Origin of the sequence: Priestia sp. TRN 1309, from assembly GCF_050846875.1 — a bacterium.
Taxonomy (GTDB): Bacteria; Bacillota; Bacilli; order Bacillales; family Bacillaceae_H; genus Priestia; species Priestia zanthoxyli.
Genome location: NZ_JBOZGM010000001.1, coordinates 517,208 through 573,390 on the forward strand (window position 1 = coordinate 517,208; position 56,183 = coordinate 573,390).

Consider the following 56,183-nt stretch of genomic DNA (forward strand, 5'->3'; position numbering starts at 1 on the left):
TGGAAGAATACCCAACTATTTTAGACATTGTTAATGAGTATTACAGTACGTGTCGATAATGTGAAGAATCTGGGGCAAAATTATTTTAGTTGAAGGAAGATCCGAACGCGTTTGATTCTTGCTGGAGAATCCAACGCATTCGGATTTTTTCATTGATATAGTGAACGTAGATTTTATGTATGTAGACGAGGAGGCTCATCAGCCGCCTGGGGAAAGCGAAGTCTTACAAGGAAATCAACAGCAACGTAACAAGCAGTTGAGATTATTTATCTCGTTTGTTCGTCTTTGGATTGGAATAATTTAGTTAGGTCTTAATATCTTTTTTATAAAAAAGATATTATAGTAGCAATTTTTCTAAAAGGTTTAATATAATAAATATTAGGGTACTGAATTGTATGAAGTAAAGATAAAACGCATCGTTTCATACTATTTCCTTTTTTACCGCTAGTATAGCCTTGAAGAAAAAGTTTCATTTGATATACTAACTATACGCTTAGTCTTTAAGAGAAAGATGAAGATTCATTGTCATTGTTACACGCAGTGAATGAGCTGCCTTTGCTTGGCGAAAACGTCGTACAAACAAAGACAGATAGCGAATTGTTTTGGGTGCGTTCATTTAGTTCAAAACAGGGAGGCGATTAGTCTATGTTACTTGTACGTATGGCCATGATTGGTTTCTTTTCATTAACAGCCATATCATTGTTTTCTTTTCAGTCCGTTGAAATTATCCATGCCATTATGGACTTTTTTTCATCAGCTGATAAGTACTAAAAACGATATCTTTTTTAAATAAAAAGCGGATAACCCTTAGGGGGCTATCCGTCAAAAACCGCCCAAAAGGCGGTTTTTTTATGCTTATAGCTGTGCTCACAAACGCACTGCATTCATTCTCTGATGACAAAGTCTACGTGTTTTTTTGATTAACATTCGTTGAAATAAGTATTTACGTACTGTTCAAACTGAAGCCAATCGTCCACGCGAGGGACATTTACTTCTTCGTTGTATGGGTAGCTCATGGCAACAGCATGGCGACCTGTAGCTTGAAAAGCCTTCAAATTATGCGGTGCATCATCAAATAGCAAGTCTCCGTATATTTTATCTTTTTGGTGTGTAAACACGATATTGTACTTTCCGATAAACGGAAGGTGTTTTTCAACCCACTGCTCTTTTTCTGTATAAGCATAGGTACGGCTGCTTGTGACAATTAAAATGGAAAACCTTTCATAAAGTCGTTTAAGAACCTCAACAGCATGAGGCAGAGGTTGTAAATGTAAAAAAAGCCCCGGCTGATCGAGGTAGTCATAAATCTTTGTGCCGCATTCCGGCTTTACATACTTTTCTGATTCCCAGCATTTTAACTTTTCAACCGATAAGCTGTCGCAATAATCTTTGTTATATTGGTTATGCCAATCCGTCATAAGATCACAAATGACAGAATCCATGTCAATTAAAAGGGTGTGCATTTATTCAACTTCCTTTACAGTATTCATCTACACGCTTGGTTTTGTAATGCGCTGCTTCTACTATACCAAATCTTTTACATGCAGAAAAAGAGCAAGCCGCATCAAAATCGCACAGCTTGCCCTTTTTATCGAAACTACATTCTTTTAGCACCTAAATAGCGTTTGCTCCAATAGCTCTCTTTTAGAGAAGAGATGCTCACACCTTTAGATGAAGAACAGTGAAGAAACTGGTTGTTTCCTAAATAAATTCCTGCATGGGAAGGCCCTTTTGTATAGGTTTGGAAGAACACAATATCTCCAGCTTTTGGACTTGAGACGCGCGTTCCTTTTTGGTAAATTTGAGCTACTGTTCGAGGAAGCTGAACCCCGCCGCCATGTTTGAACGCATAGCCAATAAAACCGCTGCAGTCAAAGCCGCTTGGCGTTGTTCCGCCCCAGCGATAGCGAACGCCCATGTACTGTTTTCCTTTGTTAATCACTGCGTTAGGGTTATAGCGCGCTGAGCTAGAAGACGATTTGCCCTTTGCTGAAACGCCTAGTTTAGCGTACGTTCCTTTTCCGACAATACCATCTGCTGCTAGTCCATTTTTGCGCTGAAATGATTTTACAGCAGAAGTTGTAACAGTCCCAAAGTATGTAGTCGTATTCCCTTTAAAATAACCTTTATTTTTCAACGTTTGTTGTAGTTGTTTAACATCTTGGTGATTCATGCCTTGGCGAAGCGTTTGGTCGCCTAGAGCCGCTTGGCTGACAATCGGGCTAGTAGAAACAATAACGCCAGCAAGCGTAAGAGCTGCTATTACTTTTTTCATAAAACTAGTACCCCCTGAAAATTTTTCCTGATTTGAGTAAATTCATCATATCATCTTTCGACAGTGTTCTACGTTACAATTTCATTACATATATGAAAAAAATGAAATATAAAGGTGAATATAGTCTTATAAAAGCTGTAATTAAAAGGGTTCTTTAGATGTGTAATATTGCTAGAAAAACTTTGAATATTTGACGGTAAATAACTAAAAGATATGAAAAAGTATGTACATTTAAAATTTAACAAAGAAATATGTTGTGAATTACTACACAAAAAGTTCGAACTCGGGTAAAATGTAGAACTATAATATAGTAGTCATATATGTGACTTTGATGAGGTGAAAGTAATGAAAAGAATAGGTGTATTAACAAGCGGCGGAGATTCTCCAGGTATGAATCCTGCGGTTCGTGCTGTTGTGCGTAAAGCAATTCATGAAGGTATGGAAGTTTATGGTATCTTCCAAGGATATCAAGGATTAATAGAAGGAAATATTAAAAAGCTAGAAGTTGGAGATGTTGGTGACATCATTCAACGCGGCGGAACGATGCTTTATTCTGCAAGATGTCCAGAATTCAAAACAGAAGAAGGGCGTTTAAAAGGTATTGAAAACCTTAAGAAGCACGGTATTGAAGGCTTAGTAGTTATCGGTGGAGACGGATCATATATGGGAGCTGTAAAACTAACAGAGCTTGGTTTCCCTTGTATCGGTATTCCAGGAACAATTGATAACGACATTCCAGGAACAGATTTTACACTAGGATTTGATACGGCTCTTCATACGGTTATCGATGCAATTGATAAAATCCGTGATACGGCGACTTCTCATGAGCGTACGTTTATTATTGAAGTTATGGGTCGTAATGCAGGAGACATTGCTCTTTGGTCAGGTCTTGCTGGCGGTGCGGAAACAATCCTTATCCCAGAAGCAAAAGATGAGTTCCAAGAAATGGTTGATCGTTTGAGAAAAGGACAAGAGCGCGGTAAAAAGCACAGCATTATCGTGGTAGCTGAAGGTGTAGCTAATGGTAATGAAGTAGCGAAACAGCTTCATGAAGCTGCAGGTATTGAAACGCGTGTAACAGTATTAGGACACATTCAGCGCGGTGGTTCCCCAACTGCTCAAGATCGTGTGCTAGGAAGCCGTTTCGGCGGTCGTGCAGTCGAACTTTTACTAGAAGGTAAAGGCGGCCGTGCAATCGGTATCCGTAAAAATGAAATTGTAGATTATGATATTATGGAAATTTTAGGTGAACCTCACCATATCAATGCTGATATGTACCGTTTATCTAAAGAGCTTTCAATCTAATCACAGTGTTGCTGAGGCGAAACTTCTTATATTGAAGGAGTTTCGTCTTTTTTTGACTGCATCCCTGTCCCTTCACAGTGTTTGCATGTTTTCATGTAACCGATACCAGGAATAACAGCTAGCTTTCCGAGCCCTTTGCAAAAAGTGCAAATTAATTCAAAACCAAACATTGGTTCATCCCCTCTGTACACGTTTTCTTTCAGTTTATCATAAAAGTAGACAAATAATTTTAAAAATTATAGAAATAATCAAAAAAATGATTACATTTGAACAGCGAGTGATATAGTAAAGAGAGAAGACCATTTTATAAAAGAGGAGAGGAAGCGTGATGTTTAAACGAATTTTACTTGCCTCAGATGGCTCAGAGCATGCAGCTAAAGCAACAGAAAAAGCCGTTCAGCTGGCTCAGCTTACGGAAAACAGTTTTATTCAAGTTATTTATGCAGTAGAAGGTGATTCAAGATTAAAATCACTTAGCCGCGACGAGGAACGGGAAAGTCGGATACATACAACGGATGAAATTTTAAAGCAAGGAAACGTGGAGTATGAGATCACCTTTATGCACGGAGACGCGGCTAAAACAGTGATTCAATTTGCTAATCAAAATTCATTTGACCTTGTAGTAATAGGAAGCAGAGGGTTAAATCCTGTAAAAGGCATGCTGCTTGGAAGCGTTAGTTCTAAGATAGCACAGCAAGTAACAATTCCTGTGCTAATTGTTAAATAGGAGAGAAATGCAATGTCAAACCAGTACAAAGAATTAAAACAGCTCATTGATGATGCTAAACACATTTGTTTTTTTACGGGAGCAGGAATGAGCACAGAGTCGGGCATACCTGACTTTCGCTCTCAAAATGGCTTATATCGCCAAAACAAAAGCTTTGTGGACATAGTAGCTGCTGACTTCTATGAACAGTATCCTCATGAATTTTGGCCGCTGTTTAAAGAAATTTTTCATATTAAAATGCTGCATCATTATAAAGCAAATACGGGCCATCGCTTTATTGCTGAACTAGAAGACGCCAAAACCGTGCATGTGATTACGCAAAATATCGATGGGCTGCACCAAGATGCAGGAAGCACGAACGTTTTTGAAATTCATGGGTCCATTAAGAGAGCTCATTGTCCGAGGTGTAAAAAAGAGTATGACTTAGCGTATTTAAATCAGTCAGCTCTCCCACAATGTACAGCGTGTGAGCGCCTTTTAAAGCCAAATGTTGTTCTCTTTGGAGATGCCATTCATCAGTTCGATGAAGCAGTTACAGCAGCGCTGTCATCTGATTTATTCATCGTGCTTGGTTCATCGCTTGAAGTAGCACCGATTAATCAGATTCCGCTGCTTGTGAGCCGGTACAATCGTACAAATATGGTGATCATTAATAAAGAACCTACGCATTACGATTATTTGTTTGATTTGGTTATCTATGATTCCATTGGACAAGTGGTTGCAAATTTATAAGCGTCTATGCATGGACATAGCGCTTTTTTAGCATTTAGTGATAAAGTGTAGGGATGTATCATATGGTGTAGTACATCATCCATTCGCTAATGGATAGAAGGGATGTTTTTGCATATGAGTGGAGGCCTGAGAGTTTGTCTTTTCATTGTTGGTATTGCACTCAAAGTGACAGCTGTTTTGACTTTGATTTTTGAAATGAATCTTGTCCCTATTCACGGAAGGAGTCTCACTTATTATGCTGAAGCGATAGGTATGAAACTCCCCATTATCTGTTTTGTCCTTGGTTTTTTTTGTGTAGCAGCAAGCTTTTATTTGCCTGCTAAAAATCGCCGCACCAGTAAATAGCAAGGGCAGGAGACTAACTAAAACGTTTGACTGCAAAGTTTTTAACATTTAAAATAAAGTCAATAAGTTTAAAAAGAAATAGGATAATTATTCCTAAATCTTTTTAGATATACGGAAATAGAGGTGATTGGATGGGGCAGTGTACCACGTTGGCGAAGTAGCATTATATGCACCAGTGTCAAAGCGTACAATACAGTATTATACAAACCTACATTTGCTTCACGCATATCGCTCTTTATCACATAATCGCTCTTTTAAGGCGTTAACAGACTTTAACTTTATAAAGATTGTAAACTACTAAATTTTTTATAAATGAATTGGGAGAGAGAATCAGCGCTGAAGCAACATCATGAAATGAAGCGATGTGAGCCATTGCTTCACATCTAGAACAGCTGAATAAAGAATGACCTGCTAGATTAACGAGTGAAACGTGAGATAAGGAAGAAAGGCTGGCAGTTTTGCTCCATATAAAAATGTTTATACATTTATCATGTGATTCCTCCTTATATGCACTTTTCCAAGTGATCAGTACAGGGATAGAGTTCTTTATCCAAATTTTTTATTTTTTAGGAGGTGAGTCCTTACTCGTTTTTAAACGAGCTAAGGAACTTGATTGGACATATTTAACTTGATTTTACTAGCGGTACTGATTGCATTAACTGCTTTTTTCGTTGCTACCGAGTTTGCGATTATTCGCGTGAGGAGTTCCAAAGTGGATCAGCTTATAGCAGAAGGGAGCAGCAATGCAAAAGCTGCGAAGCAAGTTATTTCAAATTTAGATGAATACTTATCTGCGTGCCAGCTTGGTATTACGATTACTGCGCTGGGAATTGGTTGGTTAGGAGAGCCTACACTTTCGCATCTCCTGTCACCATTACTTGATCAACTAGGGATAAGCGGAGCGTTAACAAAAGTACTATCTGTTGCGATTTCTTTTGCGGTTGTTACATTTATAAATGTTGTGGTCGGAGAGCTTGCTCCGAAAACATTTGCAATTCAAAAAGCAGAGAAAGTCACTTTATTATTTGTTCGTCCGCTTATACTCTTTTATAAAGTAACCTATCCTTTCATTTGGCTATTAAACAGTTCTTCTCGTTTAATAACAGGGTTATTTGGTCTAAAGCCTGCTTCAGAAAATGAGCTTGCACACAGTGAAGAAGAGCTTCGCATCTTGTTATCAGAAAGCTATAAAAGCGGTGAAATCAATCAATCGGAGTTTAAATATGTAAGTAAAATTTTTGACTTTGATGATCGCGTTGCCAAGGAGATTATGGTGCCGCGTACGGAAGTCGTTTCAATTGACCAGGAAGATACGGTCGAATACATCCTTGAGATGGTCCAAGAAGAACGGTTTACCCGCTATCCGGTCATCGATGGAGATAAAGACCATATTATTGGAATGGTCAATATGAAAGAAATTTTAACCGAGATTGTCATGAACAACAGCAAGGAAAAAATAGATTTAAAACAGTATATCCGTCCTGTTATTGAAGTAATTGAATCGATTCCTATTCATGATTTATTGCTTAAGATGCAGCGTGAACGCATCCATATGGCTATTTTAATTGATGAATACGGTGGAACAGCAGGGATTGTAACAGTAGAGGATATTTTAGAAGAAATTGTCGGTGAAATTCGTGATGAATTTGATGCGGATGAACTTCCATTAATTCAGAAAGTCAAACCCGATCATTATATTGTAGATGGAAAATTATTAGTAAGTGAGCTTAACGAGCTGCTTGGCACGACAATTGATGATACGGATGTTGATACAATTGGAGGCTGGGTCTTAACGGAAAAATATGACGTCAAACAAGGAGAAAGCCTTAGCTTTGATCAGTATGATTTTACCGTTACGAAAATGGAAGGCCATCACATTCAATATATTGATGTGATTAAAAAACGTCAGGTACATCAAAGTACGGATGAAGCGGTTAATGTGTCGGACATGAACCAGTCACAGGCTTTATCTTCATAATAAGAAGGCGCATTGCGAAAGAGCAGTGCGTCTTTTTTTAAAAGAAAGTGTGGAGGGAAGATGACAAAGTCATATGATGGAACTATGGGATAATATTACCGCTATGAATCTTGAAATCAATTTGCTTTAATAAAAGTATGAAAACTCTATCAAAACTTTTATTAGTAACATTGTTGTCTGTCACTCTAGCTTTTGGTCTTAATAACACTGCGCAAGCAGCAACCGTACATACCGTTCAATCGGGAGATACGATGTGGAAAATAGCAGTAAAATATCAGGTGGGCGTTTCCGAGCTGATTGAAGCGAATTCTGCTATTAAAAATCCTAATTCGATCTATCCGGGACAAAAAATTACCATACCAACAGATAAAGCGGGAAGTTCATACGAAGAGCAAGTGGTTCAGCTAGTGAATCAAGAACGTGCTAAAGTAGGGCTTAAGCCTTTAAAGTCTAATTGGGAAGTAGCTCGCGTGGCTCGCTATAAATCGCAGGATATGATTGATAAAAATTATTTCAGTCATACATCGCCTACGTATGGAAGTCCGTTCGACATGATGAAAAAATTTGGCATTACATACAGTACAGCAGGTGAAAATATCGCTGCTGGACAAGCAACTCCAAAAGAAGTGGTTAACGCATGGATGAATAGCGAAGGTCACCGTAAAAACATACTATCAAGTCAATTTACCGAAATCGGAGTAGGTTACGCTAAAGGCGGAAGCTACGGTCATTACTGGACTCAAATGTTCATTTCAAACTAAAGAAGAAAGGAAAAAAAGCTGACTACTAAGTCAGCTTTTTTTAGCTTCGAGCACTTTCTAGAAATTCTTTTGGATTGCCAGAAAGCTTTCCGTCCTGCTCAACGATGAGTGTGCGTGTAGGGAAAGCAAATTCTACGCCTTCTTCTTCAAGAATGTCCATAATTTCGAAGTTTATATTTTCTTTTACATCTAAGTAATCAGCAAAAACGGTTGTATTTGTAAAGAAATACAGATAGATATTTAAACTAGATTCATAGAAACCGTCAAAATTTACAAGAATCGTTTCATTGTGAATTTCTTCGTGCTCAGTCAGCATCTTTTTAATTCTTGCCACTACGGTTTCTAACTTTTCTTTTGGTGTATTATAATTCAAGTTTAAATGAAAGGCAATTTGACGTTTCCCCATTTTAGCCCAGTTAATAATAGGTTCATTAGAAAGAGTAGCATTTGGAACCGTTACGACTGCTTGAGCGAACGTTCGAACTTTGGTGCTTCGAAACGTAATATCTTCTACAACGCCTTCAACACTTGGTGTTTTAATCCAATCTCCAATGGTAAAAGGCTTTTCAGTAATAATTACGATTCCGCCGAATAAATTACTAACGGTGTCTTTTGCGGCTAGGGCAAAAGCAAGACCACCTAAGCCAAGACCTGCTACAAAGCCGTTTACGTTAAAACCCCATTCTTCTGCGATGATGGAGATAGAAAGCATAACAACAACGATGCGGATAAACTTTTCAATAAAAGGAATAATGATTCGATCCACTTGGATATCAAAATTTTTGGCAAACGTTGCAAAAAATAAATTGGTAGAAGCAGCTAAATTATACAAGCCCCATCCTGCAAGGCCAACAGAAGCTGAACGAACTAAATGTCTTTCCGTATCGGCTGTTAAAACATCAAAGGGAAGATAGGGAAGAGCAAGCTTGAAACCAATAATCACAAAAATCCAGCGCAGCGGCTTTTCAAAAGCTTCTAAAACGCTCGTAATTAAATTGATTTTTTTATTTTTGACAAAACCAATAATAAACTTAAACAAATAAGTCGTGAAAAGCTTGCGAAGAATTAAAAAGATCAAAAAGATCCCAATCGCAATCACGATTTTTTTCCAATCATCTAACGATGATAGAGACTTCAAAAAATCCATACAATCCTCCTAGTTACCAAAACTGTGCTACAGTCCATTTATATCCGTCAATTGAAAGCATTCCTATGTAGAGTGTTCTTTACCCTAAATTCATGCTTTTTAAAAGCTTCTTCCCTATTAAAATAGCACAAAAATACCTGTAAATCTATTTAAGTGATAATTATGAATATATCTCTTTTTAGTAAAAGAGACAGACAATAGTCTGAAAATAAGTTGTATAATAAATAGGTGATATTATAAACGTTAATTTATCTTATTATTTATTTAAAACGTTCGTTGGAGGGAGAAAGCTTTGTTAAGTCAATTAAATAGAATGCTAGAAAAATTGATGCCGTTTATTACGCCGCTCAGCTTGCTCATAGGAGTTCTTATCGGTTCATCATTAAGTCAGTATACCTTCTTAATTCCATGGCTTTTTGCATTAATGACGTTTGCCGGAAGTTTGAATTCAAACTTTCACCAATTAAATGCCACGATACATCGTCCATTTCCAATCATTATGGCTCTGTTTGTTTTACATATTTTTATGCCAGCATGGGCTTGGAGCGTTGGCCAAGTGATTTTTCCACATGATGTATTTACAAGCACGGGTCTTTTGCTAGCAGCAATTATTCCAACGGGAGTGACTAGTTTTATATGGGTCTCGATTTACAAAGGAAGCATTCCTCTTGCACTATCCATTATTTTAATTGATACTCTTTTAGCACCGCTTATCGTTCCTTATACGCTTTTATTGGTGGTTGGAGACACCGTACATTTGGAAGCGCTAAAGTTAGTCAAAGATTTATGTTTTATGATTGTCCTTCCATCTTTGTTAGGCATGTGCTTAAATCAATATACAAAAGGAACAATTAAGCAGACCTTAGGACCAAAGCTGGCACCTGTTTCGAAAATAGGGTTAAGTGTGATGGTTATGGTAAACGGGGGAGTGATTGCACCTTATTTAAAACATATTGATAAAAAACTGCTGTTTATTATCGTGATCGTCTTTTTAATGAGTTCAGCTGGTTATTTCTTCAGCTGGATGATTGGCAAATGGCTAAGATGGGACCGAGCAAAAGTTGTGACGCTTACGTTTTGCGGAGGCATGAGAAATATTAGCGCCGGAGCCGTATTAGCCGTATCTTATTTTCCAGCTCCCGTTGCTGTACCGGTCGTATTAGGGATGTTATTTCAGCAGGTATTAGCTGCTTTATCAGGGCGTTTAGTTCAAAACTATTACCAGAAAAAAGACGCTGAATTTGCTTCATTAAAATAAATGAAAAAAGCAAGGGACGAACCACAGTAATCATAAAGTAAGCACTCTGGTTTAACGATCAGAGATAAGATACTTTTACACTTGCTGCGTTCAAGATAATGAGATGATTAGAAAAAGGTGCGGTGTGGCATACTAGAAAGAAAAAGGTCGGATATTCTTGCTTATCAATATAGCGCTGGCGTTTGTTTTACCTTGGATTTTTGGCACCCTCTATTTACATCCTAGAAATCGTCGTTTACTGCCTTTAGTAGGAACTGCTTTTTGCATTTTAGCAATCGTTATCAATGAATTAGGGAGCTATTATGGCTTTTGGAAACTCCGGACTTCTTTAGAAAATGAAGCATTAGAAGCGCTGCCTTTTAATTTAGGTGTTTATCCTGTATTGGCCAGCTATATGATTTTTTTAATCCAGCGAATCGGAAAGCCTCATTTTTTTATTTTTCTTATAGCGCTGTTTACAACATTTTTAGAAGGAACGTATATGTATATGGAAAGAGTTATATACGGAAACGGATGGAATCTCGGCTGGACATTTTTTTCCTACTGGATTCCGTACAGCGTAATTTATTTATACTATAGGTATTTGGTTAGTCTTAGACTTCTTCACTAGAAGAAAAAAAGAAGTAAATTTGCGCAATAAAAAAGCCGTGAATATTCACGGCTTTTTTTATTAGATCGCTTCTTTCGAGCTAGATTTATCTTTTGAATGATCCCATGCATCAATATTATCAAGTCCAGAAATGCTGTCTTGATAGAAGACAGGGTCTTTTCCAGCTTTCTTTTGGGCAAGATAATCTTTGAGTGCGGCAAAGGCCACTTTCGAGAGCAGGAGAATTGCGATTAAGTTGACTACTACCATAAAGCCCATAAACAGGTCTGCTAAGTCCCATACAAGCTGAATTTGAGAAATAGAACCGAACACGATCATTGCAAGCACAGCAACACGATAAGTCATCAGCCAAGCTTTATTTGTGTTCAAGAACTCAATATTTGTTTCTCCGTAGTAGTAGTTACCAATTAATGTACTAAACGCAAATAGGAAAATCATAATTGCAAGAGCACCTGTTGCCCAAGAACCAATATGAGTGCTTAAAGCAGCTTGTGTTAATTCAATACCGCTTAAATTTTTATTTGTATAAGCACCTGAAAGTAAAATGATAAAGGCAGTACTACTACAAATAATAAGCGTATCCGTTAATACACCAAAGGCTTGAATTAATCCTTGTTTTACCGGGTGGCTTGTTGTTGCAGCTGCGGCTGCGTTTGGCGCACTACCCATACCCGCTTCGTTTGAGAATAATCCGCGTTTAATTCCTTGCATAAGAGCTGCTCCAAGAGAACCGCCAGCAATTTGCTCGAAACCAAATGCATTTTTAACGATTAACGCAATAAGAGAAGGCATTTCTTGAATGTTCATAATAATAATGAAGAGTGCTACTGCAATGTAGGCAACAGCTAGTACCACAACAATGTATTCTGACATTTTTGCAATACGCTTAACTCCGCCAAAAATAATGGCAGCGAAAGCCACTGTCATAATAATTCCTAACACTAGACGATTCGTTCCGAACGCATTTTCAAACGCAAGGGTAATCGTGTTCGATTGTACAGCATTAAAAATTAAGCCAAAGGATAAAGTGATTAAGACAGCAAACAGTCCGCCCATCCAGCGCTTTTTTAACCCTTTTTCCATATAGTAAGCCGGTCCGCCTCGGAAGCCGCCGTCTTTGTCTTTTACTTTGTATATTTGTGCTAACGTACTCTCGACAAATGCTGAAGCTGAACCAATAACGGCAAGTACCCACATCCAAAATACAGCACCAGGTCCCCCTAAAGCGATCGCAATCGCAATACCTGTAATATTCCCCGTACCAACGCGGGCTGCCATACTGATACAAAACGCTTGGAATGGCGAAATTCCGTCTTTAGAAGAGCTATCCGCACCTTCTTTTAATACACGAATCATTTCTCTTAATAACCGAATTTGTAAAAACTTTGACCTGAATGTAAAAAACAAACCAAATGCAATCAGCATCGCAATCAGTAAGTAGGACCAAAGAAATTCGTTGATTGAACTAACAAAACCTTGAACTACTTCTTGCATAGTTTCACCTCTTCATGAATTATAGTAGAATAATAATAAAAAACGTGAATTTATAGAATTTTCCCTCTATTTAGATAGATCTCCCTATTTCCCCGCTGTTTTTCTTCATTATCCTTGTCGAATCTTGTTGCTAAATCTGAACCTTATATATATATAAAATAATAATTTTGGTCTTTTGTCAACTAACCTCACATGGAAAAATAGGGTGATATGACAAATGAAGCGGGTATGAAAAGGTGATAACAGCAGGGATGAAAGAAATTTCATTTTGTTTTACTTAATTGTTGCTAGAAAATAAAAGTTTTAGGCCAAGTATCCCAAAAACGGTTCCTTTTACATATTTTAATGTGTGCTGAAAGATACGGCTTTTTTTGACTTTTTTCCCAAGGCCAGAAGCAAATAGCGCAATAAGTGAAAAGATGATGAGCGTTTCGGCGATAAAGATGATCCCAAACAAAATCATCTGCAAACTTACATGTCCAAGAGACGAATTAACAAACTGCGGTAAGAACGTAATGAAGAAAATAGCTACTTTTGGATTGGTTAAGTTGCTAACAAATCCTTTTCTAAAGTGATGGTGGTGCTGAACGTTTTCTGTTAATTCCAACGGACCGCTTTTTTCGCGAAACGATTGGTAGGCTAAAAACAGCAGGTACAGAACACCTACAACCTTTAGAATCGTAAAGGCAATAATTGATTTTTGAAAGATAATAGATAGCCCCACTGCGGCTAAAAGAGTATGTACAAATGTTCCCGTAATGGATCCCAGTACGGTTTTGATGCCTGCTTTGACGCCTGAAGCAATACTTTGTGTCATTACAAAAATCATGTCTTGTCCTGGTATTAAGACAATGATAAGTGACACGGCTATGTAAGGTATAAGCCAAGAAAATGTCATGATAATTCCCTCCCAACAGAATTTTAACCATTTCGACAAAAAGTTCTCAAGAGTGTGTGCTAATGAATTAATAGTTTAATGGAGTAAAGCTAAGAAGGTATAAGAGCTTAAAAAGAGGTTATTCTCCTTAATAAAAATCAATAAAAGGTGTAGGAAAAAAATAGGTGATGTTGTATAATAATTCGATATACTTAATTTTTATAGAAAGAAGGTAAAATTTATGAACTACTGTTTAGCACAGCCGGAGGACGCTGCTACAGTTCACGATCTTATGCTGCAAGCCTTCTCCGTCTATCGCGATTCTGTCCCACCTTCCAGTGCTCTTGATGAAACAACGGAATCTATTATGCAATCGTTAAAGCATGGAAAAGAAGCTGTCATTTTATACGTCGAAAATAAGCCCGTAGCGATGGCGCGTTTTACGCTAGAAGAAACGAGCTTATATTTTTACCGTCTGTCTGTTATTCCTGCTTTTCAAGGAAAAGGACTGGCTAAACGGCTTATTCAATGGTTAGAAACATACGCCAAAGAGTGTGGTAAGGAAAGTTTATCATGCAAGGTGAGAATGAGTGTTTCTCGTAATATAGCTTTATATGAATCAATCGGCTTTTACATAGAGGAAAAAGAAATCGTACATAGAGGGGGAGTGAATATTCCCGTAGTAAATATGAAAAAAGAGATTCTAAAAGGAGTAATGGCATGAATAAATCAATTCTTCCTTTACCGCCTCCTGTCTTTCTTTTAATCGGTGTATTAGCCGTTTCCTTTTCTTCTATTTTAATTAAATGGTCGGATGCGCCTGCTTCTATTTTAGGAATGTATAGACTGCTGTTTACCGTCCTTTTATTTTTACCGTTTTTACCATGGAGAAAAATGAAAATTCTTTTTAAAAACAGCACGGTAAAAGAATGGCTAATGCTAGCTGTATCAGGCGTGTTTTTAGGGCTTCATTTTCTGTTTTGGATGGAATCTTTTTCACATACAACAGTTGCTAGCGCTATGATTTTGACTGCGCTCGAGCCGGTCTTCGTAGTGATTGGAGCTTATTTTTTATTTAAAGAAAAAACAAGCAAAGTAGGAGTCATCAGTATTTTAATGGCTGTTAGCGGCTCGGTGATTATCGCATCGGGCGATATCGGAGTATCTAAAACGGCTCTTTACGGAGACTTACTTTCTGTTTTAGGTACAGTGGCCGTTTCTGTTCATATGCTGGCGGGGCAAGATCTATGCAGGAAAATGCCTCCAATCATCTATAGCTTCGCCGTTTTTTTAATCGGTGGACTGGTTCTATTTGTTTACAATATTTGTACAAACGTATCGCTGACTCAGTATGACACAAAGGATTGGTGGATCTTTTTGCTTTTAGCGCTTATTCCTAATATTTTTGGTCACGCCTTATTTAACTGGCTGTTAAAGTATGTAGGTGCTACAACGATTTCGATGGCTATTTTAGGCGAGCCAATTGGTGCCATCATTCTCGCCTATTTCTTGCTTGGAGAAATGACAACCATTTCTCAGCTAGCGGGAGGAATGATTGTGATGATTAGTGTGATGATCTTCTTAAAGTACAAAGCAGCAGAGCCCGAAAAAGTTATAGCTTTTCAAGAAAAGTCGAATATCAGCTAATGGGATAGGCAAGCAGCACCGAGTATGATACAGTTTATTTATCATTATTTACCATTTAGTAAAGAGGTTTTTATTAAACTACATAAAGCAGGTGTAAATATGCTGAAAAAACTAACGGACCACGTTTATTACTTTCCTCATTCTGAAGAAACGGATCGGCCGGTGCTCGGGCTTATATGCGGGGAGAAGTATAGTTTCCTCGTAGATGCTGGGAATTCTCCTGCGCATGCATCATCATTTTTAGAAGAAGTGGAAAAAATGGGAGCCCCTCCAATCAAAGGAGTAGCTATTACGCATTGGCACTGGGATCATACATTTGGCATTCATGCAATGAACAAATATACAATCAGCCATCATTTGACGAAGAAAAAGCTGGCCTATTTAAAGACACTGCGCTGGGACGATGATTCCTTGGATAAACGCGTCCAGGAAGGGGAGGAAATCGAATTTTGCCGGGATATGATAAAGAAAGAAATGCCGTGTCGAGAGACGTTAATTTTACGGGAGCCGGACGTAACGTTTCATCATCATATGGAAGTTGACCTAGGTGGAATCACTTGTTGCATTCAGCATATTGGAGGGGTACACGCGCAAGACTCGTCCGTTGTCTACGTCCCCAAAGAAAAAGTACTGTTTTTAGGTGATTGTCTATGTCCAGATTTTTATAGCGGTGACTGGAGTTATGATAAAGAAGACCTTGAGCGGATTCAGAGAGAACTTAAAAAATATGATGCGCAGTATTATCTTTCATCTCATTTTGACCCTGAAACTTCTGAGGAACTTTGGAGAGATTTAAACCAATTGAGTGCGATTGGAGAAATTGTAGGAAATGAAGTCGATTTAGAAAAAGCATGTTTTCAGTTTGAATGTGAAACGTATAAGAAGCCAACAAATGAGCAAAAAGAGAGAATACAGTATTTTGTTAATGGAAATGTCAAACGTAAAAGCAGAGAACTGTTTTGATAGTTTATGCATAGCCTAATGGTAAGTAAGCCCGCCTGTTCATACTATATTATGAGCAGGCGGGCTTATTTAATTGGTTATGCTGTGATATGAGTTTTAAGTTATGATAGTAAAATAAATAACTTGACGAAACAAAGTTATAAAAATATAATAAGTTACATAAAGTAAGTTAATTAAAAAATGATCTATTTAAAAGGAGAAATAATCATGAACTTTCACCGTGCACCCCATGTATTTGTTGGGAAAGTAAATTTAAAAGTAGAAAATTTAGAGCGTTCACTTGCTTTTTATCAGCAAATAATCGGGTTTAAACTTTTAGGGAGAAAAGAGAACAAAGCCTTGTTAACAGCTGATGGACGCACGGCGCTTTTATCGATTGAACAGCCGGAAAACGTTACAGCAAAACAGCCTCGTACAACAGGCTTATATCATTTTGCTCTATTGTTGCCGACTCGTTCTGATTTAGGAAGTATTCTACAGCATCTGTTAAATAGCGGTTATCCGCTTCAAGGGGCGTCTGATCATCTAGTGAGTGAAGCGCTGTACTTGGCAGATCCAGATGGAAACGGCATAGAGATTTATCGAGATCGTCCGTCAAGTACATGGGAATGGAACGACAGTGAAGTAGTAATGGCTACAAAACCTTTAGACGCAGAAGCGATATTATCTGAAGGAAACGGTAAACCATGGACAGGATTACCTTCAGCTACCTTAATGGGACATATTCACCTTCACGTTTCTGAATTAGAGCAAACGGAAAACTTTTATCGAAATGGATTAGGTTTTGAGGTTGTGAGCAATTACCATAATCAAGCCTTGTTTATTTCAACTGGGCGCTATCATCATCACATCGGACTAAACGTTTGGAATGGAATTGGAGCGCCTAGTCCTCTTGAGAACAGCGTTGGTTTGGACTCATTTACACTTGTTTTTCCAGATGAAGAAGCAAGGGAGCAGGCAATAAATCAGCTTCGTGAAATTGGAGCAGCTGTGTCTAAAGAAAACCAAGATTTCATCACAAAAGATCCATCAGGAAATATAATTAGATTAGTCCTTTAACATAAAAGCTGCCGCAGTTGGCAGCTTTTATTTATCGCAATGTTCGTCAAAATAGGCAAGAAATGTACACTTTTTTCTCAAATAGTAAGATGATAATGGCGAAAATAGTGTTATTTTCAGGGAAATAAACGAAGAGTCTTATGCTTAAAAAAGTTTGTAAACAAGCGTGCGTGGGAATAAAATACATATCAAGCATCATTTCTTATCATTATTAAATCTTTATATAAAGTCTTTCCATATAAAACCTTGAAGGAAGGGAGCGGAAACCTGTGAGATATAAAGTGAAACATTGGCTTAGATTAACTTCAGACGAGCGCTATCTTGTATTGTTTGCTACTGCTGCTTTGCAAAAAGAAAAGCGATAAAAGAGTTGTTAATAGTAAGGAAAGTAGCTTTATATGCTAACGAAAAGGTAATAAAAGGCCTGAAAATAATATATTATTTTCAGGCCTTTTATTGTTTTCAAACCTTGTTTAAGTCAACTGTTGAGAGATAGCTTTGGCCGTTTGTTTGCCGTTTGTTATACACGCTGCAATCCCCACTCCATAGTAAGAACAGCCGGCTAATGTAATAGCGGGGTGCTTGTCATACAATTTTTGAGTCAAGCTGCGTACGAGTTCACCGTGTTTAAGGTGATAGGTAGGCATCAATTTATCCCAATTTGTTACGTCGCTTTCAATGGGCTGCTCTTTGATCCCTAAGCTGTTTTTAATGTCCTTTTGTGCCACTGCTAGCAGCTCTTCTTTTGACATCGTCCGCAGGCTGTCAAAATGGTGACTCGTGCTTTTATAAAACAGGCGAACTAACAAATTCCCTCGCTTAGAGGTGTGAGCCCATTTTTTGCTCGTCCACGTGCAGGCATTGGCGATTAAGTTGCTTGATTGAGAAGCAATAAACCCCGTGCCTTCAGCGGGAAGGTATTCGTCTGGAACGTTATAGCCGATGTACACGCTAATGAGAGAAGAATCTTTTAACTGCTCAAAGTCTTCGTTTAATTCGGGATCGTTCAACAGGTGCTGAGCAGCCGTGTGCGGTGTAGCTAACACCACGTAATCCGCTGAATGGGCTTGCCCCGGCGTACTGATTTGGTAGCGTTCACCGTTCCGTTTTATGCTGGTGGTTGGCGTATCTTTTAAAATCGTTACATCAGAAAGCTCTTCTTCTAAGCGGTGAATAATCGTTGATAAACCTTGTTTAAACGAAATGAATTTTTTATTTCCTGCCGTTTTAAATTTTTTTTCATTGGCGCCCATTCCTTTGATGATGCTGCCGTACGTGTTTTTGTAGTCGAGCAGATACGGGAGAGTTGAAGAAATCGTGAGCTTGTCTAAATCGCCAGAGTAGACGCCCGATAAAATAGGTGCAATTTGCTTTTCTACTAGCTCTTCTCCTAAAAAATGTTTTAAAAAGAGTCCAATCGAGCTGTCTTTCGTAAACGTTGTATTTTTAGTAATTAAGTCTTTTAAAGCTGTAATTTTCGCTTTTGAAGAAATCAGCTCGCTTTTAAAAAGAGATTCCACGCTTGTTGGAATACCGAACATGGTATCTTCAGGAATTGGAAGCAGCTCATTAGCAGAGTAAATAAATGATTTGCCCGTTTCGTTATAGACTAAATCGTTTGTTAAGTACAGCTCTTCTAGCAGAGGCATAACGTTTTCTTTTCGAGCCACAATAGAATCCGCCCCTGTTTCCATAATAAATTCCCCAGCTTCACGCGTATTGATTTTCCCTCCTAGATGGGGATGTTTCTCTAGTAATAATAATTTAAGCGGAAGATTACGTTCTCGTTTTAGTTTCTGCAAATAGTACAGAGTGGTTAAGCCCGTAATTCCTCCTCCAATAACAGCGACCGTTTTCAAAATATTCACTCCTACATTTTCAACAATTAGTCTGTAATATACGAAAATCATACCACTATGACTAGGAAAAGTGTAATGAATTGATTGTGAACATAGTGTATGCAAACACGAAAAGAAATATTGAAACTATACGATTAGATATTTTGAAATTACATAAAATAAAAGCTCATACACGTAGAGAAAATGACTGAGACGCAGCAGTGAAGGAAGGAGGAAGCATCATGCTCGGCGGTTTTATGGAAACGCTGAAAAAAGACTGGCTCGCTTTAGTATTAATAAGTGTTCTTATATGCGGGATTACCTTAAATGTACGAGCTGAAGAGAAGAGCGGACGAAGCGGATACATCGAACCAAAGCTAGTTTTTCCTGTGATCAGTGATGTTCATATTAAGGAAACAGGAACGCTTGATTTGCGTACTTTTCAACATGCATTAACGCAATTAAATGAACAGGCACCGAAACAAGATGCATTTGTAGTCGTAGGAGATTTGGCCGACACAGGCGCGTTAAAAGAATACGATCGCTTTTTTTCTATTTATAATCAAAATAAACAGTCGCAGGCCGTGTCTCTTTTTACAATTGGCAACCATGAATACCGGGACAGTGTAACCAATCAGCAAGCGCAGCAGCGTTTTTTATCTAAAACCAAAATGAAGTCTCTTTACTTTCATCAAGTGATAAAAGGATATCATTTTATCATGCTTGGAACAGAAAGCCGTCTGACCGCCGGTGATTATTCAATCAAACAAATTAACTGGCTTGCTGAACAGTTGAAGATAGCAAAGCGAGACGATCCTAAAAAACCGATTTTTGTCTTTATTCATCAGCCTATTAACAATACATTGTACGGGAAAAACAGATGGGGGATAGAAGTGAATGAACAGCTTCTTTACAATACGTTAAAACCTTATCCGCAGGTCATTACGTTTTCTGGTCATACCCACCATCCGTTGGACGACCCTCGTACTATTTTTCAAAGAGATTTCACCTCTCTTGCAACGTCTTCTGTTCGGTATATATGGCCTGGTGCTGGATATTTACAAGGTGAACTTCCTCCTGGCTACCGAGATGTGAGTCAAGGTCTTCTTGTAGAGGTTTATAATCGAAAAGTAGTCGTTAAAAGGCGGGATTTTCACGCAAATAAGTGGACGGGAGAAGCGTGGGAAATTGACATACCTGCAGATACAAAAAAATTTCACTACACGAATGAGCGAGATTTAGTAAAACCGATTTTTCTTCCAAGCTCTACTATTTCTGTTATACAAGAAAAAGCTTCAGCAAATCAGCTTTATATCCAGTTTACGCAAGCGGTGGATAATCTGATGGTTCATTCTTATCGCATTACCGTCAAAAATAAAGAAACTGGAAAAGTGGTCAAAACATATAATGCATTTTCTCAATATTACAGCGATCCTGTTCCGGATGTTTTAAGTCTTCCGTTATCCGGTTTGCAGCCTCATACTGCGTATCAAATAGAAGTAGCGGCAGTGGATGCGTTTGATAATCAAAGCGATCAAAAATTAATGATTGAAGGCTCTACTAAATAGCTGAAAGAATCCTGATTTTTATTGATTCTTTTAGCTTTTTTTCATCTGTTTTTAATGTTATTTTCATTAGATTTTTAAGTGGAGTTGCTACACTGAAACTGTATTTAAAGTCATAATATGTAATTTTTATGAAAGTATCAAAATCAAAAGGAGTTTATATGAAAGGATCTTTTGTACGTTTTTTAGTAGTGGGACTGGTCAATACAGCAGTAGGTCTCTCCATTATGTATGTGTTGCTTCATATCTTTCATCATTACTGGATAGCGACGTTCGTTGGCAATGCAGCGGGGGCAGTCGTCAGCTACGTGTTAAATCGAATATTTACGTTTAAAAGCGGAGTTCATTTATCAAAAAGCATACTGCGTTTTATTTTAGTTATTGGCATTTGCTACGGCTTGTCTTACTATATTGGACTGCAGTTCTCCAGCTGGTTATTGCATCAACTTCCTGTTGCGGTGCATCCGTTCAAAAAAGACGTCGGTATATTAATTGGAACAGGTCTGTATACGCTTTTAAATTATACGGGTCAAAAATACTTTGTATTTAATACAAAAAAAGAAGCAGTCGTCCACGATTAGCTTTTAGTCATTATGAAATGGAAATAGGTGTTAACAGATGAAGAAAGAAACAGCTATGAATAAAGAAAAAACATTGCTTATTATCGCTTTCCTTTTGCTGCTTGCGTATGTATCTCCTATGTTTTTGCTTGGGGAAAATTCACATATACGCGTGCATGATAATTTAGACTCAAATATTACGTGGTATAAAGTTCTGCATCGAAGCGGAGAGCTGTTTGGCTCCAGTCATGCCGTATTACCTCAAATTATTAACGGATTGCCGAGGAATACGTTTGGAACAGAATTTAGCGGTATCCAGTGGCTGTATGGTGTATTCCCGACCATGCTTGCATACAGCCTGAGTCAAACGATCACGCGCGTATTTGCTTTAATTGGAATGTATTTATTATTAAAAAAGCATTTTATTAAAAGCAAGGATGCGTATGCGATTCGAGTGCTTGTATCGCTTGCTTTTGCACTTACGCCATTTTGGCCTTCGGGCATGCTGAGTACATTAGGACAGCCGCTAGCGCTGTGGGCGTTTTTAACCATTCGAAACCGCGAAGGAACGTGGAAGGAATGGCTTACACTTTTACTGCTCCCGTTTTACGCGAGCTTTGTGCTCGGGTTTTTCTTCTTTTTAGCAGCGATGGGGCTGCTATGGCTAAGAGACGTAGTAAAAAAACGAGCGTGGAATATTCCTTTTTTAAGCAGTATTGCAGCGATGACTGCTGTCTTTCTGCTCATTGAATACCGACTTGTTGATTCGCTTTTATTTCCGGAGGCCCCGACGAGTCGAAATGAATTTTTAAGCTCTACTCTAAGCTTTGGACATTCCGTTCGCCTTGCTTTGAAGAACTATACGCTCGGGCATACGCATGTAATGACGCTTCATACTTTTGTCATTTTACCGCTTTCTTTTGTCGTATTGTGGTTTGTTGCTCGAAATCGCAAGGAAAAGCTTGACAAAACGTTTTTGCAGTTATTTATTCTTAATCTACTACTGTCGATTTGGTATGCGTTTTGGTTTTATAAAGGTTGGGAGCCGCTAAAAGAAAAATATCAGCTTTTTAATACGTTCAACTTTGCTAGATTTCACTTTTTACGCCCGCTCATTATTTATTTGATGTTTGCCGTTGGCAGCTATGTTTTATGGAAAAGGAGCAAGGCGTGGAAAAAGTTTGTGTGGGTATGTTTGATTTTACAGCTGCTTGTGTTATTTATAGCAAATCCTGAACTTTACTATCGCTACAATCACGAGCCTTCAGTCAAAGAATTTTATGCTGTGCATCAGTTTGATGAAATAAGCAGATATATTGGAAAACCTAAATCATCTTATCGCGTAGCGAGCATAGGGCTTCATCCATCAATTGCTCAGTATAACGGCTTTTATACGCTAGATACGTATAACAACTTCTATCCGTTAACATATAAACATGAGTTTCGCAAAATTATTGCCAAAGAGCTTGATAAAAATAAAAAACTAGAAAGCTACTATGATCACTGGGGCAATCGCTGCTATGTGTTTGTTAGCGAGCTAGGTAAAAAATATGATTACCGAAAAGACTCAACGAAAAAAATTCGTCATTTGCAGCTTAATATCAGCCAATTTAAAAAAATGGGCGGTCGCTATATTTTTTCAGCTGTGCCAATTGAAAATGCTGAAAGCGACGGTTTGCACTTTTTAAAAGCATTTAACGATAAACAGTCCGCTTGGAAAGTGTATGTATATGAAGCAAAGTAAGGGGGCAATAACATGAACAGACCTATTTTAACGATCGTGGTTCCATGCTACAACGAAGAAGAAGTATTCACAGAGACGTCTTTTCAATTAACTACTGTAGTAAAAGAACTGATTAATGAACGACTTGTATCAAGTGAAAGCACTATTTTATTTGTAGACGATGGAAGTAAAGACAGCACGTGGTCGCTTATTGAAAAAGAAAGCTGCAGCAATTTGTTTGTAAAAGGGTTAAAGTTAGCGCGAAATGTAGGACATCAAAATGCTTTGCTTGCAGGACTAGAAGCAGCTCATAAGCAATCTGACTGCGTCATTTCCATTGACGCGGATTTGCAAGATGATATCAGCGTCATTCGTACTTTTGTAGAGAAATATTGGCTTGGGTATGAAGTTGTATATGGCGTTCGAGACAGCAGAGAAACCGATACATTTTTCAAACGAACCACGGCAGTAGGGTTTTATCGTTTTATGAACAAGCTAGGAATTCAGCTCGTTCAAAATCACGCTGATTTTCGCCTTATGAGCAAACGTGCTCTTGGTGAACTCATGAAATATAAAGAAGGAAACGTCTTTTTGCGGGGCCTTGTACCATTAGTAGGATTTCGCTCCACGGAAGTCACATATGACCGCAAAGAACGGACGGCGGGTGAGTCAAAATATCCGCTAAAGAAAATGCTCGCTTTTGCATTTGACGGGATTACGTCTTTTAGCGTAGCACCTATACGCTTACTGACGCTGCTTGGAGGAGCTTCGTTTCTCTTTAGTATTTTGTTTGGCATTTATGCGCTGATTCAAAAATATTTAGATCATACGCAAATTGGCTGGACGTCTCTTATTTTATCAATTTGGCTTGTAGGCGGCCTGCAGCTAATGGGAATAGGTCTTGTCGGAGAATACATTGGCAAGATTTTCAACGAAGTGAAACAGCGTCCTAAATATGCGATTGAAAGAGATTTATATACAAAACACTCGTTAGACACACAAAAAGATTTGCTGATGCATTAATTAAGAAGCTTCTCCTGAATGGAGAGGCTTTTTTGTTAAAGTGTTTATCATAATTTTTAAGGTAATAGGAGATGCTACTACTAAAATTTCTAAGGAGATCAAAATCTATGAAAAGACTACTTTATACAGTCAGCACTTTTTGTTTTGTTTGGCTTGCTTTTGCAACCATTCATGTCAGCGCTCTTTCGATTGAGAAACTTCCAATGAAGAAATCATCTGAACAATGGTCGGTCGAACTGACAAAAGCGAGCATGACGGGAGATAATCAGCTAAAGTGGAAAAATAACGTCTATCATACATATGGATTAACCGTTGAAAACATTGGAAAAGACGTAGAGCGTGTGCAGGTCCAAGCTTTTCGGCACGAAGGAAAAAATAAGGCGAAATACAGCTTGTTTTCTCCTATTGAAAGGTCTAACTTAAGCAAAAGCGGTCAGCGTTTTCGCTATGCCAATTTTGCTGTTCCTGGAAAAGCGGCAGGCTTAGACATCATGATTAACTGGACGGATGAACAAGGCAACCATCAAGAACATTTTGAATTTAAATAAAAGTCTTCGCTTAGGCGAAGACTTTTTTTTGCAGGAATTTATCTCTGTATGTGGAAAACGAACACGAAAGGAGAGATTGTGATGATTGCAAAAGCTACTGAAGAAGAAATACAGGAAATTCGGACGAAATCTGCTGATGCGCTGTTTGAAGGAACAACGCATCAGTTTCAACCGTCAACTGAACGCGTAAATGAACTAATTGATAATGCCCTTGAAAAAGGGTGTTATTATTTAGTATCTAGACAAGAAAATAAACTTGCAGGCTGGGTTTTTGTCGGTCCATCTGCCGACTTCTTTTCAAAAGCAGAAATTGGCTTTATCTACGAGTTATATGTTTTACCAGAATACCGCGGGCAAGGTCTAGCCAAGCCGTTAATGCAAAAAGCAATTGATGAATTGTCTATCAAAGGATACCCTGAAATCAGACTCAGCGTTCATGCTGGGAATTTTGCACAGCATGTGTACCGTGAACTTGGATTTGTAGATAAACAAATATCAATGAGCCTACAGGTGGCAAAACGTCCGTAATGTTGGTGAATGTCAGCGAGTCCATAAAACATAAGATGTTATACATGCGATGAGGTTCGGTAATGAAAGTAAAAGTAAATAAGTAGCCCAAACAGCGCCTTTATCTAGTACTTCAACAGCTCCTCTACCTGTATGATCTGAGGAGGGGGGATCTTCAAGTGCGTTCATAATCAAAGCCGCTGCTGCTAAAATAATCCCTCCAATGCTTCCGGTTGTTTTGACAATTGCAATATGGAAAGTAGATGAAAAAGCAATGCTGAGAAGCAGCAGCAAGCTTCCCAAAAAAGCAGATAACATATATCGTTTCATGTGCTCACCATCCTTTATGAAAGCATACCATATTTTACTTCTTTTTTCTTTTTATTGAAAAGCTATTGACATAACATATAAAACATATTAGAATAGTCAGAAATAATTTAAAAACGAAATATTCTTATCTAGAGAGGTGGAGGGACTGGCCCTTTGAAGCCTCAGCAACCACAATTATTGAATGGTGCTAATTCCAGCATAGCCTAGCTCTGACAGATAAGAAGAGGAATCTTTTTCTATGATGAAATCCTCTTCTTAGGAAGAAACATTTCGTATAGAAAAGGTGATGACATTGAAAAATACACAACAGGCGCTAAGCGTTGATGATTATTTAGATCTATACTTGTTAGCAAAAGAACTAAAAGACGAAACGTGGCAGCAGGAAATTTTAGCCGCGCTAAAAACGAAGCAAAATCGTTCATTTGAAGACAAACAATCCGCACTCGTTCAAGAAATATGGGAAGATTTTAAACAGTTAAATGAAGATATTTCTTTTACGTATCGCTTAATTCAAGAAGAGCCAACTAATGAACAGTTTCAAGTTAAATTAAGGAACTTGAGAGAACGGCGGATCACGCTGAGTCGTGAATTATATTTAGCTAAAAAACAGTATGTTGAACACACGCAGTAAAAGGATCCGCTTGATAAACAAGCGGTTTTTTTGCATGTAAATGTTAGAAGCGTTCTATTTCGGGTAGTAAATAGATAAGACAAAAAAAGGAGGGATAACAGTGGCCCAAGGTGTATTATGTGAAGTGAATGAGTGCATGTATTGGAAATCGGGAAATAAATGCAGTGCAGAGTCCATTTACGTTGTGAGTCCTGAAAGTAGTCACCATGTTTCTGAAACGGAAGAACCTGGCTGTAAAACTTTTGAACCCGCGAGATAAATGCTAGTTTTATAAAAAAGCATAAAATGAACGATGCGCTGACGGAGTTGAGTCGGCGTTTTTCTATTTTTTAAAAAATACTATTACTTAGGTGCGATAATAAATACATAGTAAAAAAGCAGTGTCTACGTCTAATTGTGCGTTTAAACAAAATGATACGATAATTTTTTTGTTTTTCGACAAAAGAAAAACGAGAGAAAGGTGATAGAATAAAAATATACAGCCTAGCTGACTTTTAGCATAAATTTATATGAAAGCGCTAACAAAAAGCTGTATTCATCTCGTTTTGACAGATTGGAAAAAGGGGAGACGTTTATGCAGGGGAAAACTCAGGGGAAAGAATTGAAACGCGGGTTAGAAGAAAGACATGTGACGCTGATGTCCTTAGGAGCAGCCATAGGGGTAGGGCTGTTTCTTGGATCTGCATCTGCTATTAAATTAGCAGGGCCGGGAATATTATTGGCGTACGGATTTAGCGGAATGATTATGTTTTTTATTATGAGAGCACTTGGAGAAATGGCGATTCAAAAACCTGTTGCAGGTTCATTCAGCAAGTACGCGCGCGACTATTTAGGGCCCCTTGCTGGTTATCTAACAGGTTGGAACTACTGGTTTTTATGGGTTGTAACATGTATGGCTGAAATTACAGCCGTTGGTATTTATATGGGATATTGGTATCCGGATGTACCAAACTGGATTTGGGCGTTATCGGCGCTTGTCATCATGACAACAGTTAACTTCTTAGCTGTTAAGGCATATGGTGAACTGGAATTTTGGTTTGCACTTATTAAAATTTTAGCGATTGTGTTAATGATTGCCGTTGGATTATTAATGATTGTGTTTGGAATCGGGAACGGCGGCGTTGCGACGGGTATTAAAAACTTATGGGACAACGGCGGGCTGTTCCCGAACGGATTCAAAGGTATTTTACTGTCGCTGCAAATGGTTATGTTTGCATATTTAGGAATTGAAATGATCGGCGTTACCGCGGGAGAAGTGAAAAATCCAGAAAAATCTCTAGCAAGAGCGATTGATTCGGTCTTTTGGCGTATTCTTATTTTCTACGTTGGTGCATTATTTGTCATTATGTCGATTTATCCTTGGCAAGAAATTGGTTCACAGGGAAGCCCGTTTGTATTAACATTTGAAAAAATCGGGATTCCAGCAGCGGCAGGCATTATTAACTTTGTGGTGCTAACAGCAGCTCTTTCTTCTTGTAACAGCGGTATTTTTAGTACAGGCCGTATGCTGTTTAACTTAGCAGAGCACGGAGAAGCTCCAAAAGGATACGGTCAGCTGACAAAAGGCGGCGTACCTGGAAAAGCTGTTTTAGCATCAGCGGGTGCGTTATTAGTCGGAGTAGCGTTAAACTACATTGTGCCTGCCAAAGTATTTACGTGGGTAACAAGCATTGCAACATTCGGTGCGATTTGGACTTGGGGAATTATTTTGCTTTCTCAAATTAAGTATCGCAAAACGCTAAAAAAAGGTGAAGAGGCAAAGTTAAAATACAAAATGCCTTTATTTCCGTTAACGTCTTATGTGTCACTTGCGTTCCTAGCGCTGGTGGTTGTTCTTATGGCGTACAATCCAGATACAAGAATTGCAGTTATTATCGGACCACTATGGTTTATCGGTCTTATTATCGCGTACTACGCAAAAGGATTTCATAAACGAAGTCAAGGTTCAGCTGGGACTGAGCAAAAGCTAGTGAAATGAACGAAAAGACCTCTTTCTTGGAAAGAGGTCTTTTTTCATTAGTTTATGTGCGAATGATTAGTTTTTTTGAAGGGATTATTGATACATATGAATAATGTAGAAAATATTCTATTTATTCTGTACTATTTAGTTAGAGAATTCATTAATGATTAAATGGTAATTGGAAGTGGATAAGTATGGTAGTTTTACGTTTTTTAACGCCACACAGTGCATCGAAAAGTTGGGAGGAAATAGGCAGAAATGATAGAAAGATTTAGTGAAAAAGACATAAAGGGTTTGCTAGTGCTATCTAAGTTGGAAAAATGGGATTATAGCGAAGCGGATTTACATACGATTTTTTCAACTGGAGACGTATTTGGACATAGAAATGAGAAAGGTGACATTGTATCAAGCGTAGCAGTAGTTTTATATGAAAATCAGTCAGCTTTTATAGGAATGGTAATTGTGAGAAAAGATTATCGAAAACAAGGGTTAGCCGGGCAGCTCATGAAGCACTGTTTGCAAATTCTTTCTCCTGAGGTGAATGCCTACTTAATTGCGACAAAAGAAGGTGAGCACTTATATAAAAAAGCAGGGTTCAAAACCGTGGACTATGTAAGTAAATATATAAGCAGTGAATACATACCAAGAGCATTTAAAGCTTCAGGGTTTTATACACGATCCTTAACGAGAAGGGACTTCAAAGAGGTTTTAAAGCTTGATGAAGCAGCATTTGGAGATAATAGAAAGCTATTTTTAAAAAGTAGAATTCAGCAAGCTGAAAAAGCAGTTGTCTTACAAAACGAACAAAATAAAATAATGGGTTATGGTTTAGCGGTTCGTACCCCGAGCAATATCGTGATTGGTCCCGTAGTTGCTCCACACGCTGAAGCAGCAATGCTAGTCATTGATGAACTAGCGAAGAGTTACAAAGAAAAGCTGAGAATTGACCTGTCTTCTCATGAGGAAACGTTAAAGAAACTTGTGGAAAATCACGGATTTCAGCTTCAAAATGAGCCTCCTGTTATGGCGTATGGCGTCAATTCCCTATCTGCTAGACAGGGCAACCTTTTTGCTATAGCAGCTCAGGCGTTTGGATAAAAAGAAAGGAGAAGCTCCTTTCTTCGCGTCTACCGAATTCTCCCAATTTTAAACCCATTATCAATCTGATGAAAGCCGACTTTTGGATAGTAGTTCATTGCAGAAGGAGCGGAAAGTAAAATGAGCGCGGCTTCTTCACCGATTTCTGATTGAACGTGCTTGATGAGCTGTGTGCCGATTCCTTGATTTTGATAGTCTTTTACGACAGCTAAATCCGATAAATAGCAGCAGTAGCTAAAATCTGTTAACGCTCTGGCTATGCCAATGAGTTCGCTGTCTTTCCAAGCGGTAATGGTAAGGGAAGCATGATCAAGCATTCTTTGAATCCGATCAAGATCTTGTGCCGGACGTTTAATACCTGAATGTACAAACACTTCAGCAGCTTGTTCGGCACGGATTGAGACGTTGGTTTTGTAAGTAATGGTCATTGTGTCATCTCCTTGATTTATAAGATATAGTCCAGTATATGAAGAATCTGAACTGAGAATAAGTGTCAGAAACAGTAAATTTAATAGTGTCAGTTAGAAAGGAAAGAACATCATGTTAGAGTTAATGCCTTTGCTCGATAAAAGAAAAGCAGATCCCTTATACATGCAGCTTTATACTTACATAAAAAAACAAATTCAAAAAGGCACCATTCCGCCTCATGAAAAACTGCCTTCTAAACGAAAGTTAGCTCTTCATTTAAGCATTAGCCAAAATACGGTTGAAGCGGCTTATGTACAGTTAGAAGCTGAAGGCTATATCGAGATACTAGCCAGGAAAGGAGCATTTGTAAAAGAGATAAAAAATGAAGTCGTGCTTCAAAAACAGCCTCCCGCCTATGTCTCTTTACCGCAAGAAGAAGGGAAATCAACTGTCATTGACTTTAGCCATGGAAAGGTAGACGTAGAAAAATTTCCGTATAACACGTGGAAAAAGCTAACGGTTCAAACAATTTATCATGATGAAAGCCAGCTTTTTTATAGCGGACATCCACAGGGCGAACTGCTTCTTCGTCAAGAAATTGCAGCGTATCTTTATCATTCAAGAGGAGTGCGCTGCACAGCGGAGCAAATTGTGATAGGTGCAGGTACACAGTACCTCATGTGGCTGCTTTCTGTCATTCTAGGAAAAGAAAAGATAATTGGGTTCGAAAACCCAGGCTTTCACCGAACGAGGCACGTTTTTCAAGAACAAGGCATGTCGGTCGTCCCTATTTCTCTTGATAGTTCTGGCTTGAAAGTGAAGGAACTGAAAGAAAGCGGAGCGGATGCGGTGTACATTACGCCGTCTCATCAATTTCCTGTTGGGATGGTCATGCCGATAGCAAGAAGACTTGAACTATTAGAGTGGGCGGCAGAAACGAATGGCTATATCATAGAGGATGACTATGACGGAGAATTTCGCTATAAAGGAAAACCGATTCCGGCCCTTCAAGGATTAGATCAAGACGATCGCGTTATTTATACGGGTACGTTTTCAAAATCGTTGATGCCTTCTCTTCGAATAAGTTATGCCGTGCTGCCACACCGGCTTCTTACAAGTTATATGAAACACTGTGGACTTTTTAAACAGCCTGTTTCAAGGCTTCATCAGCATACGCTTTTTCTGTTTATGAAAGAAGGGCACTGGGAACGTCACTTGAATAAAATGAGAACAGCATACCGTAAAAAACAAGCGCTGCTGCTAGATTGTTTGACTACTATTATGGGAGAACGTGTAGATGTTATTGGAGAACATTCTGGCTTGCATATTCTTCTTAAGGTAAAAAAAGGAATGAGTGAACAGAAACTAATAGAAGCAGCTGCCAAACAAGGGGTAACGATTTATCCAACATCTATTTATTATCATAGTGCGGGTGAAAACAACACGCCCTATGTATTGCTTGGATTTGCAGGACTGTCTGATGGAGAAATAAAAACAGGTGTAAACCTGCTGTTTAAAGCTTGGTTTGAACAGAAGGATTGAGAGGTACGCTGGGGGGATTTCTATGAAAGTAAAGCGGAAATTGTTTGGTTTATGGACAGGAGAGCTTACGGCAGCTTTACTGTTTGCTGCGCTGTGGATAGGGTACTTAAATGAGTTTTCTCATCTGGCTTTTTATTTAACAACGTTTTCAAGTGTGTATGCTTTTATTATACTTGAGTTTATCCTGTTTCAAGGAAGCTTGTACTGGTTTATGAAATGGAGGCGGGTGAGCCGAAAAGAAGATTCTCATTTGCCCTCCAGCTACATTCAGTTGTTTCTGCTTTTTAAAAAAATGAATAAAATTCTTCTTACGTTAGGTTTAGGTGTACTCATTTACCACTATATGCAGTTAGGGGTTAAGGGACTTGCTTTTTTTCTAGGCCTTTACGCGTTTGCTTGGATTGAATATATTAACTACTATGTGATTAGACTTTCTTATCAAAGTCCAAGTGAAATCAAAGAATTTTTTGAGCAAAAAGGCTTTAAACGATCTATTTTAGCGAGAGAAATAGATAAAAACCAGCGCGTTTGATTACACAGACTGCGCTGGTTTTTTTGTCTGGAAATCAAGGAATAAGGCAAGAGTCGATAAATTAGTGAACTTGAAGGTAAAGGAAAGTTTGATAGGAAGAAGATGCTTCTTGTAAGGAAGTAACAAATGTATAAAAAAGCGGTGTTACATTCATGCGGTTGTTTCTCGACCAGTCATGGTTTGCGAAAAATGATTTTCTTAGTTCGGCTGTGAGTTCAAGCTGCACTCCGGCTTTTAGCAGATTATCGTTCACAATGTTTTGTTCGCTTGTTCCCGCTATGTCAGAAGGAGCTTCACGGACGGTAAAGCCGTTTTTGCGCAGTGATTGCTTCATCAGCTCTTTATAAAGCTGATTTTTTCCACCTATATACACGATAGGCTGACTGCCGCTGTAGCCGTGAATCGTCAAAACGGACATGCTTTGCTGAGCCATTCCTCTAGCCGTCGGTTCATCAAAGTTTTCTGAGGTTATGTGCAGAACTCCGTTGTTAGTGGACTTGATGCCTTCAAATAAATAATAAGAAGCGGAAAAGCGATCGGCGAGTTCTTTGGCAACTTCTGATGTACCTGGTTCAATTCCGCCGCCGTGAATGGCCATAATGGATAAATAGCTAAAGCGCTGCTCGTAGCGAATGTCGTAGTCTTGGTGAAAAATTTCGTGCTGCTGCAGTTCTGCATAGGAAGAGTAATAGTCACCGCTTGCATAAGAAGGAGGGGGAATCAAAAAGCAGTACATCAAACATAGCAAAATGCTTGTACTCCATTTGAATAAACGGTTCATTAATAATCACCTCTATTTATTCTATGATAAATAGAGGTGATTATTAATTTTTTCGCTTTTTGATAAAATGCCAGTTTACTTGAAACTCAATAGGTTCTCGTTCTAACCGTCCCCACTCATCAAATCTGCTGTAATAATCGATAACTTTATCCACTTTGATTAGCCTCCACTTTAAAAATTAGTTATAGTAAATTATAACAAAAATAGAAATAGTTAATAGGTGCATTTGTGAAAAAGTGAAGAGAAAGAAGGAGAAAGAATGACCGCAGCTTTTATTAGTCGTCTAGCCCTATCAGGTTTGTTAGGAGCTTTGGTTGGTTTAGAAAGAGAGTTTAGAGCTAAAGAAGCAGGGTTTCGCACTCATTTTTTAGTTGCTGTCGGTAGCACGCTGATTATGCTAATTTCGAAATATGGCTTTTCAGATGTGCTTCATCAAGATCATATGGCTCTTGATCCGAGCCGGGTGGCCGCACAAGTAGTAAGCGGTATTGGTTTTTTAGGAGCAGGTATGATTATTATTCAAAAGCATCATATTAGAGGGCTCACAACAGCCGCAGGCGTATGGGCAACGTCGGGAATTGGTTTAACCATTGGGGCCGGTATGTATACAGTCGGCATTAGCGCAACTATATTAGTGCTGATTGGCTTAGAAATATTGAACGTAATGTTTACATCTCTTTCTACTCATTCCATTTTAATTAAGTTTCGTGCAGCAAATCAAGAGGATATTTATGAGCTGCTTGATAAGATTGAAAAAGAAAATATTATGATTTCGTCTTACGAAATTCACCAAGATCATCATCAAGGTGAGCTGCTCTATTTTGTTGAAATAAAAGGAAAGGCAAAAAAGAAAGGGAATAAAGTAGAATTGATTAAATCGATTCACTCTATGGCTCACGTGTTATTTATTGAAATTGAATAAGCATTCATTTATTTTTTCAAAAGAGACTGGAAGAAACGTATTTTAGTTGGCGGAACAGGTGAGACCCCGCAGGAGCGTAAGCGACGAAGAGGCTCAGCGGCCGCCCCCGGAAAGCGAAGCCTTGCACGGGAATTAACCTCGGTGTTAAAAGTAATCCATACTAACTCATTTATCCAATTTGTTCTCTCTATCTTGCTTAAACCGTTTTGCTGTGTTTTATCATAGCAAAAAAAGGCTATTACCTAAATATAGAGAATTTTACTGGAGGTTATAAAATGAAAATTGGAGTTGTAGGTGCTACAGGAAAAGCAGGAAGTTTTATCGTGAAAGAAGCTTTAAATCGCGGACATGATGTAACGGCAATTGTACGTGATGCGAGCAAAGTAGAGGAACGAGATGTTCGTACACTTGAAAAAGACATTTTTGATATCACGGCAAAAGATATCGAAGGTTTCGATGCCGTGGTCAATGCGTTTGGAGCTCCCGAAGGAAAAGAACATCTACATGTAGAAGCGGGGCAATCGTTAATTCATGTATTTAAACAAGCTCCGGACGTTCGTCTTCTTGTTGTAGGAGGAGCAGGAAGTTTGTTTGTAGATGAAGAGAAAACGACGCGTCTAGCAGATACGCCTGATTTTCCAAAAGAGTACAAAGCGACAGCTGACAACCAAGCCCAAAATTTAAAAGACTTAGAAAGTACAAGCGATATTAATTGGACGTTCATTAGCCCAGCAGCATTTTTTAATCCTTCAGGAAAACGAACGGATGCTTATAAAACAGGGAAAGATCATGTTATTTTAAACTCAGAAGGAAACAGCCATGTCAGCTATGCGGATTACGCCATTGCAGTTATTGATGAAATTGAGCGAGGAGAGCATGTAAACGAACGCTTTACCGTTGTATCCGACGCTAGATAAAGGAAAAGCCGCTTTATGCGGCTTTTTTTGTGCATGTTATACTATGGAAAAAGAAAAGGAGTCCAGCAGAAAATGGAGAATAAAGAAAACGTAGCACTAACGTTTTATAGTGAAGCCTACCAGTCATCTATACATAGCTATACGCTGCCTGAAGAGCAGCTTATTTACACGGCACTTCCCGCTGAAGCTATAGCTAAGTGTAAGCAGGAAAGAGATAGAACGCCCGTTTTGATTTTGGCAGAAAACAAACTAGCCGGCTTTTTCGTGCTCGACGCAGGGGAAGCCGTGAAAGAATATACCGAGGGATCCGGCGCGCTTTTAATACGGTCTTATTCCATTCATCCTGATTATCAAGGAAAGGGAGTTGGCAAAAAGTCATTGAAACTTCTTCCTTCTTTTATCAACCATCACTTTCGCACTAAAAATAAAGTGGTGCTAGGCGTGAACCATAAAAACACGGCGGCGCAGCACCTATACAAACGATGCGGCTTTGTCGATACAGACCGGCATGTTTTTGGAAGCCAAGGAAAGCAGTTTGTTTATCAGATGAACATAAAAAAAGCTTGAACAAGAGTTCAAGCTTTTTTCTTATATAACAAGGAGAAAGCTAGAGCAAATAGGCAGCGCTACAAGGGACGTTTTTAATACGGGAGCAGGTACACGATTTGTAAATTTTGCTCCAATATATGAACCGACCATTGTGCCGACAACTACTTGAATCAACAGCGGGATATCTAAAAAGCCCTGCTGATAATAGCCCATTCCTCCGCCAATTGCAATCGGAATAATAACGAGCATCGTCGTTCCGGCCGACTGGCGAATAGACAAGCCTAACACCATCATAAGGCCAAGCTGGATAAATGGAGTTGAGCCAATTCCAAACATTCCGGACAGAGCGCCCGTAATTAAGCCGATTAGTAAAGAATAAACGACAAATTTAGCTCCTGTTGGAACAGTACGTTCTTTTTGCTGACGGGAAAATAAAAACATTCGCAGCCAAAGTAAAACACCAGATAATAAAAGCATGCCGGCTGTGAGCCATTTTAGCTCGCCTTCTGGGATAAAGGATGAAAGGTTAGACCCAATCCAAGCGCCTAATGCACCGAGGATACCAACAGAGATACCGGATTTTAAAGATACGTTACCTTCGCGATAATGACTGACGGCGCCAGATAAAGAAGAGAAAATCATTGCGGTAAGAGCCGTTGCGAGTGCAACGTGTACAGATACGCCGTACAGCAGCGTTAAAATTGAAATAATAAAACCTGATCCGCCTGCTCCGACAAATCCTAAGATCAGTCCGACGGCTAACATTGTTAAAATAATTGAAACATCCATAAACGAATTCCTTCTTTCAACACTTATTCTATGCAGACACATAACATTTTCGGCAAGTGCTACGTTCTTCATTTAAACATGAATTTTTTATGACGTCCAATGTATAATTTATATGAAATCGATAGTATTATGTAATAAGTAAAGGATGTGAAAAAAATGGAATGGCAGCAGCTCGAATATTTTAATGTTGTAGCTCAAACGGAACATTTCACAAAGGCAGCGGAACAATTATCAATTGCGCAGCCTACGCTCAGCCGCTCAATTTCTAAATTAGAATCAGAGCTTGGCGTACCGCTATTTGAACGAAAAGGAAGGCAAGTTATTTTAAATCGATACGGAAGGCTTTTTTATGAACGAACGGCTAAAGTATTAAACGAAATGGAAGAAGCGAAACGTGAGCTTTCAGATTTGATTCATCCTCATCGCGGCAGCATTTCGTTTGCTTTTTTAAAATCATTAGGCGCTTCGTCCGTCCCGAAACTAGTTCATGCTTTTTTACAAGAGTATCCGAACGTTCAATTTCAAATTTTTGAGAACGCTACGAACATCATGCTCGATCAGCTTCAAACGGGAGAAATTGATTTTTGTATGTCTTCCGTAACGGAATCTAGGGCAGGAATTCAGTGGGAATATTTATGGAAAGACGAGCTGTACGCGTATGTCCCTGATACGCATTCTTTTGCCTCAAGACAAGTGCTTTCGATTTCAGAGTTGGCTCATGAATCGTTTATCGCGTTAAAAAAAGGATACGGAAGCCGAACAATTTTTGATCAGCTGTTCGAAGAAGCTGAAATTGTCCCAAATATTACGTTTGAAGGAGAAGAATTTTTGACGGTGATTGGTTTTGTAGCGGCTCATTTAGGGGTTGCCTTGCTTCCTGAAATAAAGGGAGTGGACTTGCGAGGCATTAAAAAAATAAAGCTCAAAGAAGACACAGCTTCAAGGGTAATTGGGATTGCGTGGAACAAGGATAAATACTTAACTCCTGTTGCGAAAAAGTTCCAGGAATTTTTAATTCAGTATTTCAAAGACCATCATACAGGAGGAAAACGATGAAGAAAATTGCTTGCCTGCACGCTCATCATTCGAACATCTCTTATATAGAAAAAGCGCTGCCGTTTGCGAGCTGTATGCATTTCGTAGACCCTGGACTTGTACATCGGGTAAAAACCGATCCTAAATTTGCAGCGGAGTCAGCAGGTGCAAAAGTAGAGAAGCAGTTAAAGTGGATGGAAGAATGTTCAGCGGATGCCATTTTACTTACGTGTACGAATTACATTGCTCTTTTACCAGAAGCATTTACAAGTGATGTTCCAATTATTAAAATCGATGAGCCTTATTTTCGCCGAATATGTGAAATAGAAGAACCGCAGCTTATCGTGTTTACAAATCCGGAGACCGTAGAAGGAACGATGAAGCGTCTAGACGAATTTGCATTTTATCAAAATGTAAAGATAAAAGTTCACCCTGTTGTGATAGAAGGTGCTTTTGAACTAGTAATGACTGGAAACATAGAGAAGTATAAACAGAAGGTGAAACATGTCTTAGATGAGCTAGTAAAAGACCATAACACTGTTGTTTCAGTGGCGCAGCTCTCGATGGTAGAAGCGGCTGAGGAGGTAAGCGACCGTATTATTACGCCTCTTCAACCGTTAGCGGAAGAAGTAAGAAAAACAATTATTAGGTCATAAGAAATGAAAATAAGGAAAAATAAATGGTAAAATATTCACTTTATTTTGACAAAAATTTCATTTCCTTATATGATAAGTAGTGTTATAGAAACCACTTATTATATAGGGGAGGCATCGTTTTGTGAAGAAAGCAAATGCACGCGATAAGATTTTAGAAACAGCATCGCGGCTTTTTCAGCTGCAAGGCTATCATGCAACGGGATTAAATCAAATTATTAAAGAGAGCGGGTCGCCAAAAGGGTCTCTTTATTATTATTTTCCAAAAGGGAAAGAAGAACTGGCGATTCACGCTGTTCAATATACGAATAAATACGTCCAAGTTCAAATTAAAGAAAGTTTAAATAAATCTTCTGACGCGGCACAGGCTATTCAGTATTTTATTGAAGAATTGTCCAAGCAGTTTGAACACGAAGAAAGTATTGCTGGTATGCCTGTTGGACTGATGGCTGGAGAAACGGCGCTTATTAATGAACCGCTTCGCGAAGTCTGCTACGCAGCGTTTCAAGATTGGGAAAAACTTTTTAGAGAAAAAATGATAGAGAGCGGATTTCAAGATAAGCAGGCAGGAGAGCTTGCAGTTGTAATCAACTGTCTGATAGAAGGCGGTATTTTGCGTTCGTTAACAGAAAAAACGAGCGCTCCTTTGCAGCAGATTCAACAGCAGATTCCGGTTCTGATTCGCAAATAAAAAAAAGCTTTTCACTTTTAGAGTGGAAAGCTTTTTTTTATGGATTGACGGAATTTGGCATATATTGATAAAATTTAAAGGTGTATTTTCTGAAAATTCTATTTCTTGAAAAAGAAAGAAAGGAGTAGCGTGTGATTTTTACTATTATTCAAGCTGATGATACGTGGGCACTATGGGGAATTCTAGCGATTTGGGCTTCTGTTAGTATTTTTCTCGAACAAAAGTATAAGTGGGCTTCTTTTCTGTCAGGAGCTATTATTGCGCTAGCAGGAGCTCTTATCCTATCAAATTTAAAAATCATTCCAACAGAGTCTCCGGTTTATGATGCTGTTTGGGCGTATCTAGTACCGCTTGCCATTCCATTATTGTTATTTCAAGTCAATATGAAAGAATTATTTCAAGAAAGCCGGAAACTGCTTTTTATTTTCTTAATCTGTGCAGTAGGAACGGTTATAGGGAGCACGGCAGGCTTCTTGTTGTTAAAAGATTATATTCCTGAACTAGCAAAAATTGCAGCTGCTATCGGCGCTTCTTATGTAGGCGGAGGGGTTAACTTTGCTACCGTTACGGCCAAATTTGAACCATCAAGTCAAATGGTTTCCGCGACGGTGGTTGCTGATAATATGGTCATGGCTTTGCTATTTGCCGTGTATATGTTTGTTCCTTCTATGAAGTTTTTTAGAAAACATTTTAAGACGCCTCATATTCAAGAAGTAGAGGCCGGGCAATATGGAGAAAATGATCGTCATACGCTTGCAGAAAAATATTGGGCAAAAAAAGAAATTTCGTTAAAAGACGTGGCAGCTTCAATTGGTACATCATTTTTTCTAGTGGTTGTATCGTTTAAATTAGCCGAATGGTTTGGAACAATCATTCCAGCCGGTCCAAATGTTTCCGTAGTTCAAACGTTACTACATACTATTTTGAGCGAAAAATACTTATTGCTTTCCACACTTACGTTTCTTGTCATTTATCTGTTTCCTTCTTATTTTAAAAACATTAGCGGAAGCCAAGAAATCGGCACATACTTCATTTATATTTTCTTTGTTGTCATTGGAGTGCCGGCGTCCATTCCATTAATTGTTGAAAAAGCACCTCTTTTGATTCTATTTGTGCTCATTGTGGGGATGAGTAATTTGATAGTGGGACTGCTTTTAGGAAAAGTATTTAAAATTGATTTAGAGCATATTTTACTGGCGAGCAATGCAACCGTAGGGGGACCTACGACAGCAAGCGCGATGGCGATTGCTAAAGGATGGGGAAGTTTGGTTGGTCCTATCTTGGTAGTAGGAACGCTTGGCTATATTATTGGTAACTATATTGGCTTTGCACTTGGCTATTGGTACTTAACATTTTAAATAAAAAAACGCCTCCTCTGATGACTCAAAGGAGGCGTTTTTTTATTTAGCGTGCTTGACTGCTGAAGATTGATAAAAGCGACCTTTAAAGATATACGTAGCTGTAATAAATAAATAGATAGCTAATGTAATAGTCGTAATAACAACGGATGTTGTGCAGATAACACCAATTAAAATAGCGCTTAGTGCAATAAGGGCAGCCCACGTTGTATAAGGAAACCATTTAACAGAGTAGCTGCTCGATGCTTCTGGCTGAACTTTGCGGGACTTTAAGTGTGCAATCGCAATAATCAACCAAATAAACAATACCGTATACCCTAAAGATCCCATCAAATAATCAAATGTCTTACTTCCTGCAAATAAGGAAATCAACACGCCGACATAAAGGGATGATGTACACATTAAGATTGCATAGACAGGAACTTTGTTAACAGAAAGTTTCGAAAATATCTTCGGCACTCGACCGTCTACTGCTTGCGTATACAAAATACGTGATGAACCGTAAAGTCCTGAGTTCATAGAAGAAATAACGGCTAACAAGATCACGGCATTCATAATATGATCTGCTCCGGGAATGCCAATCATTTTAAATACCATTACAAAAGGACTTTGAGAAACGCCGTTCACTTCATTCCAAGGAATCAAGCTCACGATGATAAAAAACGGGAACAGATAAAAAGCAATGATACGCGTTAATGTACTGCGCACAGCCTTAGGTACTACTTTTTCAGGGTTTTTTGTTTCAGCTAGCGTTACTCCGATGATTTCAGTTCCACCGTATGAGTAGATGACAACTAACATCGCCGTAATTAGCCCGGTTGGTCCCTTTGGGAAAAAACCGCCGTGATCGCTTAAATTTGAAAAACCCGCTGCGGTATGATGACCGAATGATACAAACAATAATAAAAGTCCAGCGATAATAAAGATCACAATGACCGTGATTTTAATCAAAGCTAACCAGTATTCCGTTTCAGCAAATGCTTTAACTGAAAGCAAGTTAATGGCTGTAACAATAACGGATACGCCTAAAGCAAGCATCCAAATTGGGTAATCAGGAAGCCAGTACTGAATAAAAATAGCGGCTACAACGGCTTCAGCTGCAATGTTTAACACCCACATTTTCCAGTAAATCCAGTCCAAAAAGTAAGCGGGATAGCTTCCTAAAATCGACTGAACTAAATCACGAAACGTTCGTGCTTCACTATTTCGAACCGCCATTTCAGCAAGACCTTGCATGATGAATAGTAAAATAATTCCGCCAATTAAATAGGCAATAATAACTGATGGTCCTGCCATATCAATAGCCGAGCTGCTTCCTTTAAATAAACCAGCGCCAATTGCTCCACCTAGCGCCATCATCATAATGTGACGTGAAGTCATTGTTCGCTGCAAACCTTGGTTGTCCTTCTTCATGACTTTTCCCTCCACTTTTTTATAAAATAAAAAAAGCTTATCGTCTCCTACCTCATTATCAAATGAGAGAAGAGACGATAAGCTTTAGCTAACCGCGGTACCACTCTTGTTGGCTCTTAAAGAACCCTGCTTAAAACCTGATAACGAAGGTTAGACGTTAAAACTTAGAGAACACTTCTGCATTCTTTCTGAATTACCACTCCTGGGCGAGTTCAAAGTATTATTGGACTACGTCACACCAACCCGTAGCTCTCTTGACCGAATAATAAGCTTCTACTACTCCCAATCGCTGTGTTTTTGATTAAAATCTGAAAGTTCTTGATGAATAACCATTACTATACGTGCTTCTTTTTTCTTTGTCAACAGCTATTTTTGAAAAAATAAAAATGATTCTACTCTATTTTTATAGAACTCAGGACTGGTTATTTTGGTAAAAAAATCAGTCGTTTCACCTAATTTTCACCAAATCTGCTTACATTAAGAAATATGAAAAAGGAGTTGTTTTGACAAATACATAGGTGAGGAGAATGAATAGAGTGAAAAAGATGATGTACGTCCGGTTTGGACTGGATCTTTTAATGGCCGTTACGTTTGTTTTGTTTTTTAACAAGCAAGTATTGGGAGGGTTAACATTTCATGAAATTGCGGGGTTGGCGATTGCCGTCGCCTTTTTTACCCACGTGCTGCTAAACTGGCAGTGGGTAAAGAAAGTTACGGTTAAATTATTTGACCGCAGGCTTCCGCGCAGAACAAAGCTCGGTTACTTTTTAAATATCATGCTGTTGGTTACGATGTCATTTATTATGATTAGCGGTATTTTTATTTCAAGAGTAGTATTTCCAAATATTAATGTTGGGAACGAACAGTGGTTTAAGGTTTCGCATATTTCCGTATCATTTTTAGTGTTAATTTTAGTAGCCACTCATATAGGTCTTCATTGGCAATGGGTTATAAATGTATGTAAAAATATGACGAAATTCAAAAAGTCAAAGAAAAGCTTGAGCATAGCAGCTAAGCTCACAACCGCTGCGCTGTTAGTCATTGGCATATACGCAATAAATGAAACGGGTTTTCTTGGAAAACTTGGAGGAGTAGCGAGAGTACTGAATGTAAGTTCCTCAGATATGCCGCAAAAAGGCGGTGGGAAGCCGGATTTTGATCGCCATTCATTTAGCGAGAACAAATCTTCTGCGACGGCATCTGCTGGTCACGAACGTCCAAACTTTGATCACGATGGCGGAGGTCCGGAAAGAGGAATGAAAGGAAAAGAAAGCGGTTTTGAAAGTCCAAATCCTTTTGTTGTAATCGGTACTTATTTTGCTATTATGTCAGTTTTTATTATTGTTATTTATTATATTGAAAAAATATTAGCAGGTGTGAAGAGACGTAAAAAAATAACGGGTCCTGCTGCGGAAATTTAAAATGAAAAAGCTTTCTATTTCACCGTTTTTTCATCGTATAGAAGTAAAATCATTTATGTAAAAGCGAATGCTTTGCAAAATTAAAATGAGAGAACCTTAGGTGGTGGAGATCGTGAAACAACATACACAGCCTGAAACGGAACATAAGAAAAATTGGTTTATTAATGCGCTATTGAATTTTGGTATTTATAAAAAAGGAAATCGGCATCTATACGAACTGACACTTCAAGAGTTAGAAGCTCAATACGTAAAAGTAAAATCATTCATGTATAATCAGGAACCTCTTTCGCAATGATAAAAAGGCACTCAGTGTATGAGTGCTTTTTTGTGTTAGAAAGTCTTATTCTTTGACAGGTAAAACTGTACAGATTAAAATCACAGTATATTTTAAAGTTACAGTTTTAAATGACACATATTATTAGGAAGGAAAACAGTCTCTACCTATAATATGCCACTATTTTTGACCGTATCATTTTTGGAGGGAAATAAAATGACAAATAAAAAGTATGAGCCGCTTTTACAGCCATTTACTTTTTCAAATGGCATCAAATTAGATAACCGCGTTATTCTTGCTCCTATGACAAATTTTTCATCAAATGAAGATGGGACAGTATCAAATGCAGAAGTAGACTACTACGTACGACGTTCAAAAGGTGTTAGCATGGTCATTACAGCATGTACATACGGAACGGCGAACGGAAAAGGGTTTCACGGAGAGTTTGCTGCAGACAGCGATGAAATGATTCCTAGCCTGCGTCGATTAGCAACAGCCATTAAAGATCAAGGAGCAAAAGCAGTTCTTCAAATTTTTCACGGAGGCCGCATGTGTCCGCCTGAGCTTGTTCCAAATGGAGAGGTTGTTAGCGCAAGTGCTGTTGCTGCAGAACAAGAAGGAGCTCCGGTACCTCGAGAGTTAACAAATGAAGAAATTGAAGGCATTATTCACGATTTTGGTGAAATGACGCGCCGTGCCATTGAAGCAGGATTTGACGGAGTTGAAATTCACGGAGCAAATAACTATTTAATTCAGCAGTTCTTTTCTCCGCATTCTAATCGCCGCGAAGATAAATGGGGCGGCAGCGTAGAAAAACGCTTAACATTCCCGCTTGCAATCGTAGACGAAGTAAAGCAAGCCGTTTCTAAGCATGCAAAAGAATCATTTTTAGTAGGCTATCGCTTCTCGCCAGAAGAGCCTGAAACGCCAGGAATTACAATGGCTGATACGTTGAAGTTAGTCGATGCACTAGCAGAAAAAGACCTTGATTACCTTCACGTATCGCTAATGGAATTCTGGTCAAAACCGCGCCGAGGCGTGGAAGATACTCGTTCACGTATTGAAATTATTCAAGAGCGAGTAGGAAGCCGCGTACCTGTGATGGGCGTAGGTTCTATTCATACAGCAGACGAAGCAGCAGCCGCTCTTGAAACGGGCATTCCACTGCTTGCGATTGGCCGCGAATTAATTATGGATCCAGACTGGGTTCAAAAAGTAAAAGAAGGCCGTGAAAATGAAATTGTGACAACATTAAGCAAAAAAGATCAGGAAAAGCTTGTGATTCCTGACCCGCTGTGGCAAGCCGTTATCAACACACCAGGCTGGTTCCCGGTTGAAGATTAAAAGAAAGGCAGAAAAGCGCAAAGACGATGGGACTGATCCCGTGTCTTTGCGCTTTTTGCTTTTTCATGGAATAACGCTTTTGAACCATTAATTTACAAATGGGCTTCTTTATGTTTGAATAGTAATAGTTTTCTGAAAGCGAGGTGAGAGAATGAAAGCAGAGCCAATGGTGAAAATGATGATTTCAATGAGTATTTTTGGTTCAATTGGCTTTTTCTCCACACAAACTGGACTGCCTTCTTTTGACTTAGTATTTGTTCGCTGTATTTGTGCAACGCTTTTTCTCGGAATGTGCTGGTTCGTAACGGGTGAATATAAAAGGGAAAAATGGAATGCTAAAGAAATAAAGCAGATTTTACTGTGTGGGATATTTCTTGTGTTTAACTGGGTGTTTCTATTTAAAGGATTTGAAATGATGTCCGTTACGGTTGCTATTTCTATTTATCATCTTGCACCCGTTTTAGTATTGCTTCTGGGGAGCTTTATGTTTAAGGAGAAATTAACGGTTCTTGGCGTGATGTCTATCTTCATTTGTTTTGGAGGAACACTTTTAATTATTGGAGTGGAGCAACTTATGATTGACGGCTTCATGTCTTCAGGAATACTCTGGGCGCTTTTAGCCGCTTTGTTTTATGCATGCACGACGCTGCTTGGTAAAGGCATTATTCATACGAGTGCTTATGCTGTTACATTTCTTCAGACTTTTTTAGGAATTTTTCTATTATTGCCGTTTGTTCATTTTACTGATTTTCATTTCCTAACAACGGCCAACTGGACATCTATTTTAGTAACAGGCTTTGTACATACTGGTTTAGTGTATTATTTGTTTTTCGACAGCCTGCGCTATTTAAAAACTCAGGTGATTTCGGTTCTGGTGTTTTTAGATCCAGCCGTTGCCATTTTATTAGATACAGCATTCACGGGATTTCGCCCTACGCTTTTGCAGCTTGCAGGCATTGTTTTGATCTTTTTAGGAATGCTTTTTACTTTGAAGCCAAAACCTTCATCTGAAAAAAATATTTCCAATAGCAAGATTAAAAAAATCACATAGAATTTCTATGTAATCTGCAGGTGTTCATTTATTAAAAAAGGGGAGCTAGTCATGAAAGTTAGTAAGCAAAACGCAGAACACTACGTGTGGGGAGGAAAATGCGATGGGTGGCACCTAGTGAAAAATAAAGACGTAAGTATTATTCATGAGCGCATGCCCCCTTATACGGAAGAGGTAAGGCATTATCACTTGAAAGCACATCAATTTTTCTTTGTACTAAAAGGAACAGCTGCTCTAGAAATAGACGGAGTTATTTACGATGTAAAAGCACACGAAGGAGTAGAAGTATTTCCTTCGATTCTTCATCAAATGATGAATCGTTCGAGTGAGGAGATTGAGTTTCTTGTGATTTCACAGCCTTTTGCACAAGGAGACCGCATAGCTGTTGATGAAGATAAAGACTAAGCATAGATAAGTCTATTTTTACTAGTCCTAACAGTAAGCGAAGAATACCGTCCAGTACAATAGTACCTTTTCATTCAGCAAGTGAAATATTATGCCTAATAAAATAAAAATACTTTTATTGCAGAGCAGAAATGTGGTAAATTAATATGTATGCAATATAGGGAGAACAAAATTTACAAATTAACAATTGTGTAATATTAACATCACGATAAAAAATAAGAGATTACAAGTTGAAATGTAAATTTTGTAGATGACTAAAAAAAGAGATGAAGATGATATTGTTTGACAAATTGAATCATTTTCAGGTAATCTTTTGCAGGACGTAACCGTTACGATTTAATGTAGGGGACTTTCCTGAGGTTAGCTGAACATGAAATCTCTACTTTTTAGTGAAAGGAATTTGAAAATGAAAAAACTATTTTCAAAGCCGTTGTTTTACTTTTTTATAGCGGTTTTATTCATGTGGATCAAGTCTTACATGTCTTACAAAGTGGAGTTCAACTTAGATATAAGTGACTCAATGCAAAAAACGTTATTGTTTATTAATCCAATTAGTTCAACTTTGATCTTTTTAGGGTTAGCATTGTTTGCAAAAGGGAAAAGAGCCATCGTTTGGACGCTTATCCTTAGTACAATCATGACGGTCATTTTGTACAGCAATATTTTATATTATCGATTCTTCAATGACTTTGTGACATTGCCTACTTTAACGCAAACAAGCAATGCGGGTCATTTAGGAGGCAGTATCGCTGATTTAGTAAAAGCTCACGATATTTTTTACTTTGTAGATATCGTTTTACTGATTGCGCTATTGTTTGTTAGAAAAATCGAATGGCCAAAAGCACGCCTTAAATTCCGCTATACGTTCATGGTACTAGCGGCAGGAGCTATCGCTTTTGCAATTAACTTGCACTATGCTGAAAAAGATCGCCCTGAATTACTAACAAGAACATTTGATCGCAACTACCTAGTGAAATATTTAGGAGCATACAACTACACGGTGTATGATGCAGTTCAAACGTTTAAAAACTCAAAGCAGCGAGCATTCGCAAGCAGTGATGACTTAACAACAGTGAAAAACTTCAGTACAAGTCACTATGCAGCTCCAAATATTGAGTATGCCGGTAAAGCAAAAGGAAAAAACATTATTAAAATTCATCTAGAATCATTTCAGTCGTTCCTGATTAACTACAAGTTAAACGGACAAGAAGTAACGCCGTTTTTAAACTCATTAGCAAATGGAAATGAATTTATGTATTTTGATAACTTCTTCCATCAAACAGGACAAGGTAAAACAGCTGATGCAGAGCTTATGATGGATACATCATTATACGGCTTGCCTCAAGGATCAGCATTTAGCTTAAAAGGCCGCAACACGTACCAAGCAGCACCAGCGATCTTAGATCAAGAGGGCGGCTATACAAGTGCCGTTTTACACGGAGACTATAAAACGTTCTGGAACCGTAATGAAATTTATAAACAGTTCGGTGTGGATAAATTCTTTGACGCAAGTTATTACAATATGACTGGTGATAACAAAGTAAACTATGGATTAAAAGATAAGCCATTCTTCAAAGAATCTATGCCAATGCTACAGTCATTGAAGCAGCCTTTCTATGCGCATATGATTACATTAACAAACCATTTCCCATTTGTCCTTGATAAAGGCGATGCTAGCATTGAGCCGGCAAACACAGGAGATGGAACGGTAGACCGTTATTTCCAAACGGCTCGTTATTTGGATGAATCACTGCAAGAATTCTTTACAGAGCTAAAAGCTTCAGGCTTATATGACAACTCAGTTATTATGATTTACGGTGACCACTACGGTATTTCTGAAAATCATAACAAAGCAATGGAAAAAGTTCTTGGCGAGAAAATTACGCCATATAAAAACGCTCAGCTTCAACGCGTACCGTTCTTCCTTCACGTACCAGGCGTAAAAGGTGGAGTGAACCATACGTACGGCGGTGAAATTGACGTAGTACCTACGCTTCTTCACTTAGTGGGAATTGATAGTAAAGAGTATGTTCAATTCGGTACAGATTTATTATCAAAAGACCATGATCAGGTAGTAGCATTTAGAAACGGTGATTATGTTTCTCCGAAATACACGTCAATTGACGGCAAGTATTACGATACAAACACAGGAGAAAGAATCACAGCAACAGATGAAGCGAAAGCTTATAAAAAGAAAGTTGGAAGAGAGCTAGAACTTTCTGATAAAGTGTTATACGGTGATTTATTACGATTTAATAAATTAGATGACTTTAAACCGGTCGATCCATCAAAATACATGTATGGAAAAGACCAAGAAACAGAAAAATAATGTAAGCTTTCACACCATACAATCCAAACAAGCAAGTAGAGGAGCTTTTTAAAAGCTTAGCTACTTGCTTGTTTTATGAGAACTTCATTGAAAAAGAAAGCTGGTGACAGAAACGTGGAGCGAACAAGACGCAAAAGAAGAAGAAGAGTTCGATGGGGCAGAGTGTTCTTTGCTTTGTTGTTCCTTTTTATTATCGTTGGGGGCATATACAGCTATTTCCAATATAAGCAAGGGCTATCGATAGCAAGCGATGGTAAATTTGCGGATGACGGCACGACATTTGAACAGTTTCAAGGCAGTCTCCCGAATAACGGAGAAGTAAATATGCTGCTGTTAGGAAGTGACTCGCGCGGGGAAAAGCATTCTCGTACAGACTCTATTTTAATTGCTCACTACGATTCTAAAAGCAAACACCCGAAAATTGTTTCTCTTATGAGGGATATGTACGTGGATATTCCAGGACACGGCAAGCAAAAGCTGAATGCTGCTTACGCGTTCGGAGGTCCTGAGCTGCTGCGTCAAACGATCAAACAAAATTTTGATATTGATATTAACTATTATGCAGTTGTGGACTTCGAAGGATTTTCAAAAATTGTAGATACGATTGCGCCTGATGGCATTGAAGTAACCGTGCCTCACGATATGTCTTCGGGAATTGGTATGACGCTTCACAAAGGTACCCAAGTTTTACACGGTGAACAGTTGCTTGGCTACGTACGTTTTCGCCATGATAACATGAGTGATTTTGGACGCGTTCAGCGCCAGCAAGAAGTCGTTTTAAAGCTCAAAGATGAAGTAGCAAGCCTAAACAGCGTGTTTAAAATACCGAAGCTTCTCGGCGTAATGGATCCTTACATCGATACAAATTTAGATACAAAAAGCATGATGCTTCTAGCTAAAGATGTGGTAACAGGAAACATGAAAGACGTTCAAAGCCTACGACTGCCTTTAGACGGATCATTTGAAAACAAAACGTATAGCGGCGTTGGTATGGTGCTTGATATTGATTTAGATAAAAATAAAGAAGCGCTGCAAGAATTCTTAAATGACAAATAAAGAAAAGCCTCGAGACGCATGTCTCGAGGCTTTTTCCTTATACATAGACGATGATGCGTTTGAATGACGTAATTAAACTGGTCACTATACCAGAGCATACAACAATGAATAATGAATAAATAGCTGTATCGTTTTGAAGCAGTAAAATACCTGAAATAATAATAGATGCGTCAATCACTAAAATGATGATGCCAGGGTTTAAAGATAACCATTTTGCAAGTATCAGAGAAAATAAGTCGACCCCGCCTTGACTTGCGTGCTGCCGGAGCATGATGCCAGTTCCAATTCCGTTAAAAACGCCTCCAAGGCAAGCGCTTAAGATAATGGGAAGGTGAAAAATTCCATGAAGCGGAAACAGCAAATCAATCATAACGGCTGAGAGAACCATGCCATAGATAGCATTTAAAAAATAAGAGCGGTTAAAACCTAGAGCGAGAAGGTAAATCGGCAAGTTTAAGCAAAAAATCATCACGCCTACTTTATAGCCAAGTAAATAATTAATGATTAAGCTAATTCCCGTAATGCCTCCTGTTACAAGCTGAAGCGGAAGAATAAAAACGTTAATTCCAATACTAACAAACACACTGCCAATTCCAATTGCAATTAATTTTTTGTACATGCTGTCTCATCCTTGTCTATGAATCTCTTTATATGTATATGAAGACAAGCAGAGTTTCAGCACAAAGACTGCTTCAGAAACCATAATGCACGGATTAAATATATGCAAAGGAAGCTGTTTCGCAATGCAAATGTGTTGCATAAACATTCTTCACCATAGACAATAAGAATTAACGAAGAAGGTAAATGGAGGAGAAAAAATTGATCGTTCGAAAAGCTAGAGAAGAAGAAACATCATCTATTGAAACAGTAACGCTTGCTGCTTATGAGCAATATGCAGCTGTAAAATCGGAAGCACACTGGAAAAGATATCGAAAGGGAATTTTACATACCCTGAGTGAAGAAAAGAAATTTGAATGCATGGTAGCTGAAATCGATGGAGAAATGGCAGGAAGCGTTTTGTTTTATCCGCCGAATACGGATGTATATGGAGGGTTATTAAAACCATTTCCATGGGCTGAAATTCGTCTGCTGGCAGTTGCTCCATCTCATCGCCGAAAAGGAGTCGCCAATGCGCTTCTTGAAGCGTGTGAAAAAAAATCTCGGGAGCTAGGGTGTTCTTATTTAGGTTTACATACAGATCATTCAATGGAACATGCCATTAAGCTGTACACTAAAAGAGGTTACGTTCGCTTTCCTGATAACGATTTTTATCCGGTAAAAGATTTGCATGTTATGGCATTTAGAAAATCAGTTTAATAAAAAAGCCTTTGAAATCATTGACTTCAAAGGCTTTTTTATTTATATAACGTAACGATTCCAGTGGCGGTGAGCTGAAACAGCTTCAACAAATTCATCTGTAAAACGTGTAGAATCTCCAGTTACGACACCGGGACTACTATCTAAGCCAGCAGCTTTTAGCCACTTAATACCTTCATCTGTGGCGCCAATTGGTTTAAAATGCTCGAATGCTTCTTGAGCAAACGTCAGTGCTTCTTTACGAAACTTCTCATCAGCTGACGAACTTCCGACAACATAAACCGCATCGAATAAGACAGAATCACTTGTTAAGAACGTGTGCTGTACTTCAAGTTCTGACCCGTCTGTTCCTTTTACGTTTTGGAGGGTTGTGCTTACAATTTCAGGCTGAATGCCCTGTTGTTTTAAACTGTTTAACACTTGTGGTAGGTCACCGCTAAAGTCATTAGCTACAATGACAGCTACTTTACGCGTATTCGGCTTTTTAATCGTCTGTTCCTGACTAAGAGCCGGAGACGACTTGGTCACTGGCGCGTCTTCTCCCGATGGAGGCGTTGCACCAATCGCTTGTGCCACTTGTTTAGCTAGCACTGTACTGACGTTGGCAAACATATCAACAACCTGTTGCTGAACAGACTTGCTTTTCACTTTTCCAAGCTCAAAGCTGAAAGCACTGATAATATGCTCTTTTTCTGGGTCGCTCATGCTATTCCAAAATAGCTTTGCCTGTGAAAAGTGGTCTTTAAAACTTTCGCTTCGGCTTCGAACTTTTCTTCCTTCCACTTTTTCTTGGTAGTGAGCATAACCGCCTTCTGCCTCTGGGACAGGAGCCGGCGTATTGGCTGCAAGAGAGTTTCTGTGGTAGCTGACAGGCCCTTTGTTGATCGTTTGACGTCCGTAACCGTCTCGTTGATTGTTATGAAACGGGCATACTGGACGGTTGATTGGAAGTTCGTGAAAATTCGGACCACCAAGACGAATAAGCTGGGTATCCGTGTATGAAAACAATCTTCCTTGTAAGAGAGGATCATTGGAAAAATCAATTCCCGGTACCACATGCCCCGGATGGAATGCGACTTGTTCCGTTTCGGCAAATACGTTGTCTACATTTCGATTTAAGGTCATTTTTCCAACCAATTTGACGGGAATGTCTTCTTCTGGCCAAAGCTTAGTTGGATCAAGAATGTCAAAGTCGAATTTAAATTCATCTTCCTGAGCTATGATTTGAATGCCTAGCTCATATTCAGGGTAGTCTCCGTTTTCAATTGACTCCCATAAGTCGCGGCGATGAAAATCAGGATCTTTCCCAGAAATGGTTTGAGCTTCGTCCCAAACGAGGGAATGAGTTCCGAGTACAGGCTTCCAGTGGAATTTGACAAAATGAGCTTTTCCTTCTGCATTAACTAAGCGAAAAGTATGTACGCCGAAGCCTTCCATCATACGTAAGCTGCGAGGAATTGCGCGGTCTGACATTGTCCACATGACCATGTGGGCAGACTCTTGATTATTAGCGACAAAATCCCAAAACGTATCGTGTGCTGAAGCCGCCTGAGGCATTTCGTTGTGAGGCTCAGGCTTAACAGCATGAATTAAATCTGGGAATTTAATTGCATCTTGGATGAAAAACACGGGAATGTTATTGCCAACTAAGTCATAGTTTCCTTCTTCTGTATAAAATTTTGTTGCAAAACCACGTGCGTCGCGAACCGTTTCAGCTGAACCTTTAGAACCTGCTACAGTAGAAAAACGGACAAATACAGGTGTTTTTACAGACGGATTCTGTAAAAATTTAGCTTTTGTATATTCACTGAGCGAGTCATACAGCTCAAATTCTCCGTGAGCAGCGAAGCCTCGTGCATGAACGATGCGTTCAGGAATGCGCTCGTGGTCAAAATGCGTCATTTTTTCACGGAAATGAAAGTCTTCCATAAGGGTTGGACCACGTTCGCCTGCTTTTAAAGAAAATTCATCTTCGGAAAGCTTTAACCCTTGATTGGTTGTGAGCGCTTGGTTTCGATCGTCTGTTTTAAACTGCTCGAGCTGTTCTTGCTTGCTTTTTTCATTTACAGGGTGCTTTTTTGTCATACTTGTCTTCCTCCTTGATCTTCAGTTAATAATCATTACAAAATGTGTACCCTATCAAAAGTTGAAGCAAACAGAAATGTTGGAATTTTTTCGTAGGAAATCCGTTATTTTCTTGTTATGATTATGAATAAGTATTCATAAATACAAAAATAAAAGGAGAGGGGATACATAGATGAAAACACGGGTAACAGATTTATTAGGAATTCAATATCCAATTGTACAAGGAGGTCTTGCGTATCTAGCGTACGCAGAACTTGCGGCTGCTGTCTCAAATGCAGGCGGGCTTGGACAAATTACAGCTATGACGCTCCGAACACCTGAGAAACTTCGAGCTGAAATTAAGAAAGTACGTTCTTTAACTGAGCGTCCTTTTGGCGTTAATTTTGCTGTTGGAGGTCAAACAGAAGGTTCTTATAAAGAACTTCTCGACGCAGCAGTAGAAGAAGGTGTTCCGGTTATTTCCATAACAGGAGCAAATCCCACACCTATTTTTGAAAGATTAAAAGGAACGGGAATTAAAACGCTCGTGCTGGTAGCCAACGTACGTCAAGCTCAAAAAGCTGAGAAGCTAGGAGCAGATGCTGTCATGGCAGTAGGGCAAGAAGCCGGAGGACATATCGGGCGTGAGGATCTAGGCACAATGGTATTAATTCCTCGAGTAGCTGCGGCTGTGTCAATTCCGGTCTTGGCAAGCGGAGGGATTGGAAACGGACAAGGATTATTGGCAGCGTTATCATTAGGCGCTGAAGGGATAGAAATGGGAACACGTTTTATCGCGACAAAAGAATGTGTAGATGCCCATGATGCGTATAAACAAGCTATTATAGAAGCAAAAGAAACGGATACTGTGGTTATTAAACGTTCGTTCGGGGCACCTGGACGCGTATTGAAGTCCCACTACACTCTTGACATTATTAAGCGTGAGGAGCAAGGAGAGAGATACGAAGAGTTAAAAGACGTCATTAGCGGAGGGGCAAACTGCCGGTATATTTATGAAAATAAAATCGATGAAGGCTATGGATGGGCAGGCCAAGTCGTTGGACTGATTGATAGTATTCCAACGGTGCAAGAGCTGTTTGACAGTATAATAGAAGAAGTGCACGCCGGTTCTAAACGACTGTTGAGTATAGTAGAAAAGAAGTAGATATACAAGCCGTCATACTGTAGCAATTGTTCGCATATTTATAATCTATATCTCTAAATGAGGTGAGAGAATGAAAAGAATGCGAGCATTTGCTATCATGACGTTTTTAATAGTAGGTTCAGGATATGCAGTTTTTATTAAAAAAGAAGAAGTTTCCAAGACTCAGCAAGCACAAGTGTACGAAGAAGCAAAGCCTGTTATTAAACAAATGGACAAACTGGATATTTGGCATAAAATCAGCAGCGGTTTAACTGAAGCGGGCTATGAATCAAGGGGTGTGAATTCTTCCCTTTATTCAAAGGACAGAGTAGAGCTGGATGTGTATATGGAGCCTTCCGTTTCAGCTGATGCCAAAACGCAAGAAACGATTAAACAAATGGTATATAAAATACTGGAAGAAAATAAATTTCAGCAAAAGGCCTTTCATGTAACAATTAAATTCCTGCCCGAAAAACAAGCAAAATAGACTTGTCTCGGCCAGGAATTTTTTTTATTAAAATGCTTTTTCATTGGCTGCTGGAATACTCTCAGGGAGAGAAATTTCAGCATTTTTGGGCTGATACGTAATTTTTCCGTCAAGCACATCATTGGCTTTTTGTAGGTCTAATAAATTTTCCCATCGTGCGATAATAAAAGCAGCTACCGCATAACCAATAATATTAACTGTGGTCCGGTAATTACCCATAAAGCGATCAGGAGCAAGCATCAGAGCAACGGCAGCTACCGGAATGGATCCGGTTGCTGCTGCGGTAGCAGACAGAGCAACAAAAGCTGATCCTGGAATGCCAGCCATTCCTTTAGACGTAAGAAGAAGAACACCAAGCATTAAAAGCTGATCAGTGAGGCTCAAGTCCACGCCCGTTGCTTGTGCTAAAAAGACGAGAGCAAGAGACAGGTAGATAGAAGCACCGTCTAGATTAAACGAATAGCCCGTAGGCACAACAAGGCCAACGACTGCTTTGTTGCATCCTGCTTGTTCAAATTTCTCCATGAGCTGCGGCATAACGGCTTCAGTAGAACCCGTAGCAAATGCCAGCATAATTTCTTCTCGTATATATAGAATAACTTTCCACAAGCTTAATTTTAAATAGGTTCGTAAAATAACAGCTAAAACAAGAACAAATGCTAGACAAGCAATTGTCATAGCGATAAATAGCTTTCCAAATGCAGCAAGTGTTCCAAGACCGTACTGACTGACTGCAAATGCCATGGCGCTAAACGTGGCAAGAGCCGTTAACTTCATGATGTATCCCATAATTTTAAATAACACATCATTTACTTTTTCTAATACGTGTAGAAGGGTCTCCGCTGTTTTTCCACCTATATGGACAAGAGCGATTCCGAACAAACACGAAATTAAAAGCACTTGAAGCATGGAGTTGTTTGAAAAAGCACCAACTGCACTGTCTGGAATCATATTAAGAAAAAAATCACCTTCGCTCGGAAGTTCGGAGCCGTTTGTCTTCGCGTCCACTTCAGTTGTGCTTAAGCTTGAAGGATCAACATTCATACCGGCGCCGGGGTTCATTACGTTTGCTACTAATAGACCGATAAGTAGAGCGAATGTTGTGACAATTCCGAAGTAAAGAATGGTTTTTCCACCGATACGCCCAACTGTTTTAATGTTTCCAACCTTGGCAATTCCGACAACGACTACCCCAAAGATAAGAGGAGCAATCAGCATTTTGATGAGCTTAATAAAACCGTCTCCAATCGGTTTCACAGCATTTCCAAAGCTTGGCCATAGATATCCTACGGCTACGCCAAGTACAATTGCCATCATAATTTGAAAGAAAAGACCTTTATAAAAAGGTTTTTGCTTACTTTTTGCCGCTGTTTGTGTCATGTGTTCTCCCTTCGTCGTACAATTTTTTTGATGTTACAATAGATGTTATGTTTTTTTACATTTTAACGTAAGGTTGTTTGAGGTGTCATTGGTCTCTTTGACTAAAATTCAATAAAAATATTAGTTGAAGTGTATAAGAAGGGAAGGGAGTGGTTTAAAACATTATTATTTTTAATGTAGATCTTTAAAAAAACTAATAAAAAGCACATGCAAAGGCATGTGCTTTTTATTTATTAAATTAGTTTAATTCCGCTAATTAAAATGATGGTCGCCATAATGGCTTGAAGCGGTCTTGAAGGCACTTTCGTTGATAAACGGCTTCCGAGTAACACACCCGGAATAGATCCAGTTAATAGGTTAGCAGTCAACATATAATCAACGCTTCCAAAGCTTGCATTTAAAATACCAGCCACCGTAACGAGAAGAAACGCATGTGCAATATCAGTACCAACCAGCTCAGATGTTTTTAACTTAAATAAGTACAGCATTGCAATGGCAAATAATGAGCCAGAACCAATCGATGTTAGTCCGACAATGAACCCAAAGACTACGCCAATTCCGATTGTTAATCCTTTTTTCTGATTTAAGTCCATTTCCTGAAACCGATTTGGGCGAATTAATTTATCAAAAAAGACGCGAAAGATAATTGAGATGGCAACCAGCGTCATGACGTACCCGAGAGCGTGCTTAATAATCGTTTCTTGATGCTCGTGAAAAGATGGGAATGCATGAAGTGTGACAATAGCCAGCACAGCGCTCGGAATACTTCCGAAAGCTAAATATTTTGCTAATTTAAAGTTAATGGTTCGCTGTTTGTAGTGCTGAGCGACTCCGAATAATTTTGTGATAGAATTGTAGACAAGATCTGTTCCTACGGCAATGGAAGGGTTAATGCCGAGTACAATCAGTAAAGGTGTTAATAAAGCGGCACCTCCAACCCCCGTTAAGCCTACAAGGGTTCCAACGAATAATCCCATTAAGGTAATTGATAGTTCCATATTTTGTCCTCCTACTCTCAAAACCAAGTACATTGATCTGATTATAGATCATTGTAACTCATATGTAAATAAAATTCTGAATATTTTTAGTGAAGTTGAAAAGGTTCTCTTAGTCTTCACTATTTTAGGGAACGGACGATAAAGTCATAGGAAGTTATAAAAAAGTAAATAGAATACGTTTATTTATCTATGATTACGCTCTAATTTGTGTTACAAATGTAAATGCAATAAAAGAGTTTATTTTTATCTCATTTGAAAGACCGGTGAATGCATGAGTTTTGTTACGAAAGATTTGTTAATTAATTTTTTATTTATTTTATTGGCGCTGTTTTTAGTGCAGATGTTTTATTTGATCAAGTATG

The 56,183-nt window shown here is 38.7% G+C and carries 60 protein-coding genes, 1 pseudogene, 1 riboswitch and 1 other annotated feature (2 of these 63 running past the window's edge); of the genes and pseudogenes, 44 read left to right on the forward strand and 17 right to left on the reverse strand.

The annotated features are described in order from the left end of the window. On the forward strand, positions 1 to 59 hold the 3' end of the coding sequence (locus tag ACRPLQ_RS02640; protein ID WP_016765283.1) for a hypothetical protein. The gene continues 67 nt to the left of window position 1, outside the view; the window shows 59 of its 126 coding nt (coding positions 68-126); the start codon falls outside the window, past its left edge; the stop codon is at positions 57 to 59. Positions 60 to 645: 586 nt separating this feature from the next. Continuing rightward, a complete protein-coding gene (locus ACRPLQ_RS02645) occupies positions 646 to 771 on the forward strand; it encodes a hypothetical protein (protein WP_013058681.1) in 126 nt (41 codons plus the stop codon). 149 nt (positions 772 to 920) lie between these two features. On the opposite strand, the gene ACRPLQ_RS02650 is transcribed toward ACRPLQ_RS02645, so the two are convergent. Both ACRPLQ_RS02650 and ACRPLQ_RS02655 read right to left on the reverse strand, forming a co-directional pair. Then, complete coding sequence (locus ACRPLQ_RS02650) at positions 921 to 1,463, reverse strand: 5' nucleotidase, NT5C type (protein ID WP_028415087.1); 543 nt, start codon at positions 1,461 to 1,463, stop codon at positions 921 to 923. Between the two features lie 134 nt (positions 1,464 to 1,597). After that, complete coding sequence (locus ACRPLQ_RS02655; protein ID WP_013058679.1) at positions 1,598 to 2,275, reverse strand: NlpC/P60 family protein; 678 nt, start codon at positions 2,273 to 2,275, stop codon at positions 1,598 to 1,600. A gap of 345 nt (positions 2,276 to 2,620) precedes the next feature. On the opposite strand from ACRPLQ_RS02655, the gene pfkA reads away from it, so the two are divergent. After that, positions 2,621 to 3,580 carry a 6-phosphofructokinase gene (pfkA, locus tag ACRPLQ_RS02660; RefSeq protein WP_028415086.1) on the forward strand — a complete coding sequence of 320 codons (960 nt, stop codon included), beginning with the start codon at positions 2,621 to 2,623 and terminating at the stop codon, positions 3,578 to 3,580. 26 nt (positions 3,581 to 3,606) lie between these two features. Here the strand turns inward: pfkA and ACRPLQ_RS02665 are convergent, their stop codons facing one another. Beyond that, entirely contained in the window at positions 3,607 to 3,750 is a 144-nt protein-coding gene (locus ACRPLQ_RS02665; protein ID WP_013058677.1) for a hypothetical protein, read from the reverse strand. A gap of 158 nt (positions 3,751 to 3,908) precedes the next feature. Here ACRPLQ_RS02665 and ACRPLQ_RS02670 point away from each other — a divergent pair, with 158 nt between their 5' ends. The 5 genes from ACRPLQ_RS02670 (at position 3,909) to safA (ending at position 8,123) form a co-directional block, all read left to right on the forward strand. Further along, on the forward strand, positions 3,909 to 4,307 hold the full coding sequence (locus ACRPLQ_RS02670) for a universal stress protein (RefSeq protein WP_013058676.1): 399 nt from the start codon (positions 3,909 to 3,911) through the stop codon (positions 4,305 to 4,307). Positions 4,308 to 4,319: 12 nt separating this feature from the next. Next, positions 4,320 to 5,039 (forward strand): NAD-dependent protein deacylase, encoded by a 720-nt coding sequence (locus ACRPLQ_RS02675; RefSeq protein WP_028415085.1) that lies wholly within the window; start codon positions 4,320 to 4,322, stop codon positions 5,037 to 5,039. A gap of 114 nt (positions 5,040 to 5,153) precedes the next feature. Then, a complete protein-coding gene (locus ACRPLQ_RS02680; protein WP_016765278.1) occupies positions 5,154 to 5,384 on the forward strand; it encodes a hypothetical protein in 231 nt (76 codons plus the stop codon). A 613-nt stretch (positions 5,385 to 5,997) separates the two neighbouring features. After that, on the forward strand, positions 5,998 to 7,362 hold the full coding sequence (locus ACRPLQ_RS02685; protein ID WP_028415084.1) for a hemolysin family protein: 1,365 nt from the start codon (positions 5,998 to 6,000) through the stop codon (positions 7,360 to 7,362). 137 nt (positions 7,363 to 7,499) lie between these two features. Further along, complete coding sequence (gene safA / locus ACRPLQ_RS02690; RefSeq protein WP_074677042.1) at positions 7,500 to 8,123, forward strand: SafA/ExsA family spore coat assembly protein; 624 nt, start codon at positions 7,500 to 7,502, stop codon at positions 8,121 to 8,123. 40 nt (positions 8,124 to 8,163) lie between these two features. Here the strand turns inward: safA and ACRPLQ_RS02695 are convergent, their stop codons facing one another. Further along, complete coding sequence (locus ACRPLQ_RS02695) at positions 8,164 to 9,270, reverse strand: mechanosensitive ion channel family protein (protein WP_025750169.1); 1,107 nt, start codon at positions 9,268 to 9,270, stop codon at positions 8,164 to 8,166. 292 nt (positions 9,271 to 9,562) lie between these two features. Here ACRPLQ_RS02695 and ACRPLQ_RS02700 point away from each other — a divergent pair, with 292 nt between their 5' ends. Continuing rightward, complete coding sequence (locus ACRPLQ_RS02700; protein WP_028415083.1) at positions 9,563 to 10,528, forward strand: bile acid:sodium symporter family protein; 966 nt, start codon at positions 9,563 to 9,565, stop codon at positions 10,526 to 10,528. A 157-nt stretch (positions 10,529 to 10,685) separates the two neighbouring features. Continuing rightward, positions 10,686 to 11,138, forward strand: a complete 453-nt coding sequence (locus tag ACRPLQ_RS02705; RefSeq protein WP_028415082.1) for a CBO0543 family protein — start codon at positions 10,686 to 10,688, stop codon at positions 11,136 to 11,138. Positions 11,139 to 11,198: 60 nt separating this feature from the next. On the opposite strand, the gene ACRPLQ_RS02710 is transcribed toward ACRPLQ_RS02705, so the two are convergent. Beyond that, positions 11,199 to 12,632, reverse strand: coding sequence for an alanine/glycine:cation symporter family protein (locus ACRPLQ_RS02710; protein ID WP_028415081.1), 1,434 nt, complete (start codon positions 12,630 to 12,632; stop codon positions 11,199 to 11,201). A gap of 277 nt (positions 12,633 to 12,909) precedes the next feature. Beyond that, the gene (locus ACRPLQ_RS02715; RefSeq protein WP_224980520.1) at positions 12,910 to 13,530 is read right to left on the reverse strand and encodes a LysE family translocator; all 621 of its coding nucleotides are present in this window, start codon (positions 13,528 to 13,530) and stop codon (positions 12,910 to 12,912) included. Between the two features lie 220 nt (positions 13,531 to 13,750). Here ACRPLQ_RS02715 and ACRPLQ_RS02720 point away from each other — a divergent pair, with 220 nt between their 5' ends. The 4 genes from ACRPLQ_RS02720 (at position 13,751) to ACRPLQ_RS02735 (ending at position 17,178) form a co-directional block, all read left to right on the forward strand. Beyond that, the gene (locus ACRPLQ_RS02720; RefSeq protein ID WP_033579878.1) at positions 13,751 to 14,233 is read left to right on the forward strand and encodes a GNAT family N-acetyltransferase; all 483 of its coding nucleotides are present in this window, start codon (positions 13,751 to 13,753) and stop codon (positions 14,231 to 14,233) included. Then, complete coding sequence (locus ACRPLQ_RS02725; RefSeq protein WP_224980519.1) at positions 14,230 to 15,156, forward strand: DMT family transporter; 927 nt, start codon at positions 14,230 to 14,232, stop codon at positions 15,154 to 15,156. Before ACRPLQ_RS02720 ends, ACRPLQ_RS02725 begins: the two co-directional genes overlap by 4 nt. 24 nt (positions 15,157 to 15,180) lie before the next feature. Next, positions 15,181 to 16,119 (forward strand): MBL fold metallo-hydrolase, encoded by a 939-nt coding sequence (locus ACRPLQ_RS02730; protein WP_028415077.1) that lies wholly within the window; start codon positions 15,181 to 15,183, stop codon positions 16,117 to 16,119. 207 nt (positions 16,120 to 16,326) lie between these two features. Next, a complete protein-coding gene (locus ACRPLQ_RS02735) occupies positions 16,327 to 17,178 on the forward strand; it encodes a VOC family protein (RefSeq protein ID WP_034270678.1) in 852 nt (283 codons plus the stop codon). Positions 17,179 to 17,651: 473 nt separating this feature from the next. On the opposite strand, the gene ACRPLQ_RS02740 is transcribed toward ACRPLQ_RS02735, so the two are convergent. After that, the gene (locus tag ACRPLQ_RS02740) at positions 17,652 to 19,037 is read right to left on the reverse strand and encodes a protoporphyrinogen oxidase (protein ID WP_224980518.1); all 1,386 of its coding nucleotides are present in this window, start codon (positions 19,035 to 19,037) and stop codon (positions 17,652 to 17,654) included. Between the two features lie 221 nt (positions 19,038 to 19,258). Here ACRPLQ_RS02740 and ACRPLQ_RS02745 point away from each other — a divergent pair, with 221 nt between their 5' ends. From ACRPLQ_RS02745 to ACRPLQ_RS02770, 6 genes are all read left to right on the forward strand, one after another. After that, complete coding sequence (locus tag ACRPLQ_RS02745; protein ID WP_033579882.1) at positions 19,259 to 20,584, forward strand: metallophosphoesterase; 1,326 nt, start codon at positions 19,259 to 19,261, stop codon at positions 20,582 to 20,584. 158 nt (positions 20,585 to 20,742) lie between these two features. Beyond that, the gene (locus ACRPLQ_RS02750; protein ID WP_033579883.1) at positions 20,743 to 21,162 is read left to right on the forward strand and encodes a GtrA family protein; all 420 of its coding nucleotides are present in this window, start codon (positions 20,743 to 20,745) and stop codon (positions 21,160 to 21,162) included. 37 nt (positions 21,163 to 21,199) lie between these two features. Then, entirely contained in the window at positions 21,200 to 22,885 is a 1,686-nt protein-coding gene (locus tag ACRPLQ_RS02755; RefSeq protein ID WP_154989809.1) for a DUF6044 family protein, read from the forward strand. 12 nt (positions 22,886 to 22,897) lie between these two features. Further along, entirely contained in the window at positions 22,898 to 23,887 is a 990-nt protein-coding gene (locus ACRPLQ_RS02760) for a glycosyltransferase family 2 protein (RefSeq protein ID WP_048019921.1), read from the forward strand. A gap of 107 nt (positions 23,888 to 23,994) precedes the next feature. After that, positions 23,995 to 24,435, forward strand: a complete 441-nt coding sequence (locus ACRPLQ_RS02765) for a hypothetical protein (RefSeq protein ID WP_028415071.1) — start codon at positions 23,995 to 23,997, stop codon at positions 24,433 to 24,435. Positions 24,436 to 24,516: 81 nt separating this feature from the next. Beyond that, positions 24,517 to 24,963, forward strand: coding sequence for a GNAT family N-acetyltransferase (locus tag ACRPLQ_RS02770; RefSeq protein ID WP_028415070.1), 447 nt, complete (start codon positions 24,517 to 24,519; stop codon positions 24,961 to 24,963). Positions 24,964 to 24,975: 12 nt separating this feature from the next. Here the strand turns inward: ACRPLQ_RS02770 and ACRPLQ_RS02775 are convergent, their stop codons facing one another. Next, complete coding sequence (locus ACRPLQ_RS02775; RefSeq protein ID WP_033579886.1) at positions 24,976 to 25,272, reverse strand: hypothetical protein; 297 nt, start codon at positions 25,270 to 25,272, stop codon at positions 24,976 to 24,978. Between the two features lie 121 nt (positions 25,273 to 25,393). After that, positions 25,394 to 25,495, forward strand: a riboswitch (SAM riboswitch). A 63-nt stretch (positions 25,496 to 25,558) separates the two neighbouring features. On the opposite strand from ACRPLQ_RS02775, the gene ACRPLQ_RS02780 reads away from it, so the two are divergent. The 4 genes from ACRPLQ_RS02780 (at position 25,559) to ACRPLQ_RS02795 (ending at position 28,961) form a co-directional block, all read left to right on the forward strand. Then, positions 25,559 to 25,903: a hypothetical protein gene (locus ACRPLQ_RS02780; RefSeq protein WP_230624677.1), complete on the forward strand. Its 345-nt coding sequence runs from the start codon at positions 25,559 to 25,561 to the stop codon at positions 25,901 to 25,903. Between the two features lie 100 nt (positions 25,904 to 26,003). Continuing rightward, positions 26,004 to 26,162 carry a DUF1540 domain-containing protein gene (locus tag ACRPLQ_RS02785; RefSeq protein ID WP_016765258.1) on the forward strand — a complete coding sequence of 53 codons (159 nt, stop codon included), beginning with the start codon at positions 26,004 to 26,006 and terminating at the stop codon, positions 26,160 to 26,162. A 315-nt stretch (positions 26,163 to 26,477) separates the two neighbouring features. Beyond that, entirely contained in the window at positions 26,478 to 27,881 is a 1,404-nt protein-coding gene (alaP, locus tag ACRPLQ_RS02790; RefSeq protein WP_224980516.1) for an alanine permease AlaP, read from the forward strand. Positions 27,882 to 28,121: 240 nt separating this feature from the next. Then, positions 28,122 to 28,961, forward strand: coding sequence for a GNAT family N-acetyltransferase (locus tag ACRPLQ_RS02795; protein ID WP_034270652.1), 840 nt, complete (start codon positions 28,122 to 28,124; stop codon positions 28,959 to 28,961). Positions 28,962 to 28,990: 29 nt separating this feature from the next. On the opposite strand, the gene ACRPLQ_RS02800 is transcribed toward ACRPLQ_RS02795, so the two are convergent. Continuing rightward, positions 28,991 to 29,389 (reverse strand): GNAT family N-acetyltransferase, encoded by a 399-nt coding sequence (locus tag ACRPLQ_RS02800; protein WP_034270649.1) that lies wholly within the window; start codon positions 29,387 to 29,389, stop codon positions 28,991 to 28,993. A 112-nt stretch (positions 29,390 to 29,501) separates the two neighbouring features. Between ACRPLQ_RS02800 and ACRPLQ_RS02805 the strand changes: the two genes are divergently transcribed. Next, positions 29,502 to 30,911: a PLP-dependent aminotransferase family protein gene (locus tag ACRPLQ_RS02805; protein WP_049166046.1), complete on the forward strand. Its 1,410-nt coding sequence runs from the start codon at positions 29,502 to 29,504 to the stop codon at positions 30,909 to 30,911. A 22-nt stretch (positions 30,912 to 30,933) separates the two neighbouring features. Next, complete coding sequence (locus tag ACRPLQ_RS02810; RefSeq protein WP_034270643.1) at positions 30,934 to 31,443, forward strand: hypothetical protein; 510 nt, start codon at positions 30,934 to 30,936, stop codon at positions 31,441 to 31,443. 61 nt (positions 31,444 to 31,504) lie between these two features. Here ACRPLQ_RS02810 and ACRPLQ_RS02815 read toward each other — a convergent pair whose 3' ends face one another. Together ACRPLQ_RS02815 and ACRPLQ_RS02820 are read right to left on the reverse strand one after the other, a co-directional pair. Further along, on the reverse strand, positions 31,505 to 32,224 hold the full coding sequence (locus ACRPLQ_RS02815) for a poly-gamma-glutamate hydrolase family protein (protein ID WP_034270640.1): 720 nt from the start codon (positions 32,222 to 32,224) through the stop codon (positions 31,505 to 31,507). Between the two features lie 55 nt (positions 32,225 to 32,279). Continuing rightward, positions 32,280 to 32,378, reverse strand: a pseudogene (locus ACRPLQ_RS02820) (class I SAM-dependent methyltransferase); the annotation flags it as partial. A 105-nt stretch (positions 32,379 to 32,483) separates the two neighbouring features. On the opposite strand from ACRPLQ_RS02820, the gene ACRPLQ_RS02825 reads away from it, so the two are divergent. The 3 genes from ACRPLQ_RS02825 (at position 32,484) to ACRPLQ_RS02835 (ending at position 34,630) form a co-directional block, all read left to right on the forward strand. Further along, complete coding sequence (locus ACRPLQ_RS02825) at positions 32,484 to 33,146, forward strand: MgtC/SapB family protein (RefSeq protein ID WP_034270637.1); 663 nt, start codon at positions 32,484 to 32,486, stop codon at positions 33,144 to 33,146. A 275-nt stretch (positions 33,147 to 33,421) separates the two neighbouring features. After that, entirely contained in the window at positions 33,422 to 34,063 is a 642-nt protein-coding gene (locus tag ACRPLQ_RS02830) for an NAD(P)-dependent oxidoreductase (RefSeq protein ID WP_224980515.1), read from the forward strand. A gap of 72 nt (positions 34,064 to 34,135) precedes the next feature. After that, positions 34,136 to 34,630, forward strand: a complete 495-nt coding sequence (locus ACRPLQ_RS02835; RefSeq protein WP_432235657.1) for a GNAT family N-acetyltransferase — start codon at positions 34,136 to 34,138, stop codon at positions 34,628 to 34,630. A 21-nt stretch (positions 34,631 to 34,651) separates the two neighbouring features. Here ACRPLQ_RS02835 and ACRPLQ_RS02840 read toward each other — a convergent pair whose 3' ends face one another. Then, entirely contained in the window at positions 34,652 to 35,401 is a 750-nt protein-coding gene (locus ACRPLQ_RS02840) for a sulfite exporter TauE/SafE family protein (RefSeq protein WP_028415058.1), read from the reverse strand. A gap of 156 nt (positions 35,402 to 35,557) precedes the next feature. Between ACRPLQ_RS02840 and ACRPLQ_RS02845 the strand changes: the two genes are divergently transcribed. The 4 genes from ACRPLQ_RS02845 (at position 35,558) to ACRPLQ_RS02860 (ending at position 39,138) form a co-directional block, all read left to right on the forward strand. Further along, positions 35,558 to 36,457 carry a LysR family transcriptional regulator gene (locus ACRPLQ_RS02845; RefSeq protein ID WP_033579892.1) on the forward strand — a complete coding sequence of 300 codons (900 nt, stop codon included), beginning with the start codon at positions 35,558 to 35,560 and terminating at the stop codon, positions 36,455 to 36,457. Then, the gene (locus ACRPLQ_RS02850; protein WP_033579893.1) at positions 36,454 to 37,092 is read left to right on the forward strand and encodes a hypothetical protein; all 639 of its coding nucleotides are present in this window, start codon (positions 36,454 to 36,456) and stop codon (positions 37,090 to 37,092) included. Before ACRPLQ_RS02845 ends, ACRPLQ_RS02850 begins: the two co-directional genes overlap by 4 nt. Positions 37,093 to 37,213: 121 nt before the next feature. Next, on the forward strand, positions 37,214 to 37,780 hold the full coding sequence (locus tag ACRPLQ_RS02855; RefSeq protein ID WP_098626892.1) for a TetR/AcrR family transcriptional regulator: 567 nt from the start codon (positions 37,214 to 37,216) through the stop codon (positions 37,778 to 37,780). Positions 37,781 to 37,911: 131 nt separating this feature from the next. Then, positions 37,912 to 39,138, forward strand: coding sequence for a DUF819 domain-containing protein (locus ACRPLQ_RS02860; RefSeq protein WP_098626891.1), 1,227 nt, complete (start codon positions 37,912 to 37,914; stop codon positions 39,136 to 39,138). 42 nt (positions 39,139 to 39,180) lie between these two features. Here the strand turns inward: ACRPLQ_RS02860 and ACRPLQ_RS02865 are convergent, their stop codons facing one another. Then, the gene (locus ACRPLQ_RS02865) at positions 39,181 to 40,551 is read right to left on the reverse strand and encodes an amino acid permease (protein WP_028415053.1); all 1,371 of its coding nucleotides are present in this window, start codon (positions 40,549 to 40,551) and stop codon (positions 39,181 to 39,183) included. Between the two features lie 67 nt (positions 40,552 to 40,618). Next, positions 40,619 to 40,850 (reverse strand) — a binding site (T-box leader). 237 nt (positions 40,851 to 41,087) lie between these two features. Here ACRPLQ_RS02865 and ACRPLQ_RS02870 point away from each other — a divergent pair. The 7 genes from ACRPLQ_RS02870 (at position 41,088) to ACRPLQ_RS02900 (ending at position 48,431) form a co-directional block, all read left to right on the forward strand. Continuing rightward, on the forward strand, positions 41,088 to 41,972 hold the full coding sequence (locus tag ACRPLQ_RS02870; protein ID WP_432235658.1) for a DUF4405 domain-containing protein: 885 nt from the start codon (positions 41,088 to 41,090) through the stop codon (positions 41,970 to 41,972). A 109-nt stretch (positions 41,973 to 42,081) separates the two neighbouring features. Beyond that, positions 42,082 to 42,267, forward strand: coding sequence for a Fur-regulated basic protein FbpA (locus ACRPLQ_RS02875; RefSeq protein WP_033580328.1), 186 nt, complete (start codon positions 42,082 to 42,084; stop codon positions 42,265 to 42,267). A gap of 195 nt (positions 42,268 to 42,462) precedes the next feature. Then, a complete protein-coding gene (locus tag ACRPLQ_RS02880) occupies positions 42,463 to 43,590 on the forward strand; it encodes an NADH-dependent flavin oxidoreductase (protein WP_033579898.1) in 1,128 nt (375 codons plus the stop codon). 151 nt (positions 43,591 to 43,741) lie between these two features. Then, complete coding sequence (locus tag ACRPLQ_RS02885; RefSeq protein ID WP_432235659.1) at positions 43,742 to 44,641, forward strand: DMT family transporter; 900 nt, start codon at positions 43,742 to 43,744, stop codon at positions 44,639 to 44,641. 51 nt (positions 44,642 to 44,692) lie between these two features. Then, a complete protein-coding gene (locus tag ACRPLQ_RS02890) occupies positions 44,693 to 45,046 on the forward strand; it encodes a cupin domain-containing protein (RefSeq protein WP_028415049.1) in 354 nt (117 codons plus the stop codon). A 406-nt stretch (positions 45,047 to 45,452) separates the two neighbouring features. After that, positions 45,453 to 47,375 carry an LTA synthase family protein gene (locus tag ACRPLQ_RS02895; protein ID WP_028410968.1) on the forward strand — a complete coding sequence of 641 codons (1,923 nt, stop codon included), beginning with the start codon at positions 45,453 to 45,455 and terminating at the stop codon, positions 47,373 to 47,375. A gap of 87 nt (positions 47,376 to 47,462) precedes the next feature. Further along, positions 47,463 to 48,431 (forward strand): LCP family protein, encoded by a 969-nt coding sequence (locus tag ACRPLQ_RS02900; RefSeq protein ID WP_028415047.1) that lies wholly within the window; start codon positions 47,463 to 47,465, stop codon positions 48,429 to 48,431. Between the two features lie 37 nt (positions 48,432 to 48,468). Here ACRPLQ_RS02900 and ACRPLQ_RS02905 read toward each other — a convergent pair whose 3' ends face one another. Next, positions 48,469 to 49,050, reverse strand: coding sequence for a YitT family protein (locus tag ACRPLQ_RS02905; RefSeq protein ID WP_013058630.1), 582 nt, complete (start codon positions 49,048 to 49,050; stop codon positions 48,469 to 48,471). A 200-nt stretch (positions 49,051 to 49,250) separates the two neighbouring features. On the opposite strand from ACRPLQ_RS02905, the gene ACRPLQ_RS02910 reads away from it, so the two are divergent. Beyond that, the gene (locus tag ACRPLQ_RS02910) at positions 49,251 to 49,748 is read left to right on the forward strand and encodes a GNAT family N-acetyltransferase (RefSeq protein ID WP_028415046.1); all 498 of its coding nucleotides are present in this window, start codon (positions 49,251 to 49,253) and stop codon (positions 49,746 to 49,748) included. Between the two features lie 42 nt (positions 49,749 to 49,790). Here ACRPLQ_RS02910 and ACRPLQ_RS02915 read toward each other — a convergent pair whose 3' ends face one another. Continuing rightward, positions 49,791 to 51,833, reverse strand: a complete 2,043-nt coding sequence (locus ACRPLQ_RS02915; protein WP_224980511.1) for a catalase — start codon at positions 51,831 to 51,833, stop codon at positions 49,791 to 49,793. A 172-nt stretch (positions 51,834 to 52,005) separates the two neighbouring features. Here ACRPLQ_RS02915 and ACRPLQ_RS02920 point away from each other — a divergent pair, with 172 nt between their 5' ends. Together ACRPLQ_RS02920 and ACRPLQ_RS02925 are read left to right on the forward strand one after the other, a co-directional pair. Further along, positions 52,006 to 52,977, forward strand: a complete 972-nt coding sequence (locus ACRPLQ_RS02920) for an NAD(P)H-dependent flavin oxidoreductase (protein ID WP_165636138.1) — start codon at positions 52,006 to 52,008, stop codon at positions 52,975 to 52,977. A gap of 70 nt (positions 52,978 to 53,047) precedes the next feature. Next, positions 53,048 to 53,443 carry a hypothetical protein gene (locus ACRPLQ_RS02925; RefSeq protein WP_028415042.1) on the forward strand — a complete coding sequence of 132 codons (396 nt, stop codon included), beginning with the start codon at positions 53,048 to 53,050 and terminating at the stop codon, positions 53,441 to 53,443. Between the two features lie 27 nt (positions 53,444 to 53,470). On the opposite strand, the gene ACRPLQ_RS02930 is transcribed toward ACRPLQ_RS02925, so the two are convergent. Beyond that, a complete protein-coding gene (locus tag ACRPLQ_RS02930; RefSeq protein WP_432235660.1) occupies positions 53,471 to 54,823 on the reverse strand; it encodes a cation:dicarboxylate symporter family transporter in 1,353 nt (450 codons plus the stop codon). 233 nt (positions 54,824 to 55,056) lie between these two features. Continuing rightward, positions 55,057 to 55,821, reverse strand: a complete 765-nt coding sequence (locus tag ACRPLQ_RS02935; protein WP_028415040.1) for a sulfite exporter TauE/SafE family protein — start codon at positions 55,819 to 55,821, stop codon at positions 55,057 to 55,059. A gap of 271 nt (positions 55,822 to 56,092) precedes the next feature. Here ACRPLQ_RS02935 and ACRPLQ_RS02940 point away from each other — a divergent pair, with 271 nt between their 5' ends. Beyond that, on the forward strand, positions 56,093 to 56,183 hold the 5' portion of the coding sequence (locus ACRPLQ_RS02940; RefSeq protein WP_033579905.1) for an ATP-binding protein. Its footprint extends 1,184 nt past the window's final position; 91 of the gene's 1,275 nt are visible here — the first part of the coding sequence; the start codon lies at positions 56,093 to 56,095; its stop codon lies off the right edge, out of view.

Bases quoted from the DNA above. Each gene is read 5' to 3' on its own strand.
- ACRPLQ_RS02775 (WP_033579886.1), bottom strand. From the start codon at position 25,272: ATGAAACGATATATGTTATCTGCTTTTTTGGGAAGCTTGCTGCTGCTT.
- alaP (WP_224980516.1), top strand. From the start codon at position 26,478: ATGCAGGGGAAAACTCAGGGGAAAGAATTGAAACGCGGGTTAGAAGAA.
- ACRPLQ_RS02845 (WP_033579892.1), top strand. From the start codon at position 35,558: ATGGAATGGCAGCAGCTCGAATATTTTAATGTTGTAGCTCAAACGGAA.
- ACRPLQ_RS02675 (WP_028415085.1), top strand. From the start codon at position 4,320: ATGTCAAACCAGTACAAAGAATTAAAACAGCTCATTGATGATGCTAAA.
- ACRPLQ_RS02920 (WP_165636138.1), top strand. From the start codon at position 52,006: ATGAAAACACGGGTAACAGATTTATTAGGAATTCAATATCCAATTGTA.
- ACRPLQ_RS02885 (WP_432235659.1), top strand. From the start codon at position 43,742: ATGAAAGCAGAGCCAATGGTGAAAATGATGATTTCAATGAGTATTTTT.
- ACRPLQ_RS02665 (WP_013058677.1), bottom strand. From the start codon at position 3,750: ATGTTTGGTTTTGAATTAATTTGCACTTTTTGCAAAGGGCTCGGAAAG.
- ACRPLQ_RS02800 (WP_034270649.1), bottom strand. From the start codon at position 29,389: ATGACCATTACTTACAAAACCAACGTCTCAATCCGTGCCGAACAAGCT.
- ACRPLQ_RS02880 (WP_033579898.1), top strand. From the start codon at position 42,463: ATGACAAATAAAAAGTATGAGCCGCTTTTACAGCCATTTACTTTTTCA.
- ACRPLQ_RS02755 (WP_154989809.1), top strand. From the start codon at position 21,200: ATGAAGAAAGAAACAGCTATGAATAAAGAAAAAACATTGCTTATTATC.
- ACRPLQ_RS02890 (WP_028415049.1), top strand. From the start codon at position 44,693: ATGAAAGTTAGTAAGCAAAACGCAGAACACTACGTGTGGGGAGGAAAA.
- ACRPLQ_RS02725 (WP_224980519.1), top strand. From the start codon at position 14,230: ATGAATAAATCAATTCTTCCTTTACCGCCTCCTGTCTTTCTTTTAATC.
- ACRPLQ_RS02850 (WP_033579893.1), top strand. From the start codon at position 36,454: ATGAAGAAAATTGCTTGCCTGCACGCTCATCATTCGAACATCTCTTAT.
- ACRPLQ_RS02830 (WP_224980515.1), top strand. From the start codon at position 33,422: ATGAAAATTGGAGTTGTAGGTGCTACAGGAAAAGCAGGAAGTTTTATC.
- ACRPLQ_RS02925 (WP_028415042.1), top strand. From the start codon at position 53,048: ATGAAAAGAATGCGAGCATTTGCTATCATGACGTTTTTAATAGTAGGT.
- ACRPLQ_RS02865 (WP_028415053.1), bottom strand. From the start codon at position 40,551: ATGAAGAAGGACAACCAAGGTTTGCAGCGAACAATGACTTCACGTCAC.
- ACRPLQ_RS02745 (WP_033579882.1), top strand. From the start codon at position 19,259: ATGCTCGGCGGTTTTATGGAAACGCTGAAAAAAGACTGGCTCGCTTTA.
- pfkA (WP_028415086.1), top strand. From the start codon at position 2,621: ATGAAAAGAATAGGTGTATTAACAAGCGGCGGAGATTCTCCAGGTATG.
- ACRPLQ_RS02645 (WP_013058681.1), top strand. From the start codon at position 646: ATGTTACTTGTACGTATGGCCATGATTGGTTTCTTTTCATTAACAGCC.
- ACRPLQ_RS02735 (WP_034270678.1), top strand. From the start codon at position 16,327: ATGAACTTTCACCGTGCACCCCATGTATTTGTTGGGAAAGTAAATTTA.
- ACRPLQ_RS02905 (WP_013058630.1), bottom strand. From the start codon at position 49,050: ATGTACAAAAAATTAATTGCAATTGGAATTGGCAGTGTGTTTGTTAGT.
- ACRPLQ_RS02750 (WP_033579883.1), top strand. From the start codon at position 20,743: ATGAAAGGATCTTTTGTACGTTTTTTAGTAGTGGGACTGGTCAATACA.
- ACRPLQ_RS02935 (WP_028415040.1), bottom strand. From the start codon at position 55,821: ATGGAACTATCAATTACCTTAATGGGATTATTCGTTGGAACCCTTGTA.
- ACRPLQ_RS02795 (WP_034270652.1), top strand. From the start codon at position 28,122: ATGATAGAAAGATTTAGTGAAAAAGACATAAAGGGTTTGCTAGTGCTA.
- ACRPLQ_RS02730 (WP_028415077.1), top strand. From the start codon at position 15,181: ATGATACAGTTTATTTATCATTATTTACCATTTAGTAAAGAGGTTTTT.
- ACRPLQ_RS02760 (WP_048019921.1), top strand. From the start codon at position 22,898: ATGAACAGACCTATTTTAACGATCGTGGTTCCATGCTACAACGAAGAA.
- ACRPLQ_RS02915 (WP_224980511.1), bottom strand. From the start codon at position 51,833: ATGACAAAAAAGCACCCTGTAAATGAAAAAAGCAAGCAAGAACAGCTC.
- ACRPLQ_RS02670 (WP_013058676.1), top strand. From the start codon at position 3,909: ATGTTTAAACGAATTTTACTTGCCTCAGATGGCTCAGAGCATGCAGCT.
- ACRPLQ_RS02895 (WP_028410968.1), top strand. From the start codon at position 45,453: ATGAAAAAACTATTTTCAAAGCCGTTGTTTTACTTTTTTATAGCGGTT.
- ACRPLQ_RS02715 (WP_224980520.1), bottom strand. From the start codon at position 13,530: ATGACATTTTCTTGGCTTATACCTTACATAGCCGTGTCACTTATCATT.
- ACRPLQ_RS02655 (WP_013058679.1), bottom strand. From the start codon at position 2,275: ATGAAAAAAGTAATAGCAGCTCTTACGCTTGCTGGCGTTATTGTTTCT.
- ACRPLQ_RS02720 (WP_033579878.1), top strand. From the start codon at position 13,751: ATGAACTACTGTTTAGCACAGCCGGAGGACGCTGCTACAGTTCACGAT.
- safA (WP_074677042.1), top strand. From the start codon at position 7,500: ATGAAAACTCTATCAAAACTTTTATTAGTAACATTGTTGTCTGTCACT.
- ACRPLQ_RS02930 (WP_432235660.1), bottom strand. From the start codon at position 54,823: ATGACACAAACAGCGGCAAAAAGTAAGCAAAAACCTTTTTATAAAGGT.
- ACRPLQ_RS02650 (WP_028415087.1), bottom strand. From the start codon at position 1,463: ATGCACACCCTTTTAATTGACATGGATTCTGTCATTTGTGATCTTATG.
- ACRPLQ_RS02780 (WP_230624677.1), top strand. From the start codon at position 25,559: ATGACATTGAAAAATACACAACAGGCGCTAAGCGTTGATGATTATTTA.
- ACRPLQ_RS02815 (WP_034270640.1), bottom strand. From the start codon at position 32,224: ATGAACCGTTTATTCAAATGGAGTACAAGCATTTTGCTATGTTTGATG.
- ACRPLQ_RS02840 (WP_028415058.1), bottom strand. From the start codon at position 35,401: ATGGATGTTTCAATTATTTTAACAATGTTAGCCGTCGGACTGATCTTA.
- ACRPLQ_RS02695 (WP_025750169.1), bottom strand. From the start codon at position 9,270: ATGGATTTTTTGAAGTCTCTATCATCGTTAGATGATTGGAAAAAAATC.
- ACRPLQ_RS02770 (WP_028415070.1), top strand. From the start codon at position 24,517: ATGATTGCAAAAGCTACTGAAGAAGAAATACAGGAAATTCGGACGAAA.
- ACRPLQ_RS02810 (WP_034270643.1), top strand. From the start codon at position 30,934: ATGAAAGTAAAGCGGAAATTGTTTGGTTTATGGACAGGAGAGCTTACG.
- ACRPLQ_RS02835 (WP_432235657.1), top strand. From the start codon at position 34,136: ATGGAGAATAAAGAAAACGTAGCACTAACGTTTTATAGTGAAGCCTAC.
- ACRPLQ_RS02805 (WP_049166046.1), top strand. From the start codon at position 29,502: ATGTTAGAGTTAATGCCTTTGCTCGATAAAAGAAAAGCAGATCCCTTA.
- ACRPLQ_RS02765 (WP_028415071.1), top strand. From the start codon at position 23,995: ATGAAAAGACTACTTTATACAGTCAGCACTTTTTGTTTTGTTTGGCTT.
- ACRPLQ_RS02825 (WP_034270637.1), top strand. From the start codon at position 32,484: ATGACCGCAGCTTTTATTAGTCGTCTAGCCCTATCAGGTTTGTTAGGA.
- ACRPLQ_RS02710 (WP_028415081.1), bottom strand. From the start codon at position 12,632: ATGCAAGAAGTAGTTCAAGGTTTTGTTAGTTCAATCAACGAATTTCTT.
- ACRPLQ_RS02680 (WP_016765278.1), top strand. From the start codon at position 5,154: ATGAGTGGAGGCCTGAGAGTTTGTCTTTTCATTGTTGGTATTGCACTC.